General features: G+C 73.6%; 45 protein-coding genes (2 of these 45 only partly in view). 9 read left to right on the forward strand and 36 right to left on the reverse strand.

From position 1 onward, the window contains the following. The 3 genes from A6P39_RS10450 to A6P39_RS10460 form a co-directional block, all read right to left on the reverse strand. A protein-coding gene (locus tag A6P39_RS10450) for an AAA family ATPase (protein ID WP_067045970.1) crosses the window boundary here: on the reverse strand, positions 1–69 show its 5' end (the start). Its footprint begins 1,947 nt before the window's first position; only the first 69 of its 2,016 coding nucleotides appear in the window; the start codon lies at positions 67–69; its stop codon lies beyond the left edge, outside the window. 130 nt (positions 70–199) lie between these two features. Beyond that, positions 200–1,828, reverse strand: a complete 1,629-nt coding sequence (locus tag A6P39_RS10455; protein ID WP_159396057.1) for a hypothetical protein — start codon at positions 1,826–1,828, stop codon at positions 200–202. Further along, a complete protein-coding gene (locus tag A6P39_RS10460; protein WP_067045975.1) occupies positions 1,825–4,137 on the reverse strand; it encodes a protein kinase domain-containing protein in 2,313 nt (770 codons plus the stop codon). Before A6P39_RS10460 ends, A6P39_RS10455 begins: the two co-directional genes overlap by 4 nt. 167 nt (positions 4,138–4,304) lie before the next feature. On the opposite strand from A6P39_RS10460, the gene A6P39_RS10465 reads away from it, so the two are divergent. Then, complete coding sequence (locus tag A6P39_RS10465) at positions 4,305–5,471, forward strand: macro domain-containing protein (protein WP_234378915.1); 1,167 nt, start codon at positions 4,305–4,307, stop codon at positions 5,469–5,471. Here A6P39_RS10465 and A6P39_RS10470 read toward each other — a convergent pair. After that, a complete protein-coding gene (locus tag A6P39_RS10470; RefSeq protein WP_067045979.1) occupies positions 5,446–6,123 on the reverse strand; it encodes a 4Fe-4S single cluster domain-containing protein in 678 nt (225 codons plus the stop codon). The genes A6P39_RS10465 and A6P39_RS10470 overlap by 26 nt on opposite strands. 293 nt (positions 6,124–6,416) lie before the next feature. Here A6P39_RS10470 and A6P39_RS10475 point away from each other — a divergent pair, with 293 nt between their 5' ends. Genes A6P39_RS10475 through A6P39_RS10485 form a run of 3 tightly spaced genes read left to right on the forward strand, consistent with a single transcriptional unit; the run spans position 6,417 to position 9,452 of the window. After that, entirely contained in the window at positions 6,417–7,067 is a 651-nt protein-coding gene (locus tag A6P39_RS10475) for a hypothetical protein (protein ID WP_067045981.1), read from the forward strand. Positions 7,068–7,123: 56 nt separating this feature from the next. Continuing rightward, the gene (locus tag A6P39_RS10480) at positions 7,124–7,888 is read left to right on the forward strand and encodes a hypothetical protein (protein ID WP_079133392.1); all 765 of its coding nucleotides are present in this window, start codon (positions 7,124–7,126) and stop codon (positions 7,886–7,888) included. Beyond that, positions 7,863–9,452 carry a hypothetical protein gene (locus A6P39_RS10485; protein ID WP_067045983.1) on the forward strand — a complete coding sequence of 530 codons (1,590 nt, stop codon included), beginning with the start codon at positions 7,863–7,865 and terminating at the stop codon, positions 9,450–9,452. Before A6P39_RS10480 ends, A6P39_RS10485 begins: the two co-directional genes overlap by 26 nt. A 64-nt stretch (positions 9,453–9,516) precedes the next feature. On the opposite strand, the gene A6P39_RS10490 is transcribed toward A6P39_RS10485, so the two are convergent. The 12 genes from A6P39_RS10490 to A6P39_RS10545 all read right to left on the reverse strand — a co-directional run bounded on the left by A6P39_RS10490 (position 9,517) and on the right by A6P39_RS10545 (position 25,981). Then, entirely contained in the window at positions 9,517–10,167 is a 651-nt protein-coding gene (locus A6P39_RS10490) for an RES family NAD+ phosphorylase (RefSeq protein ID WP_079133394.1), read from the reverse strand. Then, the gene (locus A6P39_RS10495) at positions 10,167–10,868 is read right to left on the reverse strand and encodes a hypothetical protein (RefSeq protein ID WP_067045985.1); all 702 of its coding nucleotides are present in this window, start codon (positions 10,866–10,868) and stop codon (positions 10,167–10,169) included. Before A6P39_RS10495 ends, A6P39_RS10490 begins: the two co-directional genes overlap by 1 nt. After that, on the reverse strand, positions 10,865–14,560 hold the full coding sequence (locus A6P39_RS10500) for a CHAT domain-containing protein (protein WP_067045987.1): 3,696 nt from the start codon (positions 14,558–14,560) through the stop codon (positions 10,865–10,867). The genes A6P39_RS10495 and A6P39_RS10500 overlap by 4 nt, the downstream gene beginning before the upstream one ends. Before the next feature lie 171 nt (positions 14,561–14,731). Beyond that, a complete protein-coding gene (locus A6P39_RS10505; protein ID WP_067045989.1) occupies positions 14,732–16,258 on the reverse strand; it encodes an NCS1 family nucleobase:cation symporter-1 in 1,527 nt (508 codons plus the stop codon). 128 nt (positions 16,259–16,386) lie between these two features. Further along, positions 16,387–17,406: a TIGR03842 family LLM class F420-dependent oxidoreductase gene (locus tag A6P39_RS10510; RefSeq protein WP_067045991.1), complete on the reverse strand. Its 1,020-nt coding sequence runs from the start codon at positions 17,404–17,406 to the stop codon at positions 16,387–16,389. A gap of 11 nt (positions 17,407–17,417) precedes the next feature. Beyond that, entirely contained in the window at positions 17,418–18,821 is a 1,404-nt protein-coding gene (hydA, locus tag A6P39_RS10515; protein ID WP_067045993.1) for a dihydropyrimidinase, read from the reverse strand. Positions 18,822–18,849: 28 nt separating this feature from the next. Next, positions 18,850–19,692 (reverse strand): nitrilase-related carbon-nitrogen hydrolase, encoded by an 843-nt coding sequence (locus tag A6P39_RS10520; RefSeq protein WP_067045995.1) that lies wholly within the window; start codon positions 19,690–19,692, stop codon positions 18,850–18,852. 157 nt (positions 19,693–19,849) lie between these two features. Further along, complete coding sequence (locus A6P39_RS10525; protein WP_067045997.1) at positions 19,850–21,415, reverse strand: PucR family transcriptional regulator; 1,566 nt, start codon at positions 21,413–21,415, stop codon at positions 19,850–19,852. A gap of 17 nt (positions 21,416–21,432) precedes the next feature. Beyond that, positions 21,433–22,716 (reverse strand): aspartate aminotransferase family protein, encoded by a 1,284-nt coding sequence (locus A6P39_RS10530; RefSeq protein ID WP_067045999.1) that lies wholly within the window; start codon positions 22,714–22,716, stop codon positions 21,433–21,435. Further along, positions 22,713–23,555, reverse strand: a complete 843-nt coding sequence (locus A6P39_RS10535) for a nitrilase-related carbon-nitrogen hydrolase (RefSeq protein WP_067046001.1) — start codon at positions 23,553–23,555, stop codon at positions 22,713–22,715. Before A6P39_RS10535 ends, A6P39_RS10530 begins: the two co-directional genes overlap by 4 nt. Before the next feature lie 204 nt (positions 23,556–23,759). Next, positions 23,760–25,616, reverse strand: a complete 1,857-nt coding sequence (locus tag A6P39_RS10540; RefSeq protein ID WP_275883841.1) for a hypothetical protein — start codon at positions 25,614–25,616, stop codon at positions 23,760–23,762. A gap of 104 nt (positions 25,617–25,720) precedes the next feature. Then, a complete protein-coding gene (locus A6P39_RS10545; RefSeq protein ID WP_067055319.1) occupies positions 25,721–25,981 on the reverse strand; it encodes a helix-turn-helix domain-containing protein in 261 nt (86 codons plus the stop codon). A gap of 54 nt (positions 25,982–26,035) precedes the next feature. Here A6P39_RS10545 and map point away from each other — a divergent pair, with 54 nt between their 5' ends. Together map and A6P39_RS10555 are read left to right on the forward strand one after the other, a co-directional pair. Continuing rightward, positions 26,036–26,812, forward strand: coding sequence for a type I methionyl aminopeptidase (gene map, locus A6P39_RS10550; protein WP_067055316.1), 777 nt, complete (start codon positions 26,036–26,038; stop codon positions 26,810–26,812). Between the two features lie 113 nt (positions 26,813–26,925). Further along, positions 26,926–29,466, forward strand: coding sequence for an ATP-dependent Clp protease ATP-binding subunit (locus A6P39_RS10555; RefSeq protein WP_067055312.1), 2,541 nt, complete (start codon positions 26,926–26,928; stop codon positions 29,464–29,466). A gap of 58 nt (positions 29,467–29,524) precedes the next feature. Here the strand turns inward: A6P39_RS10555 and ggt are convergent, their stop codons facing one another. Further along, positions 29,525–31,327: a gamma-glutamyltransferase gene (ggt, locus tag A6P39_RS10560; protein WP_067055309.1), complete on the reverse strand. Its 1,803-nt coding sequence runs from the start codon at positions 31,325–31,327 to the stop codon at positions 29,525–29,527. Positions 31,328–31,469: 142 nt separating this feature from the next. On the opposite strand from ggt, the gene A6P39_RS10565 reads away from it, so the two are divergent. Further along, complete coding sequence (locus A6P39_RS10565; RefSeq protein WP_067055306.1) at positions 31,470–32,210, forward strand: hypothetical protein; 741 nt, start codon at positions 31,470–31,472, stop codon at positions 32,208–32,210. 109 nt (positions 32,211–32,319) lie between these two features. Continuing rightward, positions 32,320–33,888, forward strand: a complete 1,569-nt coding sequence (locus A6P39_RS10570; protein WP_067055303.1) for an alpha/beta fold hydrolase — start codon at positions 32,320–32,322, stop codon at positions 33,886–33,888. Positions 33,889–33,936: 48 nt separating this feature from the next. On the opposite strand, the gene A6P39_RS10575 is transcribed toward A6P39_RS10570, so the two are convergent. From A6P39_RS10575 to A6P39_RS10655, 17 genes are all read right to left on the reverse strand, one after another. Then, positions 33,937–34,815, reverse strand: a complete 879-nt coding sequence (locus A6P39_RS10575; RefSeq protein WP_067055300.1) for an amino acid ABC transporter permease — start codon at positions 34,813–34,815, stop codon at positions 33,937–33,939. After that, positions 34,812–35,456, reverse strand: coding sequence for an amino acid ABC transporter permease (locus tag A6P39_RS10580; RefSeq protein ID WP_067055297.1), 645 nt, complete (start codon positions 35,454–35,456; stop codon positions 34,812–34,814). Before A6P39_RS10580 ends, A6P39_RS10575 begins: the two co-directional genes overlap by 4 nt. 11 nt (positions 35,457–35,467) lie before the next feature. Further along, positions 35,468–36,391 carry a glutamate ABC transporter substrate-binding protein gene (locus tag A6P39_RS10585; protein WP_067055294.1) on the reverse strand — a complete coding sequence of 308 codons (924 nt, stop codon included), beginning with the start codon at positions 36,389–36,391 and terminating at the stop codon, positions 35,468–35,470. A gap of 17 nt (positions 36,392–36,408) precedes the next feature. Then, positions 36,409–37,152, reverse strand: coding sequence for an amino acid ABC transporter ATP-binding protein (locus A6P39_RS10590; protein ID WP_067055291.1), 744 nt, complete (start codon positions 37,150–37,152; stop codon positions 36,409–36,411). Between the two features lie 136 nt (positions 37,153–37,288). Then, on the reverse strand, positions 37,289–37,708 hold the full coding sequence (locus tag A6P39_RS10595) for a DUF6278 family protein (protein WP_067055288.1): 420 nt from the start codon (positions 37,706–37,708) through the stop codon (positions 37,289–37,291). Positions 37,709–37,723: 15 nt separating this feature from the next. Then, positions 37,724–38,503, reverse strand: coding sequence for an exodeoxyribonuclease III (locus tag A6P39_RS10600; RefSeq protein ID WP_067055287.1), 780 nt, complete (start codon positions 38,501–38,503; stop codon positions 37,724–37,726). 40 nt (positions 38,504–38,543) lie between these two features. Next, positions 38,544–39,179, reverse strand: coding sequence for an MBL fold metallo-hydrolase (locus tag A6P39_RS10605; protein ID WP_067055284.1), 636 nt, complete (start codon positions 39,177–39,179; stop codon positions 38,544–38,546). Between the two features lie 34 nt (positions 39,180–39,213). Next, entirely contained in the window at positions 39,214–40,521 is a 1,308-nt protein-coding gene (gene pcaDC / locus A6P39_RS10610; protein WP_079133802.1) for a bifunctional 3-oxoadipate enol-lactonase/4-carboxymuconolactone decarboxylase PcaDC, read from the reverse strand. A gap of 144 nt (positions 40,522–40,665) precedes the next feature. After that, complete coding sequence (locus A6P39_RS10615; protein WP_067055279.1) at positions 40,666–43,284, reverse strand: MFS transporter; 2,619 nt, start codon at positions 43,282–43,284, stop codon at positions 40,666–40,668. 265 nt (positions 43,285–43,549) lie between these two features. Next, positions 43,550–45,859, reverse strand: coding sequence for an SWIM zinc finger family protein (locus A6P39_RS10620; protein WP_234379240.1), 2,310 nt, complete (start codon positions 45,857–45,859; stop codon positions 43,550–43,552). Next, the gene (locus tag A6P39_RS10625; RefSeq protein WP_067055277.1) at positions 45,856–48,711 is read right to left on the reverse strand and encodes a DEAD/DEAH box helicase; all 2,856 of its coding nucleotides are present in this window, start codon (positions 48,709–48,711) and stop codon (positions 45,856–45,858) included. Before A6P39_RS10625 ends, A6P39_RS10620 begins: the two co-directional genes overlap by 4 nt. Positions 48,712–48,808: 97 nt before the next feature. Next, entirely contained in the window at positions 48,809–49,390 is a 582-nt protein-coding gene (locus A6P39_RS10630; protein WP_067055274.1) for a sugar kinase, read from the reverse strand. Next, on the reverse strand, positions 49,387–50,532 hold the full coding sequence (locus A6P39_RS10635) for an ROK family glucokinase (RefSeq protein WP_067055271.1): 1,146 nt from the start codon (positions 50,530–50,532) through the stop codon (positions 49,387–49,389). Before A6P39_RS10635 ends, A6P39_RS10630 begins: the two co-directional genes overlap by 4 nt. A 142-nt stretch (positions 50,533–50,674) precedes the next feature. Beyond that, positions 50,675–51,475 carry an ATP-binding cassette domain-containing protein gene (locus tag A6P39_RS10640; RefSeq protein ID WP_067055268.1) on the reverse strand — a complete coding sequence of 267 codons (801 nt, stop codon included), beginning with the start codon at positions 51,473–51,475 and terminating at the stop codon, positions 50,675–50,677. Continuing rightward, the gene (locus A6P39_RS10645) at positions 51,472–52,533 is read right to left on the reverse strand and encodes an ABC transporter permease (protein ID WP_067055264.1); all 1,062 of its coding nucleotides are present in this window, start codon (positions 52,531–52,533) and stop codon (positions 51,472–51,474) included. The genes A6P39_RS10640 and A6P39_RS10645 overlap by 4 nt, the downstream gene beginning before the upstream one ends. After that, the gene (locus A6P39_RS10650) at positions 52,530–53,534 is read right to left on the reverse strand and encodes a sugar ABC transporter substrate-binding protein (protein ID WP_067055261.1); all 1,005 of its coding nucleotides are present in this window, start codon (positions 53,532–53,534) and stop codon (positions 52,530–52,532) included. The genes A6P39_RS10645 and A6P39_RS10650 overlap by 4 nt, the downstream gene beginning before the upstream one ends. Before the next feature lie 166 nt (positions 53,535–53,700). Next, positions 53,701–54,438, reverse strand: coding sequence for a GntR family transcriptional regulator (locus A6P39_RS10655; RefSeq protein ID WP_107304529.1), 738 nt, complete (start codon positions 54,436–54,438; stop codon positions 53,701–53,703). 130 nt (positions 54,439–54,568) lie between these two features. Between A6P39_RS10655 and A6P39_RS10660 the strand changes: the two genes are divergently transcribed. Further along, on the forward strand, positions 54,569–55,591 hold the full coding sequence (locus A6P39_RS10660) for a Gfo/Idh/MocA family protein (RefSeq protein ID WP_067055256.1): 1,023 nt from the start codon (positions 54,569–54,571) through the stop codon (positions 55,589–55,591). Positions 55,592–55,701: 110 nt separating this feature from the next. Here A6P39_RS10660 and A6P39_RS10665 read toward each other — a convergent pair whose 3' ends face one another. Beyond that, positions 55,702–56,886 (reverse strand): cytochrome P450 family protein, encoded by a 1,185-nt coding sequence (locus A6P39_RS10665; protein ID WP_199841021.1) that lies wholly within the window; start codon positions 56,884–56,886, stop codon positions 55,702–55,704. Between the two features lie 314 nt (positions 56,887–57,200). Continuing rightward, positions 57,201–57,671, reverse strand: the end of a protein-coding gene (locus A6P39_RS10670; protein ID WP_067055253.1) for a sensor histidine kinase. It continues 732 nt past the right edge of the window; 471 of the gene's 1,203 nt are visible here — the last part of the coding sequence; its start codon lies off the right edge, out of view; it ends in the stop codon at positions 57,201–57,203.

Below are 57,671 nucleotides of genomic sequence, written 5' to 3' on the forward strand. Positions count from 1 at the left end.
GTGCACACCGAGCGTTCCGACCAGCTCCTCCACGAAGGGCGGGAGCCGGTCCTCCTTGGACAGGTCCATCGTTCCTCCCCCCTGCGCGCCGCCCGGGGCCGCGCGCCGGCCATGGGTACGCCGGTGTCCTCACCGGCGTACGTCGTGCCCGGCGCCGGCCGTACTCACCGGCGCCGGTCGTGCTCGGCGTGCCGCGGACTCAGCGGTGTCCGCCGCCGCCCGCCGTCCGGTGCCGGGGGGCGTGCCGGGGTACGTCCCGGCGCGGCTCGGCCGCCCGGCCGGCCTCCTCGAGCACGTCGTCGAGCAGCACGGCGTCCTCCCCCAGCACCCCCGGCAGCGCCCCTTCGGTCTGTTCGATCCGGATGCCCAGGTCCAGCCCGAGCGCCCCGGTGATCTCCTCGATCTGCGGGAACAGTTCCCGGGCCTCGGCGCAGCGCTTGTCGTCCAGGGCGCGCTGCTCGGGTGTGCGCTGCCCCGGTGCGCCCCGGTACATGGTCGCCACGCGCAGCCGGCCCTCGACCAGGGTCGACCTGAGCCAGTGGCCGGACTTCTCCCAGCCCTCGGGCGTGAGGTCGAGGCGGATCTCCTGTCCTTCGGGGCGCCCTGCCCCGGCCCGGCCGCCGTACCGTTCGGCCAGCATCGCGACGGCCTCGGTGCATTGCTGCCGGACGTAGATCGCCTCAAGCGCTTGATGACGCGCCGTCACATGTGTTTCGACCAGGTCGAGTTCGGCACGGGTGAGCGGGCGGCCGTCGTCCAGGGTGCGCCGCAGGAGTGCCAGCGCCTCCGGTGCCGCAGGAAGGTCCTCGGCGCCCTCGGGGGTCTCGTAGGCGAGGAAGTCGTAGTGCAGCGCGGCGCGTTCCTGGGCCTCGCGCGTCTCGCGCGCCTCCTGGTTGGCGTCCCGGACGAACTTGCGTGCCTCGGTGAGGTGGATGCGGGCCCGGCGCGGGTCGGCCGCGGCGCGGTCCACGGCCTTGCGGACGGCCTGGGCGGCGAGTTCGGCGGTCTCGGGTGCGGCGTACGGGTCCAGGCCGCCGAGGATGTCGGCGCCGCAGCGGCGGACCTCCTCGGGGTCGCGGGGCGCGGCGGCGCCCGGGCCGGCGGGCCTGGAGGACGCCGGCTGTGCCTCGGCGCCGGCGGTGCGCTCCGCGGAGAACCGCTCGAGCGCGCGCTTGCGGCTCTCGCGCAGGGCGCGCTGCCAGTCGTCGTCCCGCTCCTCGTGCGGCCGCAGCAGAGCGGTGAGCCGCTGCTGCTCCCATGCTGCCTGCTGTTCCTCCGCGCGGCCCAGGGCCTCCTCGGCGCGGGCCAGTTGCCGGCGCAGTGCGCCCAGCTGTTCCCCGACGGGTGCGAGCGGCGGCGGCAGGTCGGGGTGCGGCGGGGGGCCGGGCGGGCCGCCGCGGGCCGTGGCCCGGGCCGCCCGGGCGAGCAGGGCCTGGCGGCGGGCGTTGATCCGGGCCGCGGCGAAGGCGGCGGCCTCCCACTGCTCCGCGGCCGTGGCCGCCAGCTGCTGCTGGAGCTGCAGGCAGCGCTGTTCCTCCGCGGCCCGCACCGCCGCCGCGGCCAGGAGCCGGGTGCCGATCAGCGCGGCCCGCCCGACGAGCAGGACGCCGCTGAGCGAGCCGAGCGCCTGCAGGGCCGCGTCCGCGGCCTGGTGGACGGCGTGGCCGGCCGCGTCGGCGAGGTGCGCGGAGGCGTGGCCGGCTGTGTCGTGCAGGTGCAGCATGCCGGTGTGCGGCAGGGCCTGCGGGTCGAGCGGCGGCGGTGGCGGCGGGAACTGCACGGCGGGTGCGATCATCTGGATCGTGGGGATGCCGAATGCCGAACTCATGCCCGTTCTCCTGTCGTGTCGGTCCTCGTCCCGGGCCCCCGGGCCGCCATCCGCCGGGCCGCCGCCCGCCGGTCCCGTCCGGCCCGTCGCAGGCGCCGCCACGCCCAGCCGCGGCGCACGCTCCACGCGGCGAGTGCGACGGCCGAGGCGAGCGGCCACAGCCACGGCGCGAACGCGATCGCGTAGAACCCGGTGAAGACGGCGAGGACGAGCAGCGCCGCCCCCGCCCAGCGCCCGGCCCGGGTGCGGGCGAGCCGGCCGGGGCGCTCGGCGCTGCGGATCAGCAGGCCCGCCAGCGACCGGTCGGGGTGGTAGAAGGGCGGGCCGATGTACACGGCGGTCCACAGCTCCACCACGAAGACGAACGCGGCGGCGGGCAGCGCCTGAAGCCAGGCCGTGACGACCGCTGCCTGCGAGGCGCGGCCCAGCACGTCCGCGAGGCCGATGACGAAGCTCCAGGGAGCCGTGACGACGGTGGCGCCGAGCAGCGCCCAGCCCAGTGTCGGCAGGCGGTCCAGCCGGCGCAGTACGGCGAGGATGGCGTCCTGGTCGTCCGCCAGCAACCGCACGTACTCCTCGCGGGCCCGCCGGTCGCTGAGCGCCTGCGCCTCCTCGCCGGCCCTGCCGGCGAGCAGGTGGGCGGCGACCAGGCGCACGTCGTCGTCCCGGGCGGCGAGCAGCGCGTCGAACCACGGCACCCGTGCCGGGAATTCGGCGCGCACCCGCAGCAGCAGGTCGACGAGCCGGCTGCGGGTGCGTTCGGGTTCGCGGGCCAGCTGCAGCAGCCAGGCGTCCACGGCCGGCGAGTGCCTCAGGGCCGCCCGGTCCCGGCGGCCCCGCCCCAGCTCCCGGACGGTGGGCTCCCACCGCGCGCGCAGCACGCGCCAGGCGCGGTCGGTCTCGTCCAGTCCCCGGCCGCCCGGCCGCTGCGCGAGCCCGGTCAGGATCTCCGGATGGGCGGCCAACTGCCCCACGAGCGCGACGGCTTCGGCGTCCGCGTCCGCGGCCGCCTGGCACATACGGCGCATGTTCACCGTGTCCAGGGGGGCTCCGTGCCAGGAGGCGTCCAGACCGGGACCGAGCCAGTTCAGGAGCCGTACGAGGCCCCCGGCGGACGGCTCGTGCGCCAGTTCGGTGCGCAGGGCGACGAGCCGGCGCAGCTCTTCGGGGCTGCGGCCGGCGGCGGTCCCGAACTGGCCCAGCCATTCGACGAGCCGGGCCCGGTCGTCGTCGTCGGCCAGCATGCGCGCCGCCGACGAGGGGTTCTGGTCCAGGTGGAGGGCGAGCCGTTCGGTGCCGGTGAACTCCTGGCCCATGAACGGCAACGGCCGGATCGCGGGCCGCCCGGGGTCCTTGGGGAAGATCCGCCCGTCGGTGCGCGGGGCGACATCGGGATCCTGTCCGTCCAGCCACCGGCGCACCTGCTCGGCCCCCCAGCGGTGCTCCGGGGCCCGGGTGAGCAGGCCCTCGCAGAGCAGACGGGTCCTGCGGTGCGCGATGCCGCCGACGTCGGGATCGTGCGTGGCGATCTCCGCGAGCACTTCCTCGTCCCGGCTGAAGCCGATGGGGTGGGTGCCGAGGGCCAGTTCGGCGACGACCATGCCGAGCGACCACCAGTCGCCCGCCTCGGACACGGCCTGGCGCAGCGGTCCGGCCTCCGGCGCGAGGTAGAGGGGCTTGCCGCGCCAGTCGGCCCGCGGCTCCAGCGCCTCGCCGGGCCGGTGGCAGGCCGCGCCGAAGTCGACGAGGACGAGGTCGGCCCGCTCGCCGCGGCGGCCCTGCACCACGATGTTGTCGGGGGTGATGTCCCGGTGGACGACGCCCCGTTCGTGCAGCTCGGTGACGGCGTCACAGAGCTGGCTCACCACGGCCCGGACGGCCTCGGGCGCGAGGCCGCCGCGGTGGTCCTCGTGGAAGGCCTGCAGGGTCTGCTCGCCGTGCGAGCGGTACAGGTGCCAGGGGTGTCCGTGCGCGGTGCCGGTCTCCAGGAGCCGCTCCAGGTGGGGAGCGGACTGCTCGGCAAGTTCCACGAGCACCCGTTCCACGTCCGGGTCCGGGCGGTGCAGCCGGTGGTACCACTTGAGGACCAGCGGTATCTCCGCCGGTCCATGACGGGCCGTCAGATCGCGGACGCGCAGGACGACGGCCTCGGCGGGCTGCCGCGCCTCGCCGAGCACGGCGACGAGCGGGAAGCGGTCCGCGAGGTCGGGGGGCACCTCGGCGCGGACCGGACGTGTCTCGATGACACGGGCGTTGCCGAAGCCCCCGTCGGCGGGGTCGACGAAGCGGGTGGGCGGTGTGGTCGTCATCGTCCGGCCCTCCGGGAAGCGCGCCGGGTGCCCCGGGGGGCCGCCCCGCACGGCGAACCGGCCCGGCGCAGGGGCCGCGGGACGACGAGCGCAGCCCGATTCCCGTGCGGTGAAGGGGAGTCCGCGCAGCCTTCGGCCCTGCCCCGGCCGGGGCTACGATGCCTGTCATGCACCCCCTGCCCTCGCACGAGAGCCTCGTCGCCGAACTCAGGGAACTGCGGCCCCGCGGGCTGCCCGGGCTGCGCCACTGCACCAGGGACGCGCTGCGCGAGGCCGGCGTCGCGGCCGGCCTGTGCACCGGGCCGGAGGACGAGCTGAGCGGCATCGAGGAGCTGCTGGGCTCGGCGGTGCGGCGGCTGGCCGGCGGGCGCCCGGTGCGCGACGACGACTCCTGCGATCCGCTGGCCCGCGCCGCCGCCCACTCCTTCGGGCTCTTCGCCGCGCGGCGCGGGGTTCCCGGCACCGACCGGCGCAAGGCCGCGGCCGGGGTCTACGGCGTGACCACCGAGCGCTTCCGCAAGAGCCAGGAGCATGTCGTGATCGCCGAACTCGCGGCTGCGGTCCTGGCGGTTGCCCGGCACGCGGATACCGGGCAACCCCCGGACTCCGTGGCCGAGTTGGCCGGTACGGCTGCTCCGGCGGCGCACGTGCACGCGGCCGGGTCCGGCTCCGGGCTCGCGCCCCGGCGCCCGCCGCGCCCGGCCGCCCGGGCGGCGCTCCCGCCGGGCCGCGTCACGGTGTGGACCTGCCCGATCGAGGAGGTGCGGGGCGTGGACATCCTGGTCTCCTCGGAGAACACGTATCTGGAGATGTCCAAGACCTTCCGCCCCACGGTCTCCGGCGCCCTGCGGCGGGCCGCCGCCCTGCGGGACGCCGCGGGCGAGATCGTGGACGACGTCCTGTCCCGGGAACTGGACGTGTGGCTGCGCAGGAACGGCATGAAGGGCATGGCCGTGCGGCCGGGCACGGTCGTCGCCACACCGTCCGGCGCCCTGGCCGCCCAGGGGGTACGGCGCATCCACCACCCGGCGATCGCCACCCCGGTCGCGGACGGCGACCGCTACCATGTGTCCCCCTCCGTGCTCGGCGAGGCGGTGCACCGGTGCTTCGCGCTCGCCCGCCACGAGAGCGAGTCCCTCTCCTTGCCGATGTCCTCGATCTGCTTCCCGCTGCTGGGCTCCGGCCGGGGCGGCCTGCCCGTGGAGACGGTGGCCCGCCGGCTGCTCGACGCGGTCCGCGAGGAACTGCGCCGGGACCCGTCCTGGTCGGTGCTGCTGGTCACGCCGCAGGAGCGCCACGCCCGGCTGCTCAAGGCCGCCAGCTCCGCTCCGTGAGCGCCACCCCGCTCTGCTTCAACTGCCGTTCCAGTTCGGCGAGTTCCCCGCGCAGCGGGACGCCGTAGAGCCGTAGCCCGCCGTCCTCGCCGCAGGCGGTCTGCAGACGCCCTCCGGTCTGCTCCCCGTCCAGGTGCGGGGCGTACCGCAGGGCGCCGAGCGGGGTCAGCGGGACGATCCGCTGGTTGGCCGACCCCCGCCAGGCCAGCCGGGTGGGCTCCGCGACCCGGAACCGGCCGGTGATCACGGCGTCCGCGCCGGCGAGGGCCGCCCGCCGCGCGGGCGTCAGCTCCCCGGGCTCGTATCCCGTGTACACCAGCAGGTCGGCGGGGCGGGACCCGGCGCTCCCCACGCGGCGCCGGGTCGCGTCCCGCAGGCGGGCCGCCGCGGCCAGGAGCCGCCGCAGCGCCGCCGTCTGCTGGAGGGGTTCGCCGCCGCTGACGGTCAGGCCGTCCGCGCCGTCGGCGAGGGCGCGCCGCCACAGCGCGAGCACCTCGCGGACCGTGGCCGTCGTCCCCGCCCCGGGGTCCCAGGTGTGCCGGGACATACAGCCGGGGCAGGCCAGCGAACAGCCCTGGAACCAGATGCCGAGCCGTTTGCCCGGGCCCAGCGTTCGAAGCGGGTAGTGCGTCCCCTCGAGGCGCAATTCCACGGCATCTCCTCCTCGCACCGGCTTGGAGTATCCAGCGCGCCGAGGAAAGCGCGCAATTGCCCAAATGCCACTGCCCGGTTGCCCGCAGGGCGGGATCCGGTTGTTTTCCGGAACACCACAAAGAATGATCTGCTCCCCCTCAAATCACCAGTCCCGCAAGGGGATTCACTCCGCTACTCTCTCCCCATCGCGGCGCCTTCCCACCCGGACCGCCCGCGACGAATGGGGGAACTTTCGAAATGATCAAAGAGGTTCGAATAAATGTCCGGGTCCGTCGGCTGAAAGCCGGGCGCATGTCATCGGCGCGCGCCCGGTTCCACGGCCGCCGGGACGCGGGCGGTCTCCGGGAATTCCTGCGGGAGTCGGCGGCGGGCCGCACACCCGACGGTGACGGCCTGCCGCCCTATGTGCTGGGTCTGCACGCGCAGGTGCGGCGCAGCGCCGCCGGGCTGCGCACCCGTACCCTCGCGGCCCATCACGGGCTGCAGACCCGGATCCAGGCCGAGTCGGTGCGGGTGGTGACCCAGTACACGGTGCGCCGGCAGCCGGCGCCGGCCGCGCTCGCCCGGTTCGGGCGGATGGTCGGCGAGTGGCGCTCGGCCGCCTCCGTGTACCGGCAGCAGGCCCAGCAACTCGCTGACGAGGCCAACCAGTTGATCGCCTGCTACTGGGACGCCGCCTGGGCCCGCACCCGGCGCGACGGCCATGTCAGCGGTGCGCGGCCGACGGGCTGGCTGCCCGGGGAGATCACCCTGGACCGGACCTGGGCCCGGCTCGACGACGGCCTGCTCAGCGACCGCTGGTACGCCCCGGAGCGGGCCGGGCACGACGCCGATCCGTCGGCCGTCGCGCAGGCACTGCACATCCTCGATCACCAGGCCGCGCGGGGCGGTCCGGGGCCGGCGCGCGGCGGCGACGCCACGTCCGGCCTCGGCCGGACATGACCCCCGTGCGCCGCCCGTTCGCCGCCCGTCCGCCAGGAAGGCCAGGGAGCATCATCGTGCATCACTCGGCCCGAACCGCCCGCCGGTCCCCCGTCCGCGCCGCCCGCCGTATCGCCCTCGTCGTCCCGCTGGTGTGCGCGCTGTCCGCCCTCGTGTCCTGCACCAAGCAGGAGGCGGCCCTCACCACACCCTGCGGGGTGGTCGTCGACGGTTCGGGGTCGGCCGCCGCGACCAGGCAGGGATTCAACTCGGAGGCCAAACTCAAGGACTCCCTCGTGGAGTTCCTCACCGACCAGAAGTGCAAAACGGTGGACTTCGCACCCATCACCCGTTCGTCGCGCAGCTCCTCCTGCCGGCAGGAGCAGGTGGATCTCGACCCGCCGCACGACGCGAACACCGACCAGAAGGTCCAGCGGGCGAATGCCCTCAGGAGCGCCGCCGTCGCGGCGCTCGCGGAGCTGAAGTGCGCGCGCACGCAGAACGGTTCGGACGTGTGGGGCGGGCTGGCCCGCATCGCGGAGACCGTTCCGCACACCGGCAAGGCGCCCAGACTGCTCGTCGTGAGCGACTTCGACCAGGCCGACCCGGAGTTCGCGCTGTCCCGCCAGGACATCACCACCGAGGCCGCCCGGGCCAAGGTCATCGATTCGCTCGTGCAGAAGCGGGGCCTGCCCGGCATCAAGGGGATGGACGTCTTCCCCGTCGGGCTCGGCATGCAGTACGGAGCCGATCCCAGCGAGGCCGCGAACTTCGAGTCCTTCTGGGTGCAGGCGCTCGAGGGGAGGGCCGGGGCACATGTCGACAACCACTACAAGCGCTGAGGCGCCGCAGCCGCGCCGCAGGCGGCTCGCGCGCTATGTGCCGCTTCCCGGGCGGACCCCGGAGCAGACCGGCCGGCCCCGGCCCGGTACTACCGCCGGCGCGCCCGCCGGCCGTCGGCCCCTGGTCATCGAGGACAGGTCCGAACGCGGCCTGCTCGCCGAGGCCCGCAGGAGAGGCAGCCAGGCCGGCGAGAACGGGACGCTGGACCCGTGGGTGCTGGGCAGCGGCGACCGGGTGCCCTACTTCGCGGAGCTGGCCTCCCTGCGGGACGCCGTCGTGCACCGGATCGGGGAGGACCTGAGCCTGCGGGAGGAGGAGGCACGGCTCGAGGACGCCCGGGCGGCCTCCGACGTGACCGCGGGCGAGACCGAGACCCGGCTGCTGGAGGAGCGGCTGCGGGAGGCCGAACGGGACATCGACACCACCCGGCGCCAGCTCGACCTGCTCGCGATCCGCTCCTCGCGCTGGCTCCGCTTCCGCGACCGGCTGCGCGAACGGGTGGAGGACCGCTGGCTGCGCGCCCGTTTCCCGGACCCGGACGGCCCGCCCGGCAACCCCGCGCCCGACCCGGCGGAGTCCGGCTCCCCGGACGGTGGCACCGATCAGGGCGCGGACCCGGGCGACGACTGGCAGTCGGTGGCCACGGCGGGCACCGGCGTGAACGGCGCCTCGGCCGCCGCGCTGCGCGAGGAGATCCGCGCCGCCCGGCGGGACACCGCGAGCGCCGCCTCCGGCGAGGGCTGGGAGGGCCTGCAGACCCGCCCCGGTCTGCCCCGGTGGCTGACCGTGGTCCTGCTCGCCGTCATCATGGCCGTGGAGGTGCCGGTCTACTGGGTCGCGTACCAGCCCTTCCACGGGATCGGCAGCACCGGCGGGGATCTGCTCTCCGGTACGCTCGCGATCTCGTCCGCGGTCGTCATGCTGACCCTGCCGCACCTGGCGGGGCTCATGCTGCGGTGGCGCTCGGCGACCGGGTCGCCGCGCAGCGGCTGGCTCCCGGCCCTGTCGTTGCTCGGCGTGTGGGGCGCTCTGACCTGGCTGCTCGGCACGCTGCGCGCCAAGTTCGTGATGCAGCACGACACCGCGGCCCCCACCGGGGGCGACACCTCGGGCTTCCGCGGGCTCGGCGGCTCCTCGGCCGACACCACGACCCTGGTGGACCGGCTGCATCTGTCGGCCCAGACGGTGACCTGGCTGTTCTGCGCGCTGCTGCTGCTCTCGGGCGGCGTCGGCTTCCTGCTCGGCCTGTTCCGGGAGCACCCGTTCCTGGACGCCTTCCGCACGGCGGTGGAACGGCGCACGGGGCTGCAGCGGCGGCGCGAGCAGAGCATCGTCGCCACCGAACAGGCCAGAGCCGCCCAGGAGACGGCCGAATCCCGCCGGCAGGACCGCAGGGACGCCGCGGGCGAGCGCATCGCCACGGCCCGCAAGCTGTACGAGGCCGCCGCCCACGAGTACCTCGACGGGGTGATGTCGGCGGCGAAGGACCCCGCCGTCACCGAGTCGGCGATGCGGCTGTCCCAGAACTGGCCGCTGCTGCCGGCCGCCGTGCGCGAGCGCTGAGGACGCACAGCCGGCCGCCCCGGCCCTCGTCAGGGGGCCGGGGCGGCCGCTGTGTCCGCGTCCCTCACTCCTCGGGGAGGGAGACGAGCGCGTGCAGCGGCGCCAGCAGCCGGTTGACCGCCCGGACGTCGTCGGCCGAGGCCAGCCGCAGGCAGGCCTGCGGGCGCGGGTCCAGGGGCGCCTCGGGGCAGCGGTCCTGGAACAGCTGGAGCGCCCGGCGCGGCCGGCAGCGCTTGGAGGTCCACCACAGGCCCTGCACCTTCGGGCAGCGTTCACGGATCACCCGCACCCAGTACCGGGTGCCGGCGTACTCCTCGGTGTCGATCAGCCAGTCGTCCTGCCAGACGGCGGCCAGTGCCTCGGCGGTCGTGAGGTCCACCAAGGAGAGGTCCGCCGTGGTGCGCAGCGCGGACAGGACGTACCGGGACGCCTGCGCCCAGGGGATCAGACGCACACCGGCGTCGCCGAACTCGACCGACCTGAGCAGCACTTCGGACAGGGCGGTGACCGGGTCGAGGGCCGCGTAGAGGTAGGGGTAGGGGTCCTGCCCGGTGGGGTCGAAGCGGCTGCCCTTGAAGAACTCGTGCGCGACGTTCGGGTTGAACTCACCGGCCGCGTACCGCGCCTCGTGGCACCGCCACAGCACGGTGCCCGCCGGCAGGATGTGGCACACCGGCGTCATGGGCACGCCCTCGAGCGGAATCTGACGTGCCATCAGAGCGCTCCGGCCGGTTCGGCGGCGGCGCGCTCCAGCACGTCGTCCGGCAGGACGCCGAGCAGGTCCGCGGGGATGCCGCCCAGCCAGCTGTTGCCGCCCAGCCACCAGTCGGCGGCTCCCCAGGGGTCGCGGTCCGCGCACAGCAGCGCGTTGATCCGCCGTACGACCGGCAGCGGTTCGGCCGTGCCGGGCCGGAACTGGAAGCGCGGGTAGCGGATGCCCCGGTCCGGGTCGCGCAGCCGGATCAGACCGCCGGGTGCGCCCGGACCCCCGTACGGCTCCGGGCTCCCGGACGCGCCCTGGCCGCCGGGCAGCGCGGCGCGTTCGGCCTCGCTCAGCGCGGGTGCGGCGAGCAGCCGGCGGCGGGCCGCGCGCAGCAGTTCGGCGGGGTCGGGCGGCGGGGTGCCGAGGACGTCGATCACCGCGTCGATGGTGGTGAGGGAGGGCAGTTTTGGGGTGCCGGCCGCATAGCGGTGGCCGCCGAGTGCCTGGCAGACGGGGTGGCCGGGCGGCAGCGCGGACAGGGTGCGCTTGAGGCGGCGCACCGTACGGGCGACGGCCGACGGGTTGCCGGCGGCTGTCTCCTCGCGCATCTCCCGCAGGATCCCGGACAGTTGGCCTAGGGCCTCGTCGTCCAGCGCGGTGATGACGGTGGTCCAGTGCCGCTCCAGCAGCCGCAGCAGGTCCTGGGACGTCATGCGCGCTCTCCTTCCTGCGGCCGGGCGTGTGCCACCGCCGGTGCCGGTGCCGTCGCCGGTGCCGGGTTGCCGTGGTGGACGAACGCGGCCCAGGTGTCGGGCCGTTCGCGGAAGTCCTCGGTGAGCCGCCAGGCGGCCGCGATGCCCTTCAGCGCCGGGACGGGCGGGCGCTCGTCGGGTGCGGTGAGCATCCAGCGCTGGGCGGCGCGCAGCGCGTCCGGCGGGGCGAGGCCCCGGGCGAGCGCGTCGTGCAGCACGAGCATGAGCAGCTCGGACGCCCTGTCGTCGACCTTCCACCGGGAGCCGATGGCGTCGGCGGCCAGCCGGTGCACCAGGACCGAGGTGACGGTCAGGGCCTCGTCGTGGTCGCGGGTGGTGAGGTCCGTCTCGCAGCCGCCGCACACGACCAGCGGCCCGGCCGAGCGGAAGGCGTCGCCCTCGCCGGGTGCCTCCAGCAGGGTGCTCAGGGTGAGTTCCCCGCCGCCGGACGCCTCCGCGGCCCCGGCGGGCGCGGCCAGCCTGAGGGCCGAGCGGGTGGGGTCGGGGCCGGCGAGACCGTGACAGGCCAGGTGCACCAGGGAGGCGGGGGCGGCGGCCCGGCCGCCGAGCAGGGCCAGGACCGCCTGAGGGGTGGCGGGGTCGTCGTCGGGGTGGTGGACCACCGCCCCCGGATAGAACACGCCGGCCAGGGTCTCGATCTCCTCCTCGGCCCACTCCAGGTCGTCCGCCCCGTGGAACACCAGGGCGGGCCGTTCGGCGGGTGCCATGCGCCGGCGGGCCACGGCGCGCAGGAACTCCCGGCCGGAGGCGGCGTGGGTGAGGACGGCGGCCTCGCAGGCCCTGACGGGCCGCGCCGCGCCGTGACCGGCGGGCGGCCGCAGCACGGCCGCCGGCCAGGGGACGACGCCCAGTTCACCGCAGGGCACGACGACCAGGCGTACGGCACCGCCGGCGCCGGCTCCGGCCGGGGTGCCCGGCACCTCGGCGCGGGCGCGGTCCCACCCGCCGAGGCGGTCCAGTGCGGGGCCGAGCACCTCGCCGGCCCACGTGCACAACCGGTCCAGGGCGCGCAGCCGGCGCTGTTCGGCGCGGCTCCTGTCGCTCTCGCCGGCGGCGCCGCCGGCATCCAGGCTCTGGCGGCGCGCCCCGGCCGCCAGGTACTCCGCGACGGGCCCGCGTCCGGCGGGGGCGAGCGAGGGCAGGGGCAGCTCCTCGACCGGGCCGTCACGGGTGACGAGCAGCACGGCACCGTCCGGATCCTCGACGCCGGGGACGAGATACAGCAGCGCGTCCGCCGACGACGCCCGCAGACCCGCGCGCAGGTCCCGCAGGGAGGCGGGCCCCGGCTGTACGCCGGCCGCGCCGCGCTCCCGCAGCACCTCCAGCGAGCGGCGCCGCACGTCACCGGGCAGGCCCGGGGCGCCCCCGCCCGCCGCGGCCAGCACCTTCAGCGGGGAGCGGTCACGCAGGTCACCGATGCCGCCCGGGCCCGCCCCGGCGGACATCTCCCGCAGGGAGCGGTCGTCGCCCTGCTCCCAGACGGGGTCGGCGGCGGCGCGCCAGCGCTCGGCCAGGGCGCTCTCGCCGAGGGCGGCCAGCCGGTCGGCGACGCCCGCCGAGACGGCCGCCGCGCCCAGCACCAGGGAGCGGCCCGCCTCCAGGCACGCGAGCGCCTCCTCGGCGTGCCCGGCGCGCAGGGCCCAGAAGGCCGCGCGGCGGCCCCGGTCGGCCGCCGCGCGGGCGATGCGCAGGCCGCGGCCGGTGCCCTGCTGGAGCAGGACGTCGTCGGCACAGTGCCGCAGTGAGGCGCGGGCGAGTCCCACGGCGGCCAGCAGGTCCTCCTCGGCACCGGGCGGGTCCGCCTTCAGGGCGGCGCGCTCGGCGCGCAGTTCGGCGAGGTCCCAGGTGAGGCGGGCGCGGCCCGGCCCGCCGTCGGGCAGTTCCGCCAGCGCCCGCTCCTGTTCGGCGATCGCCTCGTCCAGGGCCCCGGCGTCCCCGGTGAGCCGGTGCAGGGTGTCCAGGGCGAGTGCGATGCCGGCGCGCGCTCTCGGCCGGAAGTCGGAGGCGAATCCGGGGACGTCCAGCGCGGCCCGGGCGCGCCGTACCCCCTCGGCGATACGGCTCGGGTCCGACTCGGCGATCGCCGTCAGGGCGATCAGCGGGCCCCAGGCGATGTCGAGGAGGTTCCGCAGCGCGGGCATGTCCACCGAGGTCTGCACGGCCCGCTGCAGGTGGTGCGCGGCCGCCCGCAGGTCCGCGGTGCGCTCCTCGGCCGACGCGGCGAGCACGACGCGGCCCAGGTAGGCGCTGCCGAGGAGGAACCCGGTCAGCGTGCCGGTCCATGCCTCGGCGCCGGCGTAGGTGTCGTCCAGTTCCAGTTCGCACACGGCGTCGATGACGTCCTCGACCGCCCCGGCGTCGCCCCGGTCCAGCGCGGACGTCAGCCGTTCCTGGAGCCGGATGCACTCGCCGCCCAGGCGCAGGGTGGCGGCCGGGCCGTTCGAGGGGGCGTCGTCCCACTGCCGGGCCTCCAGCAGGGCCCGGGCCATGTCCTCGTCCTGGAGGCTGCCGCCGGTCAGGGAGGCGCCGACGAGCAGCCCCGGCACGACGGTGCGGAGCCACTCGCTGTGCACGCGGCTGTCGAGTTCCCCGGCGGCCGACGCCTCGTGCATGAGCCGCAGCGCCTCCCGGAACCCTTCCATGTCGCCGGTGCGGGCGGCGAGGGCGACATGGAAGAGGGCGGCGATCATCCTGGACGACAGGGACGTGCGGCCGTCCGCCCCCGCGCCGGCGCGCCGCGTCCCCGACAGTTCGGCGAGGATCCGGGACACGTCCTGCTCTTCGATGCTCCCGGGTGCCATCACCTCGCCGAGGGCGAGCAGCTGGGTCAGCAGGTCCCGTTCCCCGGCGCCGGTGTCCGGCTCGCCGGCCGGCGCGTCGCTCGTCCCCTCCGGCTGCTGCGGGAGCGCGCCGAGGATCTGCTCCATCGGGCCGACCAGCACCGGCGCCAGGGCGGCCAGCGGCTGCGGCAGCGCCGCGTCCGCCGTAGCGGCGATCCGCCGGCCCCCGCGGAAGAGCGTGGCGGTGTCGCCGGTCTGCAGGGCGTCGGTCATCTCGCCGAACACGCGGAAGGTGTCGCGGTGCTGGGGCGTGATCCGCGGGTCGTCGCCTTCCAGCAGCAGCCGCATGAGCAGCGCGGTGTCCTCCAGGATGCCCGGACCCCCCTGGGCCAGGGGGGTGCCGAGCCGGGACAGGGCCACGACCCGGTCGACGATCGACTCGCCGGACGGCGCGGCCGGGGACTCGCCGCCCAGCCGCACCAGCCGTGACGCGAGCAGCGCCAGCAGGTCCCGGCGCGCCGCCTCCCGGTCCGCCTCGCCGAGCAAGGCCGACGTACGCGCTTCGGTGAGCAGGGGCAGCGCCCGCTCGCGGTCGGCCGCGTCGCCGTCCAGGACGAACCGTACGGCGTGGCACCGGCCGAGCCGCGCGGCGACCGCGGCGGCCGTGGCACCACCGTCGTGCGCCGACGCCGACTCACCGTGGAGCAGCGCCAGTTCCTCGGTGAGGGCGTCGAGCGCCGGCCCCCGTGTCCCCTCGTACTCTCCCGGGTCCAGCGGTACGCAGAACCCGTCCGTGCGCGCGAGCGCGGCCGCGGCACGGCCGGCCGCGGGCGGTGTCCCGGCTTCCGTCATGCGGCATCCCCTCCGCTGCCATGGTGCCCGTCCCCCCGGCCCGGCAGCCGGGTTGCGGCGCACTTCGCGGGATCCTGCCGGACGACGCCCGGCTCCCGGCCGGTTCGCGCCCGGACTGCGCGCGGCACGGGCGGGCCGAAGCCCGCCCGCCACGGCCGGAGTCGATCCCGTTCAGCCGGTTCGCCGCCCCCGCCCCGAGGCCGCCGTCAGGGCCAGGTACAGCACCAGGGAGGTGCCGAGGCCCACCGCCCAGCCGTAGTCGGCGAGGGAGGCGAGGGCCGGGATGGGGCGGCCGTCGATCAGGGGCCTGAAGCTGGCGCCGCCGACCGCGAGGACACCGCCCGCGAGGAAGGCGAGGACCGCCCGCCAGTTCCAGCCGCCCGCGTACCAGTAGCGGCCGCCCGCGCGGTAGAGGTCGGCGAGGTCCAGGCGGGTGCGGCGCACCAGCCAGTAGTCGGCGACGAGGATGCCCGCGACCGTGCCGAGCAGACCGCCGACCAGGCCGAGCCAGGTGAAGATGTAGCCCTGCGGGTCGGAGTACAGCTTCCAGGGCAGGATCAGTACGGCGAGGACGGCGGTGATCAGGGCGCCGGTGCGGAAACTGACCTTCCGGGGCGCCATGTTGGAGAAGTCGAAGGCCGGGGAGACCAGGTTGGCCGCGATGTTCACCGACAGGGTCGCGACCAGCACGGTGACCAGGGCGTAGAGCAGGCCGGCCACGTTGTCCGTCTTGGCGGCGAGCTGCACCGGGTCCCAGACCGGCTTGCCGTACACCGCCTGCGAGCCGGAGGTGACGAGCACGGACAGGAACGCGAAGAGGGTCATCGTGGTGGGCAGGCCGAGCGCCTGGCCCCAGGTCTGGGCCTTCTGGCTCCTGCCGTAGCGGGTGAAGTCGGGGATGTTCAGCGACAGCGTGGACCAGAAGCCGATCATGCCCATCAGGGAGGGCCAGAACAGCTTCCAGAAGCCGCCGCCCCAGCCGAGCCTGGAGGGCTGGTCGAAGAGCGGGCCGACGCCGCCGGCCTTGCTGCTCATCCACCCCAGCATCACCAGCGCGCCGACGATCACGAAGGGCGCCGCCCAGTTCTCGAAGCGGCGGATGGTGTCCATGCCCCGCACGATGATGGCGACCTGCAGGAGCCAGAAGACGGCGAAGGACAGCCACATGGTCCAGGCGTGGCCGCCGACGCTCGCGGCGTTCGACCAGCTGTCGCCGATCAGCTTGCCGGCGAGGAAGTAGATGGCCTCGCCGCCGATCCAGGTCTGGATGCCGAACCAGCCGCAGGCCACCAACGCCCGTACGACGGCGGGCAGGTTGGCACCGCGCACCCCGAAGGAGGCGCGGGCGAAGACCGGGAAGGGGATGCCGTACTTGGGGCCCGCGTGCCCGGTGAGCAGCATCGGGACGAGGACGACCAGGTTGGCGAGGGCGATGGTGAACACCGCCTGCTTCCAGTCCATGCCGACGGCGATCAGGCCGGAGGCGAGCGTCCAGGAGGCGGTGTTGTGGGCCATGCCGACCCACAGGGCCGAGAAGTTGTAGGTCGTCCAGGTGCGCCCGGCCGCGGGGACCGGGAGCAGGTCGGCGTTGGCGTAGGGGCCGGCGGGCGGCGGGGTGCCGGGGGCGAGTTCCACGCGTCCGTCGGCGAGGGTGACCTGGCCGGACGGGGGTATGGCCGCGGGGGCGGTGTCGGTCATGGGCGGTCCCGGAGAGGTGAGACGGGTCGGGGAATGCCGTGCGGGCGGCGCGATGGGGGGTGCGCGGGCGGGCGCCCTGTGCCCCCTCCCCGGGCGGCGGGGAGGGGAGACCAACGGGGGTGTGCCGGTCAGGAATTGACCGCGGGGATCACCCGGGAGCCGTAGGCGTCGATGGTGGCTTCCTGGGCGTCGTGCATGTCGTACACCGCGAACTGGTCCACGCCCAGCGCGCGCAGTGCCTTCAGTTTCTCGATGTGCTTCTCGGCGGGGCCGATGACGCAGAAGCGGTCCACGATCTCGTCGGGCACGAAGGCGGTGTCGGGGTTGTCGGCGCGTCCGTGGTGGGCGTAGTCGTAGCCCTGCCGTGCCCTGATGTAGTCGGTGAGTGCGTCGGGGACCTGTGCGGAGTGTTCGCCGTACCGGGCCACGAGGTCGGCGACGTGGTTGCCGACCATGCCGCCGAACCAGCGGCACTGCTCGCGGGCGTGGGCGAGCGAGGCGGGCGAGTCGTCGGCGGTGACGTAGGCGGGGGCGGCCACGCAGATCGTCACCTCGGACGGGTCGCGTCCGGCGGCGACGGCGGCGTCCTTGACGGCCTTCACCATGTACTCGGTCAGATACAGGTCGGACAGCTGCAGGATGAACCCGTCGGCCTCCTCGCCGGTCATCTTCAGCGCCTTGGGGCCGTACGCGGCCATCCACACCGGGAGTTCGGCGCCCTCCTTGATCCACGGGAAGCGGATCTTCGTGCCGCCGAGGTCGGCCTCCTCGCCCCGGGCGAGGGAGCGGATGACCTTCATCGCCTCGCTGATCCGGGCCAGGGTGTTGGGTTTGCGGCCGGCGACCCGCATCGCGGAGTCGCCGCGGCCGATGCCGCACACGGTGCGGTTGCCGAACATGTCGTTGAGGGTGGCGAAGGTGGAGGCGGTGACCTCCCAGGTGCGGGTGCCCGGGTTGGTGACCATCGGGCCGACCGTCAGCTTCTGGGTGTTCGCCAGGATCTGGCTGTAGATCACGAACGGCTCCTGCCACAGCACGGCGGAGTCGAAGGTCCAGCCGTACCTGAAGCCGTTGCGCTCGGCCCGTTTCATCAGGCTGACGACACGGGAGGCGGGGGGATCGGTCTGCAGCACCAGTCCGAAGTCCATGGGCGCCACTCCTAGTTGAGGTACTGACAGATGGAGCGCGGGGTGTAGACGCCGTGGCCGGCGTGTCCGGTGTACTCCCGCTCGGTGATGACGGGCACGCCGCGCGAGAGCACGGTCTCGACCCGGCCGGTGGTCCGCCTGCCCTCGTAGGCCGAGTAGTCGACGTTCATGTGGTGGGTGCGGGCCGACATGACCTGTTCGGCGTGCGGGTCGTAGATGACGACGTCGGCGTCGGCGCCCGGGGCGATGGTGCCCTTCTTCGGGTACATGCCGAACATCCGGGCCGGGGTGGCGCAGGCGATCTCGATCCAGCGGCGCCGCGAGATGTGCCCGTCGAGGACGGCCTGGTGGAGCAGGTCCATACGGTTCTCGACGCCGGGCAGGCCGTTGGGGATCTTGGAGAAGTCGCCGCGGCCCAGCTCCTTCTGGCCCACGAAGCAGAAGGGGCAGTGGTCGGTGGAGACCACCTGGAGATCGTTGGTCCGCAGCCCCCGCCACAGCGCCGCCTGGTGCTCCTTCGGCCTGAGCGGCGTGCTGCACACGTACTTGGCGCCCTCGAAGCCGGGCTCGGCGAGGTTGTCGGTGGACAGGAACAGGTACTGCGGGCAGGTCTCGCCGAAGACGGGGAGCCCCTCGTCCCGGGCCCGGGCCAGCTCGGCCACCGCCTCCATCGCCGAGACGTGCACGACGTACAGGGGGGCGCCGGCCACCTGGGCGAGCCGGATGGCCCGGTGGGTGGCCTCGGCTTCGAGCAGGGCCTTGCGGACTTCCCCGTGATACCGGGGGTCGGTCTCGCCGCGGGCGAGGGCCTGCTGGACCAGGACGTCGATGGCGATGCCGTTCTCGGCGTGCATCATGATCAGCCCGCCGTTGCCGGCGGAGCGCTGCATGGCGCGCAGGATCTGCCCGTCGTCGGAGTAGAAGACGCCCGGGTACGCCATGAACTGCTTGAAGGAGGTCACCCCCTCCTCCACCAGCAGGTCCATCTCCTTCAGCGTCCCGTCGTGGACGTCGGAGACGATCATGTGGAAGGCGTAGTCGATCGCGCAGTTGCCCTCGGCCTTGGCGTGCCAGGTGTCCAGGCCTTCGCGCAGGGTGCGGCCGACGCTCTGCACCGCGAAGTCCACGATCGTCGTCGTACCGCCCCAGGCGGCGGCCCGGGTGCCGGTCTCGAAGGTGTCGGAGGCGAAGGTGCCGCCGAACGGCAGCTCCATGTGGGTGTGCGCGTCGACGCCGCCCGGGATCACGTACTTCCCGGTGGCGTCGATGACCTTCTCGGCGGTGAACGCCCCGGCGGCGGGCGTGCCGGAGGCGGCGAGGGCGGCGATGCGGCCGTCCTCGATCAGGACGTCGGCGTGGATCTCGTCGGAGGCGGTGATGACGAGTCCTCCGCGGATGACTGTACGGCCGGTCATGCTGCTCCCTCGGTCAACTCGGTTGCGGTCAGGGTGCGGTCAGCGGCGTGTACGCCCCCGGCGCCCGGTCCCGGTAGAACTGCCAGCGGTCCCGGACCTCGCGGAGCTTCGCCAGATCCAGGTCGCGGACGACGAGTTCGGTCTCCTTGTCGCTGGCGACCTCGCCGACGAACTGGGCCTCGGGGTCCACGAAGTAGGTGGTGCCGTAGAAGTCGTTGTCGCCGAGGTCCTCCACGCCGACCCGGTTGATCGCGCCGATGAAGTACTCGTTGGCGACGGCCGCCGCCGGCTGCTCCAGCTGCCAGAGGTAGCGGGACAGGCCGCGCGAGGTGGCCGAGGGGTTGAAGACGATCTCTGCCCCGGCGAGGCCGAGCGCCCGCCAGCCCTCGGGGAAGTGGCGGTCGTAGCAGATGTAGACGCCGATCCTGCCGACGGCCGTGTCGAAGACGGGCCAGCCGCTGTTGCCGGGGCGGAAGTAGAACTTCTCCCAGAATCCCTGGACCTGGGGGATGTGGGTCTTGCGGTACTTGCCGAGGTAGGAGCCGTCCGCGTCGATCACGGCGGCCGTGTTGTAGAGCACGCCGGGCTGTTCCTCCTCGTACATGGGCAGGACCAGGACGATGCCCAGCTCGCGGGCTAGGGACTGGAAGCGGCCCACGGTCGGGCCCTCGGGGATCCGCTCGGCGTACTCGTAGAAGGCCTTGTCCTGGACCTGGCAGAAGTAGGGGCCGTAGAACAGCTCCTGGAAGCAGATGACCTGGGCGCCCTGCGCGGCCGCGTCGCGGGCCGCCTGCTCGTGGACCTGGATCATGGATTCCTTGTCGCCGGTCCACGCGGTCTGGAACAGGGCGGCACGGATCACTCGGCTCATCGGGACCTCCGGTTCAGCTCGGTGTGCGGTGAGCCTAGAAAGCCGGGGCAGGCCGTTCGATGGGCAGCGTGTCACGTCTGGGGGCGTCACGCGTGCCACCGTGTCACGTGTCGCCTGTCGCATGTTTCACCGCCGTTTTCCCAGGTCGTAGCGTGTTTCACCGGTGTTGCGCATCGTGCGCGAGCAGCGCGATGTGGACGGAGGCCGCCTGTTCGAAGTCGTCCAGGTCGACGCCGAGGCGGGCCTGTATGGCCTCCAGACGGCGGTAGAGGGCGGGCCGGGAGACATGGTGGAGCTGGGCGGTGCGGGACTTGTTGCGGCCGGTGGCGAGGTAGGTCCGCAGCACGTTCAGCAGCTCCGGTTCCGCGGCGCACAGCAGCCCGTCCAGCTCCCGCTCGGCGAAGGACTGGACGTGCGGGTCGTCGCGCAGCAGCCGGACCAGACCGCGCAGGTGCACGTCCTTCAGCCGGACGACGGCCGGGAGGTCGAGGGCGGCGCGGGAGCCGGTGACGGCGTCGGCGACATGCCGGGCCTCGCGCAGGGCGGCGGGCACGTCGTCCCAGGCGGTACGGGGACCGGCGGCGGCGACCACGGCGCGCGGCCCGGCGCCGAGGCGGGCCGCGAAGTGGCCGGTGAGGGCCTCCGCGTCCTGGTCCCGGGCGAGGCTGAGCAGCACGGCCGCCGCGCCGCCCGCCAGTTCGGCGACGAGCCCCGGCAGCCCCAGCAGGCGCAGCACCCGGTCGAGTTGCCCGGGGCTGCGGCCGAGGACGACGAGCGGCACGAAGGTGCGCCGGTTGACCGGCAGCCCGGCCGCGCGGGCCCTCGCCAGCAGCTGCCGGGCCGGTACGACCCCGGACAGCAGGTCGGTCAGCAGGCTCTGCGCGGACTGCTCCTCCCAGGTCTGTACGGAGCCGTCGCCGAGCATGCGGTGCAGGACCAGCGCCTCGGCGGCCCGGTCGGCGAGCAGCCGTCCGGTGGCCGTCTCGCCCCGGTAGCCGCACAGCAGCACCCGGCCCCAGCGCTCCCCGCGTCCGCCCAGCTCGGCACCGATCCAGCCGTCCGCGGCGGCGGCGCCGGCCTGCCGGGCGATGCGCTCCCAGTCGCGCAGTACGTCGTCCACGGCGGACCGCTCGCCCGCGGTGGCGAGGACGCGATGGGCGAGGTTGGTGACGACGACCGGGCAGCCGCTGTGCCGGGCGATCTCGTCGAGCAGCCGGCCGAGCGGCGCGCCGGCGGTGATCAGCGCGGTGAGCGCCGTGCGGACGGACTCCGAGAGGCTGACGGCGGCGAACTTGCGCCGCACCAGCCGGGACTGGACCTCCTCGGTCAGCTCGGCGAACGGGAAGGGCCGGTGCAGGACCACCATGGGCAGGCCGCACCGCTCGGCGGCCCGGCGCATCACCTCGGGCGGCGCGGGAAAGGCCCGCCCGAGGCCGAGCACCACGGCGGCGGCCTCGGCCCGGTGCAGCGAGCGGACGTACTCGGCCTGTCCGGCCTCGTCACCGGCGAGCAGCACACCCGTGGTGAGCACCATCTCGCCGCCGCTGAGCATCACCCCGACGTCGGCGGCCTCGGCGACGTGCACCCACCGCACCGGCCGGTCCAGCTGTCCGGCCCCGGCCACCACCTCGGGCTCCCCGGCGAGCACCCGTTCCAGGCTCAGCACCTGGCGCACGGAGAGGGCGGGTTCCCAGGCGTACCCGGTCTGCGCGGTGGTGGTCATGGCCGTGTCCCCCAGTGCTAGAACGTACTCCTCAGCGCCCTCTCCAGGATCGCCGCGCCCTCCTCTGCCTCTGCGACGGTCAGGGACAGCGGCGGGGCGATCCGCAGGGCGCTGGTGTCGTGGCCGCCGCCCTTGCCGATGAGCAGGCCGCCCTCGCGGGCCGCCTCCAGGACGGCGGAGGCCGCCCGCGGATCGGCCTCGTCCGTCCCGGGCCTGACCAGTTCGACGCCGATCATCAGCCCGCGTCCGCGCACCTCGCGCACGCCGGGCAGCTGGGCGGCGACGGCCCGAAGCCGCTCGATGAGCAGTCCGCCGACCCGGCGGGCGTTGCCCTGCAGGTCGTGCTCGAGGAGGTAGGTGAGGTTGGCGAGCCCCGCGGCCATGGTGATCTGGGTGCCGCCGAACGTCGAAATGCTGTTGGCGTCCAGGCAGTTCATGATCTCCGCGCGGGCGATCACCCCGCCGACGGACATGCCGTTGCCGATGCCCTTGGCGAAGGTGACGATGTCCGGCGGGCCGCTGCGGCCATGCGCCTGCCAGCCCCAGAAGTGCTCGCCGGTGCGGCCCCAGCCGGTCTGCACCTCGTCGGCGATCCACAGGATGCCGTGCTCCTGCAGGACCTCGCGGAAGGCGGCGTAGAGGCCGTCGGGCGGGGAGGTGAAGCCGCCGACGCCCTGGATGGGCTCGGCGATCAGCGCGGCGGGCGGCCGGGTGTGCCCGAGGATGTCCCGCAGGTCGGCCACGCAGGCGTCGGTGAACGCGCGGTCGTCCAGCTCGGCGAACGGCCCCCGGGTGCGCACCCCGCCGTGCACGTAGAGGGTCTGCAGCGGGGACAGGGAGGTCGGGGACCAGCCGCGGTTGCCGGTGATGCCGACCGTGCTGAAGGAGCGCCCGTGGTAGCTGTTGCGCATCGCCAGGACGGTGTTGCTGCGCCGGTGGGCGGTGGCGAGCAGCAGGGCGGTGTCGTTGGCCTCGGTGCCGGAGGTGGTGAAGAAGACCCGGGCGTCCGGGATGCCGCTCACCTGGGCGATGCGCTCGGCGAGTTCGACCATCGGCCGGTTGAGGTAGAGCGTGGAGGAGTGGATGATCCGCCCGGCCTGCTCGGTGACCGCCTTGGTGACCTCGGGCAGCGCGTGCGCGGTCATCGTGGTGAGGATGCCGCCGAAGAAGTCCAGGTACTTGTTGCCGGCGGAGTCCCAGACGTGCCGGCCCTCGCCGTGGGTGATCTCGATCGGCTCGTCGTAGTAGAGGGCCAGCCAGTCGGGCAGGACCTGGCGGTGACGGGAGTAGAGGTCGTTCACGGCTGGACCAGTCCTTCGTAGGCGTCGGGGCGGCGGTCGCGGTAGAAGGCCCACTGCTGCCGCACTTCGTCGATCAGGCCGAAGTCGAGGTCGCGGACGAGGAGTTCCTCGGACTTGTCGCTCGCGGCCTCGCCCACGAACTGCCCGCGCGGATCGACGAAGTAACTGGTCCCGTAGAAGTCGTTGTCCCCGTACTCCTCCTGTCCGACCCGGTTGATGGCGGCGACGAAGTACTCGTTGGCGACGGCCGCGGCGGGCTGTTCGAGCTGCCACAGGTACGCCGACAGCCCGCGGTGGGTGGCCGAGGGGTTGTAGACCAACTGGGCTCCGTTGAGACCCAGTTGCCGCCAGCCCTCCGGGAAGTGCCGGTCGTAGCAGATGTAGACGCCGATGCGCCCGACGGCGGTGTCGAAGACGGGCCACCCGAGATTCCCGGGTTTGAAGTAGTACTTCTCCCAGAAGCCCTTGACCTGCGGGATGTGGTGCTTGCGGTACTTGCCGAGGTACGTCCCGTCGGCGTCGATCACGGCGGCGGTGTTGTAGTAGAAGCCGGACTGCTCGACCTCGAAGACGGGGACGACGATCACCATGCCGGTCTCCCGCGCGAGGTCCCGCATACGGCGCACGGTCGGCCCGTCGGGCACGGGTTCGGCCCAGCGGTAGTGCTCGGGCTCCTGGACCTGGCAGAAATAGGGCGCGTTGAAGACTTCCTGGAACCCGATGACCCCGGCACCCTGCCGGGCCGCCGCACGGGCGTGCTCCTCGTGCTTCGCCACCATGGACTCCGTGTCGCCGGTCCAGGTCGCCTGGACCAGTGCGGCGCGTACGACGTTGGCCATGAGCTGCTCCTTCGACGGGACGCCAGAGCCTCTACGCCCGTAGAGCAGGCCTAGAGGGACGAAAGTAAGCCTCCTGGAGGCCCTTGCCAAGACCATCGTCGTCAACCCGCGGAGTCGATCACGTTTCGCACTCCGGTGGGTGAGCGGACGAACCGGACGGCGGGTGGAAGCGGGGCACACCGGGACGAGAGGACCGCGCGGCCGTCACGCAGCGTGCCCCGCGACCCGCAGGGCGTGCACAAGATCCCAGTACCGCTCGGCACCGACGCCGCGGGCCGCCTCCAGCAGCAGCGGCACGAGCCGGCCCGGTTCGGGCCCGACGGTGCGGGCGGCCTCCTCCGGCGTCCGTACGCGCACACAGGCGTCGAGCAGCGCCCGCACCTCCCGGCCGCGCCCCTCGTCCGCCAGCCGGAGCACGGCGGCCCCGAGCTGCTCGGCCGGCCGGGCCACGCCCTGCCGCAGCAATTGCCGCCCGTCGGCGTCCCGGCCTGCGGCGGTGAGCACCCCGGCGACAGCGGCCAGCCGCTCGGCGGGCAGCGAGGCGGCCTCCCACAGCAGGGTCGCCCAGTCGGCGCCGAGCCCGGCGCGGTGCAGCGCGTCGGCGAGCGGCGGGAAGCGGCCGGGCGGCCACTGCGCGACCTCGGCCAGCAGTACATGCGCCTCCCCGCTGCGCCCCTCGGCCCGCAGCCGCGCCAGCCGCCCGGCGACACCGGCGACCGCCGCGCCGGCCCCGGCATCCGCCTCCTCGGCGTTCGCCGGCTCCGCCTCGACGGCCGGCTCCGCTCCCCCGGCGAACCGGGCCCCGCGCGGCGGCCCCGACCCGGCACCCCGCGGCCCGGACCCCACCGGCCCGCCCACCTGCGGCACGGCGACGGGTGCGGCCACGTCCTCCCCCATCCCGGCGAACCGGGCACTGCCGCGCCGCCGCTTGCGCGGCTTGGCGGGGGCGGCCGGCACGGGGGGCGGCTGCGGAGCGGACCGGCCCGGGGGCACGGCCGCCGGGCCGTCCTCCTCCGGGACCACGGCATCCGGTCCGGGCCGGATTCGCGCACGTGCGGGCACACCGAGGCCCGCACGGGGGTCGGGGGCCGGGGAAGGCCGGGGGGTACGAGCAGGGGGCGCGGCGGGGTCCGCGGCCTGGGCAGGGAGGGGGCCTGCGGGGCGGAGGAGTTGGGGGGACCGAGGGGCCGGGCCGGGGGGCGCGGCGGAGGCGGGGACCTGGTGCGGCCGGGCGGCGGGCGCGACGGGGGCGGTCCGGCCGGGAACTTGATGAGCCTGCGCGGCGCGAGCAGGGGGCACGGCGGGATCCGCGACGGCGACGGCATCCACTGCCGAGCCGGGGCCTCCGGCAGGAACACCCCCCTGCGAACCGGCCTCACCACGCGAAGACACCCGCACAGGGCCGGAATCAGCGCGCCCGGACTCTTGAACCGGCCCGACGCCCTCGCCCCCGACGCCCCACTGCGAACCGGCCCCACCACGCGAAGGAACCCGCACCGGCCCCGCCGCCACAGCCGCCGGCGCCTGCACCTCCCCCGTCCGGCCGCCGGTCGCCCTGCGGTCCAACTCCGCCAGCCGGCTGCGGAGTTCGGCGCAGCGGGCGGTCGCGCGGAGGTGGTCGTCGCGGGCCCAGGCGAGGTCGAGGCGGAGGGAGCCGGAGGCTTCGGCGGTGGGCGGGGCGGACAGCAGGCGGGTCAGTTCGGCCTGGCGCTCGGCGGCGTACCGCATCTCGCGGAGCATGACGTCGAGGCGGTCGGCGAGGGCCTCGCGCGCGCCGGGCCGGGCGTCGTACTCGGCAAGGGCGGCCCGGTACAGGATCCCGGCCCGTTCCCGCTCGGCGGCCGCGGCGGCCGCTCCGTACACCACCGCGAGATCCTCCAGCAGCGCCTCCACCACGTCCCACGGCGGCACCTCGAGCCCCTCCAGGCAGGCCCGCATGCCCTCGGGGTCGCGCTGCCAGAAGACGCCGCTCCAGCCCTCCCCCTGGTCCAGGCGCGCCAGCAGGCCGTCCAGAAGGCCCGCGAACTCCCGCACCCGACCGGGGAGTTGATCCTCCGCCATCGCCCAGCTCCCGCCCGACCGCCAGCACTTCGCCCGCCAGGCAACACCAGTCGTGTTACGGCTCCGCTACGCACGGTTTTCCGGCAGCGTGCGGAGCGCTCACCTCACGCGGCGACCAGCGAGGACAAGGCGGCCAGCTCGTCCATCGACAGTCCGAGGACCACGGCCAGCGCGGCCACGGTGAAGAACGCCGGCGTCGGCGCCCGCCCCGTCTCGATCTTGCGGAGGGTCTCGGCCGAGACGCCCGCCGCCGCGGCGACCTCGGTCATGCTCCGGCCGCCACGCGCCTCGCGCAGCAACCGGCCGAGCCGCTCGCCGCGTTCGCGCTCTTCGGGGGTGAGGGGGGTGCGCACCATGCGGCCCATTCTAATACCGGCCCTCGCGGTGAACCCCATTTAAATACCGGTATAGTAATTGGCATGGTGGAACTGAAGACGGACACGTCGATCGACGCGATGCACGCGGCGGGCCGGGTCGTCGGGCAGGCCCTGACGGCCGTACGGCAGGCCGCGGGCGTCGGCGTCTCGCTGCTGGAGCTGGACGAGGTGGCCCGGGAGGTGCTGCGCAAGGCCGGTGCGACCTCGCCGTTCCTCGGGTACCGGCCCTCCTTCGCCCCGACCCCCTTCCCGGCGGTGATCTGCACCTCCGTGAACGACGCGATCGTGCACGGCATCCCGGGCCGCTACCGCCTGCGCGACGGCGACCTGGTCTCCGTCGACTGCGGCGCCGTCCTGGACGGCTGGGCCGGCGACTCCGCGATCAGCTTCACGGCCGGCCGCGCGCGCCCGGCGGACCTGCGCCTGATCGACACGGCAGAGCGCGCCCTGGCGGCCGGCATCGCGGCGGCCGTCGCCGGCAACCGCGTGGGCGACATCGCCCACGCCGTCGGCGAGGTCTGCCGCGGCGCCGGCTACGGCATCCCGCAGGGCTTCGGCGGCCACGGCATCGGCCGCAGGATGCACGAGGACCCCGGCGTCCCGAACGAGGGCCGTCCCGGCCGCGGCCTCGCCCTGCGCCCCGGCATGGTCCTCGCCATCGAGCCCATGCTGATCGCCGGCGGCAAGGACGCGTACTACACGGCGGGCGACGGCTGGACCCTGCGCACGTCCGACGGCTCCCGCGCGGCCCACGCCGAACACACGGTGGCGATCACGCAGAGCGGTCCGCGCGTCCTCACGGCGAGGGAAACACCCTGAGGGGCGCCGCAGGCGAACATGCCTGCCCCCACGGATCGTGACATCGTGGGCATGAGCAACCCTCCCCGGGTTACCCGGTCGCTCCGCATGTCGTCAGCGAAGGAACTCATGCCATGACCAACGGCTACCCTCCTGACCCCTTCGGTGAATTCCTGGCCCGCTTCTTCGGCGGCGTCCCCGGCGGAGCGCAGGCGCCCCGTCACATCGACATCGGTCGCCTGCTCAGCCAGCCGGCCCGGGAGCTGGTCCGAGGGGCCGCCCTGTACGCCGCCGAGCACGGCAGCAGGAACCTGGACACCCAGCACCTGCTGCGCGCGGCCGTGGCGGCGGAGCCCACCCGGAGCCTGCTGACCCGGGCGGGCGCGGACCCGGACTCGCTCGCGACGGAGATCGACGACCGGTCGGGCCCGGTCCAGCACCCGCCGGGCGAGGTACCACCGCCGACCTCGCTGTCCCTCACCCCGGCCGTCAAACGGGCCCTGCTGGACGCGCACGACATGGCGCGGGCCAGCGGCGCCGGGTACATCGGCCCGGAGCACGTGCTGAACGCGCTGGCGGCGAACCCGGACTCGGCGGCCGGGCACATCCTGAACGCGGCCCGGTTCCCCACCGGCGCGCCGGCGCCCGAGGCCCAGGAGGCCACCCAGGTCTACCCGGAGCGGCAGCGGGCCACCGGCACCCCCACCCTGGACAAGTACGGCCGTGACCTGACCGAAATGGCCCGGCAGGGCCGGATCGACCCGGTCATCGGCCGGGACACCGAGATCGAGCAGACCATCGAGGTGCTCTCCCGGCGCGGCAAGAACAACCCCGTCCTGATCGGGGACGCCGGGGTCGGCAAGACCGCCATCGTGGAGGGTCTCGCGGAGCGGATCACCGACGGGGACGTACCGGACGGGCTGGCCGGGCGCAGAGTCGTCGCGCTGGACCTCACCGGAGTCGTCGCCGGCACCCGCTACCGGGGCGACTTCGAGGAGCGGCTCAACAACATCGTGGAGGAGATCCGCGCGCACTCCGACCGGCTGATCGTGTTCATCGACGAGCTGCACACCGTCGTCGGCGCGGGCTCCGGGGGCGAGGGCGGCGCGATGGACGCCGGCAACATCCTCAAGCCGGCGCTCGCCCGGGGCGAGCTGCACGTCGTCGGCGCAACCACCCTGGAGGAGTTCCGCCGGATCGAGAAGGACGCGGCGCTCGCCCGCCGGTTCCAGCCGATCCTGGTGCCCGAGCCGACGGTCGCGGACACCATCGAGATCCTGCGCGGCCTGCGGGACCGGTACGAGGCCCACCACCAGGTCCGCTACACCGACGAGGCGCTGGTCGCCGCCGTCCAGCTGTCGGACCGCTACCTCACCGACCGGCGGCTGCCGGACAAGGCCATCGACCTGATCGACCAGGCGGGCGCGCGGGTACGGCTGGGCGCCCGGACCAAGGGCACCGACGTGCGCACGATGGAGCACGAGGTCGAGCAGCTGGTACGGGACAAGGACCAGGCGGTCGCCGGCGAGGACTACGACGAGGCCAAGCAGCTGCGCGACCGGATCGCGGAGCTGAAACGGCGGATCTCCGAGGCGAGCGGCGACGAGAAGGCCGACGAGGGGCTGGACCTGGAGGTGACGGCGGAGGCCGTCGCCGAGGTGGTGTCCCGGCAGACCGGCATTCCGGTCAGCAGCCTCACCCAGGAGGAGAAGGAACGGCTCCTGAACCTCGAGGGCCATCTGCACGAGCGGGTGGTCGGCCAGGAGGAGGCCGTCGCCGTGGTCTCCGAGGCCGTCATGCGCTCCCGCGCGGGCCTCGCGAGCCCCCGCCGGCCGATCGGCAGCTTCCTGTTCCTCGGCCCGACCGGCGTCGGCAAGACCGAGCTGGCCCGCGCGCTCGCCGAGGCGCTGTTCGGCAGCGAGGAGCGCATGGTCCGCCTCGACATGAGCGAGTACCAGGAGCGGCACACGGTCTCCCGGCTGGTCGGCGCCCCGCCCGGGTACGTCGGCCACGAGGAGGCCGGGCAGCTCACCGAGGTGGTCCGCCGGCACCCGTACTCGCTGCTCCTGCTGGACGAGGTGGAAAAGGCCCACCCGGACGTCTTCAACATCCTGCTGCAGGTCCTCGACGACGGCCGGCTGACCGACTCCCAGGGCCGGACGGTGGACTTCACCAACACGGTCATCGTGATGACCAGCAACCTCGGTTCGGAGGCGATCACCCGGCGCGGCGGGGGGATCGGGTTCGGGCCGGGCGGCGCGGCGGCGGACGAGGAGGCGCGGCGCGAGCAGATCCTCAGGCCGCTGCGCGAGCACTTCCGGCCGGAGTTCCTCAACCGCATCGACGAGATCGTGGTCTTCCGGCAGCTGACCGGCGAGCAACTGCGGCAGATCACCGACCTGTTGCTGGAGAGCACCCGGCGGCTGATGGACGCGCAGGGCGTCACGGTCCACTTCACGGACGCGGCCGTCGACTGGCTCGCCGAGCGCGGCTACCAGCCCGAGTACGGCGCCCGCCCGCTGCGCCGCACCATCCAGCGGGAGGTGGACAACCAGCTGTCCCGGCTGCTGCTGAGCGGCGCGGTCTCCGAGGGCGCCCGGGTGACGGTGGACGTCGAGGACGGCCGCCTGGACTTCCGCGCGGGCCGCTCCCAGCCGCCCGCGCCGGAGCCGTGAGCGGATACGGCGCCGGTCCCCGGCGGGGTGCCGGCGCCGCGGGGCGGGCGGGCGTCCGTCACGGCGCCGCCGGGTCCACCACCATCGCCGAGCCGCCGCCGCGGCGCACCTTCTCGGCGGCGGCCAGCCACTTGCCGCCCGGCAGGCGCTGGATGCCGGTGGCCGCCCCGATCTCGGGGTTGAGGGAGAACGAGTGGCCGATGGCCTCCAGCTGTTTCCTCAAGTCACCGTTGTAAAGGGCGGGTTCGAGTTCGGTCCGGGCCGCGTTGCGCTGGCTGGCGCGGGGTGCGGCGATGGCGTCGACCAGGGGGAGGTGCCGGTCGAGGAACTCGGTCAGGGTCTGCAGCACGGTCGTGACGATGGTGGCTCCGCCGGGCGAACCGAGTGCCACCACCGGCCGGCCCTGCCGGTCCAGCACGATCGTCGGCGAGATGGAGGAGCGCGGCCGTTTGCCCGGGCCCGGCAGGTTCGGGTCGTGCACGGCCGGGCTGGCCGGGGTGAAGGAGAAGTCGGTCAGCTCGTTGTTGAGCAGGAAGCCCCGGCCGGGCACGGTGATGGCGCTGCCGCCGGTCTGCTCGATGGTGAGCGTGTAGGAGACGATGTCGCCCCACCTGTCGGCGACGGTCAGATGCGTGGTGTTCTGGCCCTCGTACGTCGTCGGCGCCGCCGCGGCGCCCTTGGCGCAGGGCGCCGGGTGGCGCGGGTCGCCGGGGGCGAGCGGGCTGGTGAGGACGGCGTCGTCCTTGATCAGGCAGGCACGCGAGTCGGCGTACCGCTGTGACAGCAGCTGCCTGGTCGGTACGTCCTCGAAGGCGGGGTCGCCGACCCAGCGTCCCCGGTCGGCGAAGGCGATGCGGCTGGCCTCGATGAAGTGGTGCAGGTACTGCACCTCGCTCGCCTTCGACAGGTCGGTCCGCTCGAGGATGTTGAGCGCCTCGCCGACCGTGGTGCCGCCGGAGGAGGAGGGTGCGATGGAGTACACCTTCAGGCCCCGGTACGAGGTTTCGGTGGGCCTTTGCAGCTTGGCCCCGTAGACGGCGAGGTCCTTCGCGGACAGCCGGCCCGGACGGGCGTGGTAGCCCGAACCGGGGTCCACCGGCGGCTTGTTCACCGTGTCCACGATGTCCTGGCCGAGGTCGCCGTGGTAGACGGCGCCGACGCCCTCGCGGGCCAGTTCCTCGTAGGTCCGGGCGAGGTCGGGGTTCTTGAGGGTGGAGCCGACGACCGGGAGCTGCCCGTTCGGCAGGAACAGCTTGGCGGTGGCCGGGAAGTAGCGGAACCGGGTCTCGTTGGCCGCCGTCTGCGAGCGGAAGGTGTCGTCGACGGTGAAGCCGTCCCGGGCGATGCGCTCGGCGGGTTTCAGGACCGTGCCGAGCTTCTGGCTGCCCCATGCGTCCAGCGCGGTCTGCCACGTGGCGGGCGTGCCCGGGGTGCCGACGCTCAGGCCACTGGTGACGGCGTCGGTGAAGGAGAGCGGCTTGCCGTTCTCCACGAAGAGGTTCTTGTCGGCGCTCAGCGGTGCGGTCTCGCGCCCGTCGATGGTGTGCACCGTACGGGACTTGGCGTCGTAGTAGACGAAGTAGCCGCCTCCGCCGATGCCGGAGGAGTAGGGCTCGGTGACTCCGAGCGCCGCGGCGGTGGCGACGGCCGCGTCGACCGCGTTGCCGCCGTGTCTGAGGACCTCGATGCCGGCGGCGGTGGCGTCCGCGTCGACACTCGCGACGGCGCCGCCGTAACCGACGGCCACCGGGACCTTGGCGGGTGTGCCGCTCGTCGCGGCGGGAGGCGCCGCCGCGCCCATCGACACCAGTGCGGCCGAGACCGCCGCGATCGCCAGCTTCCGTCTGTCAGGACGACCCATCCGAACCTCCCGTCGGGACCGGTCAGCGCAGCGTAGCCATATTGTCGGACCCCCGACAGTGGGCCTCGGCCCCCGGCGACGGGCACAACGCATCGAACACCGGTACGCAACTGGTCGCTTGGGGCCGCTACCATGCGCGGCCATGGACGACGACCTGCGCAACATCATCCTGGGCCTGGTGGCGACCGGCATCTCGGCCTCGCTGGGCTGGCTCGCCCGGACGTACCTGTGGCGGCGCAAGCTGCGGCGCAAGCAGGCGTTCTTCGGGCTGCCGCAGAACGCGGAGTCGCTGCTCGTCGTCAACCGCGACCCGGCGGCCGGTGAACCGGCGGTGCACCGCTTCGACGTGTTCGCGCTGCTGGAGCTGGCCGCGCTCATCAAGGACTGCGGGGCGAACGCCCAGGTGGTCACCCAGGACGCGGTCCAGCAGGGCTTCGGCGAGCGGACCGAGTTCTGCGTGGGCGGGCCGTCCTCCAACCGGCGGATGGCCGCCCACATGACCGCGATGCTGCCCGGCCTCGCCATCGACACCGACGCGGAGCCCGGGCCCGAGCGGGGCGCCTTCCGCATCGGCGGCGAGCACTACCGGATGGCGCGGGGCACCGCCGAGCACGTGCTGCTCGCCCGGGTCACCGCGGGCGGCCAGGCCCGGCCGGTGTTCCTGTTCTGCGGCCAGAGCGCCATCACCAACCAGGCCGCCACGCGCTATCTCGCCCGCCACCACGAGCGGCTGCACCGCAAGTACGGCACCGGTTCGTTCGTGCTGCTGCTGAAGGTGCTCAACTCGCACGCGTACGGCCCGGACGTGGTCGAGCTGGTGGCGGACGTGACACGGGCGGCGCGGACACCGCTTCCGGAAACGGCCGCCGGCAGGGCCGCTTAGCGGTTCAACAATCTTTACCGGCACGTAACTTACCGACGGGTTACTTGCGGTAAGGGGCCGAGGTTACCGTCGGGTCACTTTGCACTGTTGACGAGTGAAGGAGTGACCCATGGGACAAGGCCGCACCGCCTGGCGCAGCACCGCCGCCTCCGCCGTCTCGGCGGCGCTGATCACCGGCGGGGTCGTCGGTCTGGCCCCGGCCGCCCAGGCCGCGTCCCCGGCGCCGCGCTTCGTGGACATCACCGGCGACGGCGGCACCGTGCTGAAGGCCAACGTCGTCACGCCCGCGCACGCGGACGGCTCGCACCGCTACCCGCTCATCGTGCTGCCCACGAGCTGGTCCCTGCCCCAGGTGGAGTATCTGGCGCAGGCGCAGAAGCTGGCCGACGCCGGCTATGTGGTGCTCAGCTACAACGTGCGCGGTTTCTGGCAGTCCGGCGGGCAGATAGAAGTGGCCGGTCCGCCGGACGTGGCGGACGCCTCCAAGGTCATCGACTGGGGTCTCGCGCACACCCCGGCCGACCCGGCGCACGTGGGCATGGCGGGGGTGTCGTACGGCGCCGGGATCAGCCTGCTCGCCGCCGCCCACGACAAGCGGGTCAAGGCGGTGGCGGCGCTGAGCGGCTGGGCGGACCTGGTCGACTCCATCTACTCGGGCCGCACCCAGCACGTCCAGGCGCTCGCCGTGCTCGACGGCTCGGCCACCCTCACCGGCCGCGAGAGCCCCGAACTGCGCGAGATGTTCGACAACCTGTACTCCTCGAACCTGTCGAAGGAGCAGGAGATGATCGCCTGGGGCCGCAAGCGCTCCCCCGCGACGTATGTCGACCAGCTGAACAGGAACGGCGCCGCGGTCCTGCTCGCCAACGCCTGGGGCGACACCGTCTTCAACCCGAACGAGTACGCCGCCTTCTACGAGAAGCTGAAGGTGCCCAAGCGGCTGGAGCTGCGCCCCGGCGACCACGCGACCGCCGAGCTGACCGGCCTGTTCGGGCTGCCCAACGACGTCTGGACGGACACCGCGCGCTGGTTCGACCACTATCTCAAGGGCGTCGGCAACGGCATCGACCATGAACAGCCGGTCCAGCTGAAGTCCCGTGGCGCGGGGGGGTACGAGGGCTACCCGGACTGGAAGTCGGTCGGCGCGACCCGCACGAAGATCGCGCTCGCGGGCTCCACCACGATCCACGCGAACGTCGATTCCGGCGCGGACGGCGGGATCGTGTTCCTCTCCAGCATCCTCGACCAGGTGGCCGAGCTGCCGCCGGTGGCGTCGATGCCGCTGCTGCCGCGCCGCTGGGCGGCGGTGTGGCGGTCGCAGACGTACGCCGGCCCGCAGCGGGTGCGCGGCACGGCCCGCCTGCACACCACGCTGACCCCGACCGCCGAGAGCGGCACCCTCGTCGCCTACCTGTACGACGTGGGGCCGCTCGGCCTCGGCAAGCTGGTCACCCACGCGCCGTACACCTGGCACGGGCGAACGCCCGGCTCACCGTTCGACGTGGACCTGGACCTCTTCTCCACGGCCTACGACGTTCCCGCCGGACACCACCTCGCGCTGGTCGTCGACACCGTCGACCCGCTGTACATCGAGCACAACCCGTCCGGCGCGCAGCTGACCTTCTCCTCGCCCCCGGACGACCCGTCGTACGTGTCCGTCCCGCTCGGCGAGCAGTGATCTCCGGCTGCCGCCGGACGAGCCTGGCCCGTGTGAACTGCCGCCCCCCTAGGGTTTCGGGGCCATGGGGGGCTCCCCACCTGGCAGCAGCGCCCCAGGACCCGGCGTGGCAACCGTCACGGCCTCGGTCTTGGGGCTGCGCTGCTCCCGGCGGGACACCCGGACGGCGCACCACGAGAGCAGCATGCACATCCCGATGTAGATCGGCGAGATCACCATCACCACAGGGATGAACGGCAAATCGTAGTCGAGGTTGGAGGCGATCAGTTTCCCGGCATGGAGGAACTCCTCGTAGGTGATGAGAAAGCCGAGTGAGGTGTCCTTCAGGGCGACCACCAACTGGCTGATGACGGCGGGCAGCATGGCGCGTACGGCCTGCGGGACGAGGACGTGCGCCATGACCTGGGTCTTGCGCATGCCGAGCGCGAACGCGGCCTCGTGCTGGCCGCGTTCGACGGCGTTCACCCCGGAGCGGAAGACCTCGGCGAGCACCGAGCCGTTGTAGAGGGCGAGTCCGGTGACGAGGGCGGGCAGCGGCTGCACCTTGAGCGCCACGAAGATGAAGAAGATCATCACCAGGACGGGCATGGCGCGGAAGAACTCCACGGCCACCGTGGCCGACCAGCGCACCGGCCGGTGGTCGGAGAGCCGCCCGGTGGCCAGCACCCCGCCGAGGACGAGGGAGAGCGCGGCCGCGGCCGCGAAGGCCTTCAGGGTGTTGCCGAGGCCGCGCAGCAGCAGTTCCTGGATGCCCTTGTACTCGAAGGGCATCCACTTGGTGTAGGTGAACTGGCCGGTGTCGAACAGCAGATACAGGATCCAGGCGATCAGGCCGAGGATGACCGCGGTGGACACCACGGCGTAGAGACGGTGCCGCTGCCGGGTGCGCGGGCCGGGGAGGTCGTAGAGGGCGGTGGCGTCGGTCATCGGGCGACTCCCCAGGTGCGCTCCAGCGCATGGAACAGCGCGCTGATGGCGAGCGTGACGATCAGGTAGCCGACGGCGATCCAGACGAAGGTCCAGACGATGTTGTAGCCCAGCTCGCTCAGGGTCTTGTAGGTGCCGAGCAGTTCGGTGACGCTGAACGCGCCCGCGATCGCGGAGTTCTTCGCGAGCGCGATGAGGGTGGAGCCGACCGGCCCGATCACCGACCGGAACGCCTGCGGCAGCACGATCAGGTTCAGTGTCTGGCCGAAGGTCATGCCGAGGCTGCGGGCCGCCTCGCCCTGCCCGCGGGGGACGGTGTTGATGCCCGAGCGCAGCACCTCGCAGATGAACGCCGAGGTGTAGCAGCCGAGGGCGAGGACCGCGAACAGCTGGAAGGGCAGCACGAGTCCGAACCGGGGCAGCCCGAGCACCACCGCGAAGAACAGCAGGGTGAGCGGGGTGTTGCGCAGCACGGTGACCCACACCGTGCCGAAGACACGCAAGGAGGCGACGGGGGCGACCCGGAAGGACGCCATCACGAAGCCCAGCGCCAGCGCCAGCAGCCCGGCGAAGACGGTGAGTTCGAGGGTGCCGAGGAAACCCCGGGCGTAGGCGGAGATGTTGCTCGTCAGTACGTTCATGCCGTCCTCGCTCAGGTCGCCGGGTAGCGGTCGATCGCGGGCGGGCTGGGTGCGGGCACGCCGGACAGGCCGAGCGTGGCCTCGTAGGCCTTCTTCCAGTCGCCGTTCCTCTGGCGGGCCTCCAGTGCGTCGTTGAGGGCGAAGCGCAGGGCGTTGTCGCTGCGCGGGACGCCGATGCCGTACGGCTCCTTCGAGAACGGCTCGCCGACGACCTTCAGCTCGTGGGGGGCCTTGGCCGCGTAGCCGATGAGGATGGCGTCGTCGGTGGTGACCGCGTCGACCTGGTAGGTGAGCAGGTTGTCGACGCAGACCGAGTAGGTGTCGTAGCCGACCAGGACCGCCTTCGGGTAGTCGGCCCGGATGCGCTGGTACGGCGTGGAGCCGGCCGCCGAGCACACGCGTCTGCCGTCGAGGTCCCGGGGGCCGTGGATGCCGTTCTCGTCCTTGCGGACCAGCAGGGACTGCCCGGCCATGAAGTACGGCCCGGCGAAGCCGACGAGCTTCTTGCGGTTGGCGTTGATGGTGTAGGTGCCCACGTAGTAGTCGATCTGGCCGTTCTGCAGGGCGGTCTCGCGGTTGGCGGAGGCGATCGTGCGGAAGCGGATGGTGCCCGGCGGGAAGCCGAGGGAGGCGGACATCATCCTGGCGATCTCGATGTCGAACCCGGAGTAGGTGCCGGTCGCCGGGTCCTTCTCGCCGAGGTAGGGCTGGTCCTCCTTGGCGCCCACGGTGAGGTAGCCGCGCCTCCTCGCCCGGGTCCAGGTCGAGGAGGCGGGCAGGCTGAAGCCGCGTGCGGTCTCGTAGTGCGGGAGCCGGTCGGCGGCCGGGCCCTTGCCGGGCGGGCTGCCCTCCTTGCCGCAGGCGGCGGCGAGCAGCGCCAGCGCGGCACACAGGGCGGCGCACCGGGCGCGGGGCGCACGGGTGGTACGGATCACGGTTCGTCTTCCCCCGCTCAGTGCTTGAGGATCTTGGAGAGGAAGTCCTTGGCGCGCTCGCTGCGCGGGTCGGTGAAGAACTCCTCCGGGGCGCGGTCCTCGACGACGCGGCCGTCGGCCATGAACACGACCCGGTTCGCGGAAGCGCGGGCGAAGCCCATCTCGTGGGTGACGACGACCATGGTCATGCCGTCGCGGGCGAGTTGCCGCATGACCTCCAGCACCTCGTTGATCATCTCCGGGTCGAGGGCGGAGGTGGGCTCGTCGAAGAGCATCGCCTTGGGCTGCATGGCGAGGGCGCGGGCGATGGCCACGCGCTGCTGCTGGCCGCCGGAGAGCTGCGCGGGGTACTTGCCGGCCTGCGCGAGCAGGCCGACCCGCTGCAGGAGTTCACGGGAGCGGCGGTCGGCCTCGTCCTTCGTGCGCCGGCGGACCTTGACCTGCGCGAGGGAGACGTTCTGCAGGACCGTCTTGTGGGCGAAGAGGTTGAAGGACTGGAAGACCATGCCGACCTCGGCGCGCAGCCGGGCGAGGGCCTTGCCCTCCTGGGGCAGCGGCTGCCCGTCGAGCGTGATGGTGCCGGACTGGATGGTCTCCAGCCGGTTGATCGTCCTGCACAGCGTCGACTTCCCCGACCCCGACGGGCCGATGACCACGACCACCTCCCCCTTGCCGACGGTGAGGTCGATGTCCCTGAGGACATGGAGGTCCCCGTAGTACTTGTTGACGCCCAGCAGTTCGATCAACGGATCGACGGCCATACCCAGCCCTACCCACTCTCAGCTGTGTCGTGGTTGCCGCAAACTATCCAGACACCGGTGGGGCCGGGGGACGACACGCACTTTTCGGGCATTAGCCGTATTTACCGCACTTGGTGCTGCGGGCGCCCGGGGCGGCTCAGGCCTCGGCGATCTCCGCGTACAGCTGGGACAGTTCGGGAACACCGCTCGCGGCCCACCCCTGCCCGGCGTCCGCGACCTCGATCTCCCGCCCCGAGGCCAGCAGTACGACGGGTTCGGCGTCGCAGCGGATCCGCCAGGCGGCACCGGGCACGGTGCGCACCACGACCGTGCCCAGATAGAGCCCGGCGTCATGGCCGAGCCGGGTCACGGTCTCGGCGTCGTCGCGCCAGCGCGGGACGAGCTGGTCCAGGGCCTGGAGGGAGGCCGGGGTGTCGTCCAGGCGGATGCCCGCGCGGTCCGCCTGTGAGCGCAGCAGCTCGCACTCGGACAGCAGGGCGGCGACGCCCTCGGGGTCGGAAGGCAGTGCCGCGTCGCCGTTCTTCTTGTGCCGGTGGCCCAGGAACGGAAGGTTCATGGACCCAGCGTGGCATCACACGTCGAGGTCGACCACCACGGGCGCGTGATCGGAGGCGCCCTTGCCCTTGCGCTCCTCGCGGTCGACGTAGGCGTCCTTGACGGCCCCCGCGAACGGGGCGTTGCCGTACACCAGGTCGATGCGCATGCCGCGGTTCTTCGGGAAGCAGAGCTGGCGGTAGTCCCAGTAGGTGTAGGGGCGGTCGTACTTCAGCGGGCGCGGCACCACGTCGTTCAGGCCGGCCTCGCGCAGGGAGGTGAGGGCGGCGCGCTCGGCGGGGGTGACGTGGGTGGAGCCCTCGAAGACGGCCGGGTCGTAGACGTCGTCGTCCGTCGGTGCCACGTTGTAGTCGCCCAGGACGGCGAACGGGCGGCTGCCGCCCGCGTCACCGGCGACGGCCGCCTTCAGGGCCTCGAACCACTGGAGCTTGTAGGCGTAGTGGGGGTGCTCCACCTCGCGGCCGTTCGGCACGTACACCGACCAGACGCGGACCGGGCCGCACGTCGCCGAGATGGCGCGGGGTTCCTGCGCACCGTCGTAGCCCGGGTCGCCCGGCAGGCCCTTGACCACGTCCTCGACACCGACGCGGGAGAGCACCGCCACGCCGTTCCACCGGCCGGTGGCGTGGACCGCCGACTCGTAGCCCAGCTCGCGCAGCTGGTCGAACGGGAACTGCTCCTCGGCGACCTTGGCCTCCTGCAGGCACAGCACGTCGGTGCCGCTGCTCTCCAGCCAGGCCAGCAGCCGCGGGAGGCGGGCGGTGATCGAGTTCACGTTCCAGGTGGCGATACGCATGCCTCACAACCTACCCGGAGGGTGTGACAACCGGCCCGGCTCACACCTCGGCGAAGGCTCCCGGGGCCAGCCGCCGGTGGTCGGTGCCGCACAGGGCGCCGATCTGGCGGTCGTAGATGGGGCGGGCGAGGTCGGTGAGCAGGGCGTCGTGGACGTCGTAGGCGCGCTGTGGCCGCACCTCGCGGACGTAGTCGATGACCTCGGAGATCTTGTTCCAGGGGGCCATCACCGGGAGCATCAGGGTCTCCACCGGGTGGCCGGGGACGGTGAGGGCGTCGCCCGGGTGGAAGACCCTGCCGGCGTCGAGCAGATAGCCGACGTTGGTGATGCGCGGGATGTCCGGGTGGATCACGGCGTGCAGTTCGCCGTGGACCTGCACGTCGAAGCCGGCCGCGGTGAAGGTGTCGCCGTGGCCGACGGTGTGCACCCGGCCCGGGAAGGCCGCGGTGATCCGTTCGGCGACGGATTTCAGCGTCCAGATCCGGGCCGCGGGGTTGTTCTCCATCGCGGCCCGGAGCCGGAACTCGTCGAAGTGGTCCGGGTGCTCGTGCGTGACCAGGATGGCGTCGGCGCCGAGCGCGGCGTCCTCCTCGCTGAAGCCGCCGGGGTCGATGACGAGGGTCTGTCCGTCCTTCTCCAGGCGGACACAGGCATGGGACTTCTTCGTGAGCTTCATGCCGGCCATCCTGCCGCGCCGGGCGGCCGGTGTTTCACCCGGCGGGCGTGGTCTCTTCCTGGACGACCTCCTGGGCCACCCGGAAGGCCCTGCTCGCGGCCGGCATCCCGCAGTACACGGCCGTCTGGAGCAGGACCTCCTTGATCTCGTCGGGGGTGAGGCCGTTGCGCAGGGCGGCCCGGGTGTGGGAGGCCAGGTCCTCGAGGTGGCCGCCCGCGACCAGCGCGGTCAGCGTGATGCAGCTGCGGGTACGGCGGTCCAGGCCGGGCCGGTCCCAGATCTCGCCCCAGGTGCAGCGGGTGAGCAGGTCCTGGAAGTCACCGGAGAAACCGTCGGCCGCGGCCAGGGCCCGGTCCACGTGCGCGTCGCCGAGCACCTCGCGGCGGAGCTTCAGCCCCCTCTCGTACCGGTCGGACGGCACGCGGGCCTCGGCCGGTACGGCGGCAGGGGCGATCTCGGCGACCGGCACGGGCTGCGGCGGCGCGGCCGGGACCGGGAGGGCGGGCAGGCTCGGCAGGGCCGTCTGGCCGGTGTCGTAGGGCTGCTGCCAGGCGGTGGCGAAGTGGTGCGCCAGCAGGTCGCAGACGGCGCCGGGCTGCTCCACCGGGACCAGGTGGGAGGCGCCGGGGACGACGGCGAGCCGGGCGTCCGGTATGCCGGCGACCAGGGTGCGGGCCTCGGCGGGGCCGGTGACCTGGTCGTCGGAGCCGACCAGCACGAGCGTCGGCGCGCCGACCCGGCCCAGCTCGGCGCGTACGTCGAAGGCGGCGAGCGCCTCGCAGGCGGCGATGTAGCAGCCGGGGTCGGTGGTGCGGACCATCTGCACCGCCCATTCGGTGATCGCGGGCTGGGCGGCGGCGAAGGAGCCGGTGAACCAGCGCTCCGGCGAGGTCCGGGCGATCGGTTCGAGCCCGTTCGTGCGCACGATCACCCCGCGCTGGCGGAACTCGTCGGCGGTCCCGAACCGGGGCGAGGCGGCGACCAGCGCCAGCGAGGCGAGCCGCTCGGGGTGGCGCAGCGCCAGCTCGATCCCGACCGCGCCGCCCAGCGCACAGCCCGCGTAGCCGAACCGCTGCACACCGAGCGAGTCCAGCGTGGCCAGCAGCCGCGCCGTCAGCTCGGCGACGGAACCGGCCGGGTGAGCGGGGGCACCGCCGTGTCCGGGCAGGTCGAACCGGAAGACCCGCCACTGCTTGGCCAGCTCCGGGACCTGGCGGTCCCACATGTGGCGTGTCGTTCCGAGGGAGGGTCCAAGGACCAGGACCGGGGCGCCTTCCGGCCCGTCAAAGCTGTGTTCGAGATGTTTGGTCGTCGTCGTGCTCACCCTTCCACGCTCCCACATCCCGCGGCCGGCCCGGCGACGGGGTCATACGGCGGTCCGGGGGCCACGCGCTCACCTCGTGGGCGGCGTGCGGTGCCTGCCCCGGCCCGGAAACGACCGCGGGAGGCCCGGCCGGGGCCTCCCGCGGGGGTGGGTGGCGTGGTGCTAGCGGGTGCCGTCCTGGTGGGACAGCTCGACGTCGAAGCCCGTGACACCGCTGCCGTCCAGGCGCAGCGACGCGGCGACCGGCGCGTAGCCGCTGGCGATGACGGTGTACTCACCGCCGTCGAGGTCGGTGAACCCGTACACGCCGTCGGAGCCGGTGATCGTGGTGCCGACCACGTTCCCGGCCGAGTCCAGCAGGGTGACCTTGGCGTCCTCGAGCGGGCTGCCGGCGGCGCCGTTGACCACGCCGTGGAGCCGGGCGCCGGGTTCGAGGCGGATCTCGTAGGGGTCGGTGGCTCCCGGGGTGACGTCGACGGGGAGGGCGGCCGGGCGGTGTCCGGCCGCGTTCACCACGAGCGTGTAGCCGCCGGGGACCAGATCGGTGAGCGTGAAGGCGCCGTCGTCGGCCGAGGTCCCGGAGGACACGACCTCGCCGCGCACATCGGTGGCGACCAGCAGCGCGCCCGGCACCGGCTGTCCGTCGGCGGCGTCCCGGACGGAGCCGGTGAGGGCGACGGTGCCGCTGAGCGCGAGATCGCACTCGACCGGCTCCTCGCCGACGACCACCGTGACGGCCTGCGGCTGACGGGCACCGGCGGCACCGATCAGCACGTAGGTGCCGGGGCCGGTGACGTCCACCGCGTAGCTCCCGTCCGCGCCGCTGACGGCGCGGCCGAGCTGCCGTCCGTTGATGTCGATCAGCGTGATGACGGCCTGCGGCACGGGCGCGCCCGTCCCGTCCAGCACCCGGCCGCGCACGCCGTACGGCGCCGCGCCGCGCACCGGTTCGAACCGGTCGGCGACCGGCTCGGCGGTGGACCGGGCCGCGCCCGCGGAGGGCTCGGTGACAGCACGGCCGGCGGCGGCCGGCTCGGCGACCGCGGGTGCGGGTGCGGCCTGTTCCTCGGCCGGGCCGCCGTTGTCCTGCGCGGCCTGCGCCTCCAGTCCGGAGACCTTGCGCAGCGGCACCTCCTTGGTCCACACCGCGACCAGGAAGCCCAGGACCATCACGGCCGCCGCGAGGAGGAAGACGAGCTGCATCGAGTCGGTGAAGCCGGCCTTGAACGGCTGGGCCAGGCGCGGGTCGAGCCGCTGGATGAACGAGGAGTCGTCGAGCACGCCGGAGCCGCTGCCGCCGCCCGCCCCGGGGTGCTTGAACATCGCGAGCACGGGCGCGTTCGCCGGGTTGGCCCGCACGGCCGGGTCGTGGAGCGCGGCCTGGAACGCGGGCGTGTGGGCGGCGGAGCGGAAGGCGGAGCTGATCTTGTCGCCGACGGTGCTGAACAGCACCGAGAGGAAGACCGCCGTACCGGCGGTACCGCCCATCTGCCGGAAGAAGGTGGCCGACGCGGTCGCCACGCCCATGTCCTTGGGCTCGACGGCGTTCTGCACGGCCAGGGTCAGGATCTGCATGCAGCCGCTGAGGCCGATGCCGAACAGCGCCATGTAGGCCATGGTCTCCGGCAGCGCAGTGTCCCACTGCACCCGGTAGTGGAACAGCAGCATGGCGGCGATGATCAGCACGGTGCCGATGACCGGGAAGATCTTGTACTTGCCGGTCTGCTGGATGATGCGTCCGACGACGATGGTGCCGGCGATCATGCCGACCATCAGCGGCAGCATCAGCAGGCCGGACTTGGTGGGGCTGACGCCCTTCACGATCTGCAGGTACAGCGGAACCATCATCATTCCGCCGAACATGCCCATGCCGATGATCACGGAGAGCAGGCTCATCTTGCTGAACACCGCGCTGCGGAACAGCCGCATCGGGATCAGGGCCTCCTCGCCCATGGCCCGCTCGACCAGTACCCACACGATCAGGCCGACCGCGCCGACGCCGTAGCAGACGGCGGCCTTGGTGGAGGTCCAGCCCCAGTCCTGGCCCTGCTCGGCCACGAGCAGCAGCGGCACCACGCCGATGGCGATGGTGAGGGCGCCCCACCAGTCGATGCGGTGCTCGCTGCGGGTGTGCGGAAGGTTCAGCACCTTGGCGACGACGAAGAGGGCGATGATGCCGACCGGGACGTTGACCAGGAACACCCAGCGCCAGCCGGTGATGGCCAGGATGCTGGCGCGGCCCGCCAGGAAACCGCCGATGAGCGGGCCGAGCACGCTGGAGGAGCCGAACATCGCGAGCATGTAGCCCTGGTACCGGGCCCGCTCGCGGGGCGGCACGATGTCACCGATGATCGCCAGCGCCAGTGCCATCAGCCCGCCCGCGCCGATGCCCTGGAAGGCCCGGAAGGCGGCCAGCTCCGTCATCGAGGTGGCGAACGAACAGGCCGCCGAGCCCGCGATGAAGATCGAGATGGCCGCGAGGAAGAAGGGCTTGCGGCCGTAGATGTCGGACAGCTTGCCGTACAGCGGCGTGCTGATGGTGGACGTGATCAGGTACGCGGTGGTGACCCAGGCCTGCGCGCTCAGACCGTGCAGATCGTCGGCGATCGTGCGGATCGAGGTGCTGACGATGGTCTGGTCGAGCGCCGCGAGGAACATCCCCAGCATCAGGCCGCTGAGGATCGTCATGATCTGGCGGTGGGTCAGTCTGCCGGCCGGCGGTGGTGGTGTCGTGGATATCTCTGCGGTTCCCCCGCGGGCCGGGGACGCGGACATGGTCATGCGTGCGAATCTCCTTGCCTCGCCTCGCCCCCCGGGCACTGCCCGGCTCCGAGGCTCATGTACGAGCCCTCTCCGACGGACCGTGCCGATCATCACTCACGTTCCGTTGCTTGCGGCTACCAACTGAGTGTAGATCCTGACCGGGGCAGCCTCTATCACATAGGTCCGATCACCTGGCTTCGCCGTCAGGGCATGGCCGGCCCACGGCCCCGTCCCGGCACACCGGATCCTCACCGTTCATGCGCGGCCTTCGCACGGCGTCGGCCTACTGACCCTCCGGCGTGCCGAGGCCGGTCAGCGCGCCCACCGGGTCCAGGTCGGGTGTGCCCCGGGGCCACCAGTCGTCCTGGCCCGGATCCGACTCGTACACGTACCACAGCCCGTCGCGGCCCAGCCGGAGCTGGACGTGGCCGCGCGGGTGGGTGAGGCGGTTGCGCCAGGGGCGGAAGGCGGGCAGGTCGGCGGCGAGCAGCAACGGGCGGGCCCGGTCGAAGCGCCCGGCCGGCGGGTCCCACGGCTCCTCCAGGACGGCCAGCCCGGCGGCCCCGCCCTGGCGCCAGGCGGCGACGGCTCGCGCGAGATCGGCCGGGGTGCGGCCGACGGCTGCGGCGAGCGTAGCGTAGAGGGCGCGGGTGGTCGCGGTGAGGCCGGAGCCGGGGCGGGCGGCCGCGAGGCGCACCGCGTCCTGCCACAGGGTGAGCCCGCCGAGCGGGTCGCGTCCGGTGCCGAGCAGTGCGTGTGCCCGGGCGGCGGCATCGATCGCGAGCTGGTCCAGCGCGAAGGGGTCCGGACCGCCGGGTGCGGCCGGATACACTGGCGGCTGCCCGTGATGCGGAGGGACCGGCAACGGCGGGGGTAGGGGCGGCAGTTGACGGGGAGCGAGGGCCTCGGTGGCGCGTACGCCGGGCAGGGTGCCGAGCCGCCGGTCCTGGGCGGCGCGGGCCTCGCGGGCGGCGCTGCGCCGGGAGAGCGCGTCGATCAGGTCCTTCTCGCCCCGGCCACGCAGCAGGAGCAGCACGAACGGGTCGGCGTCGAGCAGCCGGGCCGTCTGGTAGCACAGCGCGGCCGCGTGCTTGCAGGGGTGGCCGGAGTCGGGGCAGCTGCAGCGCGGGGCGAGGTCGCCGGGGCCGGGCAGCAGGGGGATGCCGCAGTCGGCGAGGGACTGGGGCAGCTCCCTGTCGAGCAGTGCGGCGATGTGCCCCGGCCGGTCGGCGGCCGCGTCCAGGAAGCGCTCCCAGTCGGCATCGTCCAGCGTGCGGACCCGCACCTGCACGCGGTACGGCCGCGGCCGGCTCCCGCGCACGTACGCCAGCACGAGCCCCGGCGTGACGGTGATCGCGTCGACATGTCCCTGGTCGGCGTAACCACGCCCCCGCGCCAGCCGCTTGGGATCCAGCGCACCCTGCTCCAACGCATCCGTCCAGGCGTTGCCCCACCACGTCCCGGCGAACGACGCCCCCTCGCCGGTGGCCGCACGCGGCGCGAACTCCGGGAAGGTACGCCGCAGTTCGGAATCACGGTGCGGGGTGGCCATGGTGAGGGGCAGGCGCGGGGGCGAGGGGGCCGGCTGATCGGGGCCGGTGGAGGCGACAGAGACCGGAGGCAGCTCGTCCCGGTGATCGTCAACGGTGGGTACGACGGAAACCGCAGGCGACTGGCCCGGCTGAGCGTCAGCGGCGGAGCCGGCGAAGGCCGACGGCCACTGGTCCCGGTGATCGTCAACGCTGGGGGCGACGGCAGCCGAAGACGACTGGTCCGCGTGGACCTGGCCGGTGGGGACGGCACAGGCAGCAGGCGACCCGCCCGGCTGAGCGTCAGCGGCGGAGACGGCGTTCGCCGAAGGCGACTGGTCCCGGTGATCGTCGACGGTGGGGGCGACGGAAACCGCAGGCGACTGGTCCGGGGGCGTGCGGTCGCCGGAGTGGGCGCCGGTGTTCGTGGGCCGGAACTCCTCCGGGGTGTCGGACCAGGCCGGCATCCGGAAGGCGTTGGCCAGGTAGTGCCGCATGTCGTGGACGGCCTTGGCGCGGGCGGCGCGGGAGTCCGGCCCGGGGGCGGGCGCGGTGGGCGGCGTCGTGGCGGGGCCGCCGGTCGCACGGGGTCCGCGCCGGGTGCGGGGATCCGCCGCCCGCGTGCCGCGCACGGTGGCCTGCTCCGCCTCGTCCTCGGCCCGCAGTGCCTCCCGCCGGGCCGCTCGCAACGCTTCCCGGGCGACGTCGGCCGGGCGCCCGCCGGGCGGGGCGAGGGGCCGGGACCGGGTCACAGGGCTCTCGGCCCCGGCCGGGGCGTCGGCATCGGCCGGGGCGGTCGTGTCCGTCGTCTCAGTCGTCCCCGGTACGCCGCCGGGTGCCGGGGACTCCGTCCTGTCCGGTGCCGCCCCGGGCTCGGCCCGCGTCTGTTCCCGTGCCGCCCTCAGCGCCCGCCGGGCCGCGTCGCCCGGTGCCGTCTCCTCCTTGCCCGGTGCCGGTTCACGCTCGGCTCCAGCCCGTTCCCGCGCCGCCCTCAGAGCCCGGCGGGCCGCGTCGGCCGGGCGGGGCGTGGTGGTGGGTGCGGGGTCCTCCGGGGGGAGGCTCATGGGGTCCTCCGGAGGGAGACGAGGTCGGACAGCTCACGGTCGGTCAGTTCGGTCAGGGCCGCCTCGCCGGAGCCGAGGACGGCGTCGGCGAGGGCGCGCTTGGCGGCGAGCATCTCGGCGATGCGGTCCTCCACCGTGCCCTCGGTGACCAGGCGGTGGACCTGGACGGGCTGGGTCTGGCCGATGCGGTAGGCGCGGTCGGTGGCCTGCTCCTCGACGGCCGGGTTCCACCAGCGGTCGAAGTGGATGACATGGCCCGCGCGCGTGAGGTTCAGGCCGGTGCCCGCCGCCTTCAGGGACAGCACCAGGACCGGGGTCTCGCCGTTCTGGAAGCGGTCGACCATCCGCTCCCGCTCCGGCACCGGGGTGCCGCCGTGCAGAAGGTCCACCGGGACCGCGCGGGCGGACAGATGCGCGGTGACGAGGCGGGCCATGCCGACGTACTGGGTGAACACGAGCGCCGAGCCGTCCTCGGCGAGCAGGGTGTCCAACAGCTCGTCCAGCAGGGCGAGTTTGCCGGAACGGGCCGCCAGGCGGTCGGGGCGCGCGTCCTCCTTCAGGTACAGCGCGGGGTGGTCGCAGATCTGCTTCAGGGCGCCGAGGAGCTTCAGGACCAGGCCCCGGCGGGCGATGCCCTCGGCGGTCTCGATGGCGAGCATCGACTCGCGCACCACCGCCTCGTACAGCGCGGCCTGTTCGCGGGTGAGGGGCACCGGGTGGTCCGTCTCGGTCTTCGGGGGCAGCTCGGGGACGATGCCCGGGTCGGACTTCTTGCGGCGCAGCAGGAAGGGGCGGACCAGCCGGGCGAGGCGGTCGACCGCCGCCCCGTTGTCATCGGCCACGCCGTTCTCGACCGCGCGCGCGTGCCGGGCGCGGAAGGACTTCAGGGGGCCGAGGAGGCCGGGGGTGGTCCAGTCGAGCAGGGCCCACAGTTCGGAGAGGTTGTTCTCCACCGGGGTGCCGGTGAGCGCCACGCGCGCGGGGGCGGGGATGGTGCGCAGCGCCTTGGCCGTGGCCGAGTAGGGGTTCTTCACGTGCTGGGCCTCGTCGGCGACGATCATGCCCCAGGGGCGGCCGGCGAGTTGTGCGGCCGCCGAGCGCATCGTGCCGTACGTGGTGAGGACGAAGCCGCCCGGCGGGCCGTCCAGGGTGCGGTCCTGGCCGTGGAAGCGGCGCACCGGCACGCCGGGTGCGAACCGGGTGATCTCCCGCTGCCAGTTGCCGAGCAGGGAGGCCGGGCAGACGACGAGGGTCGGCTCGGGGCGCGCCCGTTTCAGGTGCAGGGCGATGAGGGTGACGGTCTTGCCGAGGCCCATGTCGTCGGCGAGGCAGCCGCCGAGGCCGAGGGAGGTCATGAGGTCGAGCCAGGCGAGACCGCGCAGCTGGTAGTCGCGCAGGGTGGCGGCGAGGCCCGCGGGCGGGTCCGCGGGGCGCAGGCCGGCCGTGAGGCGGTCGCGCAGGGCGGCCAGGGCGCCGACGGGAACGGCCTCGACGCTCTCGCCGTCGACATCGACGGTGCCGGTGAGCGCCGCCGACAGGGCGTCGACCGGGTCGAGCAGGCCCAGTTCGCGTGTGCGGGCCTTGCGGACCAGCGCCGGATCGACGAGGACCCAGCGGTCCCGGAGCCGTACGACCGGGCGGTGGGCCTCGGCGAGGGCGTCCATCTCGGACTCGCTGAGCGGGTCGCCGCCGAGCGCCAGCTGCCAGCGGAACTGGAGCAGGTCCTCGCTCTCGAAGAAGCCGGTGCCGTCGGTGGCCGAGCCGGGGGCCGGGCGGACCACGGCGGCGGCCGTCAGGTCGCGGGCGAGGTCCCGCGGCCAGTGCACGGCGACCCCGGCGGCGGCCAGCCGGGAGGCCGCGACGCCGAGCAGCTCGCCCAGCTCCTCCTCGGACAGGGCGAGCACGTCGGGCACGTCCTGCTCGGCGAGCCGCTCCAGGGGCGGCCACACGCGGGCCGCGCGCCGGACGGCGAGGGCGGCGTCCACGCGCGCGCGGGGGCCGAACGCCGCGTCGGCCTCCCCCGCCCACAGGGCCGCGGCGTCGGCCACCAGGGTGGGGTCGGCGAGGCTGTGCACCTGCACGATCGCCGCTCCGGCGGCACGCGCGCCGCCGCTCGCGCCGTTGTCGAAGACGTCGTACGCCGACAGGTCAAGGCGCAGTGAGATCCGTACGCCCGCGTCCATGCCGGCGGCGACCTCGGCCGCCCACGCGTGCGCCTGGGGCAGGGCCACGGGTTCGAGGGCGGCGAAGGGGCGGCCGGCGGTGTGCGGGGCGGCCGGGGTGCGCGGCAGCGTGTCGGCGATCGCGTCGAGGAACGAGCGGACCAGGGCCTCCGGCTCGGGCAGCCGGAGCGGGCCGGGGTCCGGGAGCGGCACGGCGTGGCCCTCCGGCGGCAGGGCCGCGGCCACCGCGCGCAGGTGGGCGATGTCGTCGGGCTCGAGCGGGCCCGCCCGCCAGGCGTCGTGCCCGCTCGGGGTGAGGCCCGGCAGCAGCCGGCCGCGGGCGACGAGCCGGAGCGCGTGCAGGGCGGCGGCGCCCCAGCAGGCCGTCGCCGGGTGGGCGGCCGGATCCCGGCGGGCCCGGACCAGCAGCGGCAGGGCCTCGGCGAGCGGCAGGGTCAGCGCGGGGACCTGCCGGCGGCGGACGCCCGCGCCGTGGCGTCGTACGACGGTCAGCTCCTCGGTGCCGCCGGGGCCGGGCGGCAGGCCGCCGTCGGGGTCCCAGAAGGCGATGCGGCCCTCGCGCGGCAGGGGCGCGGGCAGATACACCGACGCGAGGCGCACCGGGACCCGGTCCCCGGGCGGCCCGGGGCCGTCCGTGCGCCCGGCCGCCTCGGCCGTGCCTGTGCTCATACGTCCTGCCACCTCCCGCCCGTGTGCCGGATCGGACGTCTTCGACTCTACGGGCGGGGTCTGACAACCGGCCCCGGACACCGGCCGGGGCCCGGCGTCACGGCACGGTGCGCGAGACGACGTACACCATCGGACTGCTCGGGTCGGACATGTTCACGACCACGTCCTGGGTGGGCGCCGGGTTCTTCTGCGGGTGTGTGAGTCCCCACCAGGGGCCGGTGCCGGTGAAGTGCCAGCCGCTGACCTTCTGGTCGCGGGCGCCGATGGTGACGTCGCCCTTCTTCAGCTCCTCCTGGCGTGCGCCCATGGACTCCAGGAAGGCGTCCAGGCCCGCGGCGTTGGTGCGGAACTGCACGTAGAGGCGGCTGGTCTTCCAGTTGTTCGTCTCGTAGGAGGCGACGGAGTCGGCGGGGTGCGGAGGGGCCACCTGGTAGAGGCGGCGCTGCACCTTCGACGGCCAGACCGGGGTGAGGCCGGTCGCCGCGTACTTCGCCTCCTTGTCCTTGCCGCTGTTGCGGCTCTGGTTGGCGGAGATCACCAGGTAGCCGGCCGGGACGCCGATCAGCAGGCCGATGATCAGCAGGGTGAGCGCGCGGCGCTTCGCCTTGTGCCGCGGGTTCTCCGCCGGGCGGCGCGGCTCGTCCGGCGGGGCGGCCTGGCGGGGCAGCGCCGCGGTCATGCGGTGTCCCGGTCGCGTCGGGCCTGGGCGTAACGCTCGTAGCGCTCGTAGCGCTCCACCCGGCGGCGCTTGGCGCGGCGGAACCGGCGGGCCACCAGCCGGGCCAGATCGGCGGCGCCGACCATGCCGGCCTCGGGGCCGAGCTGGGCGCGGGTGATACGGGCCTCGGGGCGGTAGCCGCGGCCGGTGAGGTGGCGCTTGAAGGCGTCCCGGGCCGGGCCGATGAGCAGGTCGTCCGCGGCCGAGACGCCGCCGCCGATGACGAAGCAGGACGGGTCGAGGGCGGCGGCGAGGTTGGCGATGCCGACGCCGAGCCACTGGCCGATGTCCTGGAGCAGCTCGACGCACATGGCGTCGCCCTCGCGGGCCAGCTCGGTGATCACCGGACCGGTGATGTCGCCGATGTTCCCCTTGACGTGCTCGATGATCCCGTAGGCCACCGGGGAGTCGGCGGCGGCCAGTTCCCTGGCCTCGCGGACCAGGGCGTTGCCGGAGCTGTACTGCTCCCAGCAGCCGCGGTTGCCGCACGGGCAGCGGTGGCCGCCGGGGACGACCTGCATGTGGCCGAACTCACCGGCGACGCCGAACTTGCCGCGCTTGACCTGGCCGTCCTCCAGGATGGCGCCGCCGATGCCGGTGCCGAGCGTGATCATGACCAGGTGGTCCTCGCCGCGGCCGGCGCCGAAGCGCCACTCCGCCCAGGCGGCGGTGTTGGCGTCGTTGTCGACGAGGACCGGCACCGAGAGCCGGCCGCTGAGGCGGTCGCGCAGCGGTTCGTTGCGCCAGGACAGGTGGGGGGCGAACAGGACGCGGTTGCGGTCGGCGTCGACCCAGCCGGCGGCGCCGATGCCGACCGCGTGCACGTCGTGCCGGTCGGAGAGGTCCAGGACCAGCTCGACGATGGTGTCCTCGACGACCTTGGGGCTCTTGGACTTGTCCGGGGTCTCCGTGCGGAGCTTCTCCAGGATGTTGCCGTCGGCGTCCACGACGCCCGCCATGACCTTGGTGCCGCCGATGTCGATACCGACCGTGGGCACACGGGGTGCGGTCAGGTGGGAGCGGCGTTCCCTGGTGCCGACCGTCCGGAGCACGGGGGCCCGGCGGGAGCCGATGGGGGCGGTGAGGTCGCGGTAGGTGCTCATCGTTCGTCGATTCTGCCTCACCGCAGGTGTGGGTGCCGTACGGGGCGCAGGAGGCGGGTGCGCGAGCGTCGCCGGCCGCGGATGCGTCGTGGCTCGTCGCGCCCCGCGGCACAACCGCACATCGGCCCGGCTCCGCGCCCCTTCAGGTCCGCTGCAGTTCGTGGCGCAGGGCCTCCAGGTCGGAGCCGCCGGCCATCTGCCGGGTCAATTCGTCCAGGGTTATCTCGTCCCGTGTGTGATTGCCCACCATCGTGCCGCGCCTCAGCAGAACGAAACGATCACCCACCAGATAGGCGTGGTGCGGGTTGTGGGTGATCAAGACGACGCCCAGGCCCTCGTCCCGTGCTGCCGCCACATATTTCAGGACCACACCGGACTGCTTCACTCCCAGTGCCGCCGTCGGCTCGTCCAGGACCAGGACCTTCGCGCCGAAGTGGACCGCGCGCGCGATGGCCACGCACTGGCGTTCGCCGCCGGAGAGGGTGCCGATGGGCTGGTCGACGTCCCTGAGGTCGATGCCCATGCGCAGCAGGGCCTCGCGGGTGGTGCGGCGCATGAGGTCGATGTCCAGGCGCTTGAAGGGGCCGGTGCCCTTGCGTGGCTCGGAGCCCAGGAAGAAGTTGCGCCAGACCGGCATCAGCGGGACGACGGCGAGGTCCTGGTAGACCGTGGCGATGCCCCGGTCCAGGGCCTCGCGCGGGGAGGCGAGCCGGGTCTCCTCGCCCTCGATGCGCAGGGTGCCGCCGTCGTGGCGGTGCAGGCCGGCGATCATCTTGATCAGGGTCGACTTGCCGGCGCCGTTGTCGCCGAGGACGCAGGTGATCTCGCCGGCGTGGACCTGGAGCGAGACGCCCTCGAGGGCGCGGACGTTGCCGTACTGCTTGGCCACGCCGGCCAGCTCGACCAGCGCCGTGCGCTCGGTGGTCTCGGTGGTCTCGGTCATGTCGTCGCCTCCGCGCGCTTGCGGACCCAGTGGTTGAGCAGGGTCGCGAGGAGCAGCATCGCTCCGAGGAAGAACTTGAACCAGTCCGGGTTCCACTCGGCGAAGACGATGCCCTTGCTGGTCATGCCGAACAGCAGGGCACCCACCGCCGAGCCGATGGCGCTGCCGTAGCCGCCGGTGATCAGGCAGCCGCCGATGACGGCCGCGATGATGTAGATCAGCTCGTTGCCGACGCCCTCCCCGGACTGGACGGCGTCGAAGGAGAACAGCAGGTGCTGGCCCGAGACCCAGGCGCCGAACGCCACGCCCATGTAGAGGCCGATCTTGGTCTTCGCGACCGGGACGCCGACCGCGCGGGCCGCGTCCTGGTTGCCGCCGACGGCGAAGATCCAGTTGCCGGCGCGGGTGCGCAGCAGGATCCATGAGGCGAGGGCGACCAGGCCCAGCCACCACAGGATCGTGATCTTGAAGTCGACGCCGCCGACGGTGAGGGCCGAGGCGAAGACGGCGTGGGCGGAGGGGAAGCCCTCCATGTCCCCGATGGTCTTCGTCGACACCGTGCCGTCGATCAGCTTGGTGAAGCCGAGGTTCAGGCCGGTCAGCATCAGGAAGGTGCCCAGCGTGACGATGAAGCTGGGCAGCCTGGTGCGCGTCAGCATGAAGCCGTTGAAGGCGCCGACGGCAAGGGTGACCAGGAGGGAGACACCCACGCCGACCCAGGTGTTCGCCGTCATCTGGTAGCTGAACATCGAGGAGATCAGCGCCGAGGACGTCACGAGGACACCGGCCGACAGGTCGAACTCGCCGCCGATCATCAGCAGCGCCACCGGTACGGCCATGATGCCGATGGCCGAGGAGGCGTACAGGACGGTGCTGAGGCTGGAGGCGTTGAGGAAACCGCCGGCGGCGACGGCGAAGAAGACGAAGACGGCGAGCGCGCCGACGACCGAGCCCAGCTCCGGGCGGGAGAGCAGCTTCTTCAGCGGAGAGGTCTGCAGAATCCTTTCGTCAGCCGTCTTCGGGGGTTCGCCGGCCGTCTTGTGCACGGTCGCGCTCATCGGGTGCCCCGCTCGGTGTACCCGGCCAGCGCGGCGGCCTGGTCCTTGGTGACGATCTGCGGGCCGGTCAGCACGGGCTTGCCGCCGCCGAGGACGTCGCCGTTGTACTTGTAGGCCCACAGCAGGTCGACCGCCTCGTAGCCCTGGAGGTAGGGCTGCTGGTCCACGGCGAAGCCGAGGGTGCCGTTCTTCAGCTCGGCGGCGACCTGGGCGTTGAGGTCGAAGGTGTCGATCTCGGCCTTGCTGCCCGCGTCACCCTTCGCCTTCACGGCCGTGTCGGCGTAGGGGGCGCCGAGGGTGACGACGGAGTCGATGGACCTGTCGGCCTGGAGCTTGGCCTCGATCGCGGACTGCACGTCGGGCATGTCGGTGCCGTTGACGTAGAGCTTCTGCAGCGTGCCGTGGAAGGTCCTGGCGACGCCGTCACAGCGCTGCTCGTGGCCCACGTTGCCCTGCTCGTGCAGCACGCACAGGGCCTTCTTCTTCCCGCGCTTGTCCAGCTCGTCGCCGACGGCCTCGCCGGCGATGGTCTCGTCCTGACCGATGTGGGCGAGGGCCCCGAAGGCCTTGGACTCCTCGGAGCCGGAGTTCACCGTGATCACCGGGATGCCGGCCTTCTCGGCGCGGGCCACGGCGGCCTTCATGGCGTCCGGCTTGGCGAGGGTGACGATGATGCCGTCCACCTTCTTGTCCACGGCGGCGTCGACCAGCTGCGCCTGCTGCTGGGCCTGGGCGTCGTGCGAGTACAGGAAGTTGATGTTGTCCTTGACGGCGGCCTGCCTGGCGCCGTTCTGCACGATGTCCCAGAAGGTGTCGCCGTCCCCCGAGTGGGTGATCATCGCGAAGGTCCAGCGGGGGGTGTTCACCGCCGCCCTGCCCTGGGCCGCGGCGGCGTCGCGGGCGTCCTCGGCCCGTTTGCCGCCGGTGCTGCTGCACGCCCCCAGGGACAGCGAAAGTGCCCCTGCCAGCGCGATGACTGCCCAGGTCCGAAACCGTGCCACGAGGCCGTGCCCTTCTTGCCGTGTTCGTACGTACGGAAGGGGCCGTTGATCAGTTTTCAGCGGCCCCAAATACTCCAGTATCGAACACCATGAACACTCGTGACATGACAGGGGGTGCCGCGACCGTCCTATTGTCCGGACATTGCGATGAATCCGGCGGTGCGGGTCACGGCCGTACGAGCAGCTGGAACTCGAACGAGTAACGGCTCGGGCGGTAGGTGTGGTCGCCGAACTCGACCGCGCGGCCGGTGTCGTCGAACGTGGTGCGCTGCATCGTGAGCAGCGGGGCGCCCTCGGTCTCGGCGAGCCGCTCGGCCTCGGCGGCCGTGGCGCCGCGGGCACCGATGGACTGCCGCGCGCTGTGCAGGGTGATCCCGGCGGCGCGCATCAGGCGGTACAGGCCGGTGGCCTCCAGCTGGGCGGTGTCCAGGTCGAGCAGGCCGGTCGGGAGGTGGTTGACCAGGTACGCCATCGGCTCGCCGTGCGCGAGGCGCAGCCGCTCGATGCGGTGCACCTCGCCGCCCTCGGCGACGCCGAGCGCGGCGGCGACCGCGGCCGAGGCCGGCAGGACGGTGTTGACCAGGACCTTGGTCGCGGGCCGCTGACCGGCCGCCTCCAGGTCGTCGTAGAGGCTGCTCAGCTCCAGCGGGCGCTTGACCTGGCTGTGCACGACCTGCGTGCCGACACCTCTGCGGCGCACGAGGAGTCCCTTGTCGACCAGGGACTGGATGGCCTGGCGCACAGTCGGCCGGGACAGGCCGAGCCGCGCGGCCAGCTCGATCTCGTTGCCCAGCAGGCTGCCCGGGGTGAGGCTGCCGTGCTCGATCGCGGCCTCCAGCTGCTGGGAGAGCTGGAAGTACAAGGGCACCGGCGAACTACGGTCCACGCGGAGGTCGAGCGCGATGGTGGGGTCCACATCTGGTTTCGGCACGGGCTCGAGCGTAGCCGCGTGACGGGTTGACGGGAAGTTGTGTAGTCCGATTGTCCGGACATTTGCATTGACAGCGTCCGGGGTCGGCCCTCACTTTGTTTCCATGCGCATCGGGGTCATCGGTACGGGCCGCATCGGCACCCTTCACGCCAGGACGCTCAGCCGCCACCGCGAGGTCGGTTCGCTGATCCTCACGGACGCGGATCCGGTGCGGGCGCAGGAACTGGCGCACCGGCTGGGCGAGACCGCGGCGCCGGGGGTGGACGAGATCTTCACCTGGGGCGTGGACGCGGTGGTGATCACCACCGCGACAGCGGCGCACGCCGAACTGATCGGCCGGGCGGCCCGCTCCGGCCTGCCGGTCTTCTGCGAGAAACCGATCGCGCTCGACCTGCCCGGCACCCTGCAGGCCCTCACCGAGGTGGAGTCGGCCGGAACGACCCTGCAGATGGGGTTCCAGCGGCGCTTCGACGCGGGGTACGCCGGCGCCCGGGAGGCGGTGCGTTCGGGACGGCTCGGGCGGCTGCACACCGTACGCGCGATGACCTGCGACCAGTCCCCTCCCCCGGCGGACCGGCTGCCGCTGTCCGGCGGGCTGTTCCGGGACACGCTGATCCACGACTTCGACGTGCTGCGCTGGGTGACGGGGCGTGAGGTGACGGACGTGTACGCCACCGGCTCGGACGCCGGGCCCGCGATGTTCCGTGAGTCCGGTGACGTCGGCACCGGCGCGGCCCTGCTCACCCTGGCCGGCGGCACACTGGCCACGGCGACCGCGACCCGCCTGAACGGCGCCGGTTACGACGTCCGCATGGAGCTGGCCGGGGAGCGGGACACGGCGGTGGTCGGCCTGGACGACCGTACGCCGCTCGCGTCGACCGAGCCGACCGGGCCGCCGCCCGCGGACAAGCCGTGGACGGGCTTTCTGGAGCGGTTCGGGCCCGCCTACGAGGCCGAGCTGAACGCCTTCGTCGAGGTGGTGCGCGGCGAGCGGCCCAACCCGTGCGACGGCCGCGAGGCCCTGCAGGCGCTGCGGATCGCCGAGGCCTGCGAGACCTCCCGGCGGGAACGGCGCCCGGTGTCCCTCACGGAGATCCCGGACCGGGTGCAGCCGTCGTACGGCTGAGGCCGGGGCCAGGGCCGGGGCCGGGAGCAGCGCGCGGTGCGCCGTACGGCTGGGGCCGGCGGCCGTGCGCGGGTGGTGGCAGGGGGCGCGCGAGCGGTGTCAGGGGCCGTTCACCAGCGCACCGGAAGGCTGCGCATCCCTCTCATCAGCAGGCCCGGCAGCCACTCGCCGGGCGTGCCGTCGAGCGCGAGGCCTGGGGCGCGCCGCAGGAGGGTGCCGATGGCGATGCGGCCCTCCAGGCGGGCCAGCGGTGCGCCGAGGCAGTAGTGGATGCCGTGGCCGAAGGCGAGGTGGCCGCGGGTGTCGCGGCGGATGTCGAACCGGTCGGGGTCGCCGAAGCGGCCGCCGTCGCGCTCGGCGGCGGTGAGGCTCACCACCACGTGCTCGCCCTGCCCGATCGCGCTGCCGGCGATCTCCAGGGGCTCGGCGGCGAACCGGTACGTGGCGCTGTGCACCGGGCCCTCGTAGCGCAGCATCTCCTCGACGGCGCCGTCCAGGAGGCTCATGTCGGCCCGCAGGGCGGCGAGTTGGGCGGGGTGGGTCAGCAGGGCGTGGACGCCGTTGCCGATCAGGTTGACGGTGGTCTCGTGGCCGGCGATCAGCAGCAGGAAGGCCATGCCGCGCAGCTCCTGCGCGGACAGCCGGTCGCCGTCCTCGGCGGTGGTGCGGATCAGGTCGCTGAGCAGGTCGTCGCTCGCGCCCGAGCGGCGCTTGTCCTCGATCAGCCCGGTCAGGTACTCACCCAGGCGGACGACCGCGTCGCGCTCCGTCTGCTGGTCCGCCGCGGCGACCACCTCGGTGGACGTCTTGCGGAACTCGGCGCGGTCCATGTCCGGAACGCCGAGCAGTTCGCAGATGACGGTGATGGGCAGCGGGTAGGCGAGGGAGCCGATGAGGTCGCCGTGGCCCGCGGGGAGCATCTCGTCCAGCAGTTCGTCGGTGATCTGCTGGATCCGCGGGCGCAGTTGCTCCACCCGGCGCATCGTGAACGCGCGCGTGACGAGGCCGCGCAGGCGGGTGTGCTGGGGCGGATCGGTGGCCAGCAGATGCTTGCCGATCATCTCCTGGTCCATGACGGTCACGCCGATCTTGCTGGTGTCCTTGGCCAGCCGGGGGTCGGCGAGCGCCGCCCGCGCCTCCTCGTACCCGACGACCAGCCAGGCCGTGTCGTCCCAGCCCGGCAGCCGGACGCGGTGCACGGGACCCTGCTCGCGCAGCCGGGCGTACACCGCATGCGGATCCGTGTGCAAAGCCTCCTCGGACTCGCCCAGTTCGACCACGCTCTGCCTGTCCATCGCTCCCCTTTTCCGGACTCCCCCGAGGCCTGCCCGGGGATCTCCCGGCACTGGGACAACGCTCGGCGCACGGGCTTGGTGCCCGTCCCCGCCGAAAAGTCCCGCGCGGCGGGCGAGCAGGGCCATCTGGGCGCCGGCCAGGCCCCGGCGGGCGGCGACGGCGGCCTCCCGCCCGGGGTCGCCGGCGCGGCTAGGCGTTCACGCGCGCGTGCCTGCCGGGAGCCGGCGTCGGTGCGGGCGGCGTGCCGCATCAGCTCATGGGTGACGGCGGGTGCGAGCGGACTCCACGTGGTGATGGCCGCCGGGCGTGCCGCTCAGCCCCACGGCAGCCAGGCCCGGATCTCGAACCCGCCGTCCGCGGTGGCGCCGTGCTCCAGCCGCCCGCCGGCCAGTGTCGCGCGTTCCGTCAGTCCGATCAGGCCCTGGCCGGAGCCGGGCACGGGCGGGGCGTCGGCCTGCGGGGGCGGGTTGGTCACGGTGACCGTGAGGCCGTCGCCGCGGGTGCCGGCGAGGCGGAGGGTGACCTCGGCGCCGGGGGCGTGCTTGCGGGCGTTGGTCAGGGCCTCCTGGGCGATGCGGTAGACGGTGCGGCCGACGGAGGCGGGCACGGCCGCGGGGTCGGCGACGCGGTGGTCGAGCGTGATCTTCATACCGGCCTCGCGGCACTCGGCGACGAGCGGTTCGAGCGCGGCGAGCGTCGGCTGCGGGCGGCCGCCGGCCGCGTCGTCGGGGCCGCCGGTGCGCAGCACACCGATGATCTCCCTGAGGTCCTGCAGGGCCTCGTG

The organism is Streptomyces sp. FXJ1.172 (assembly GCF_001636945.3).
In the GTDB taxonomy this organism is placed as follows: domain Bacteria; phylum Actinomycetota; class Actinomycetes; order Streptomycetales; family Streptomycetaceae; genus Streptomyces.

Coding starts and splice junctions, on each gene's coding strand:
- A6P39_RS10455 (WP_159396057.1), bottom strand. CDS start 1,828: ATGAGTTCGGCATTCGGCATCCCCACGATCCAGATGATCGCACCCGCC.
- A6P39_RS10460 (WP_067045975.1), bottom strand. CDS start 4,137: ATGACGACCACACCGCCCACCCGCTTCGTCGACCCCGCCGACGGGGGC.
- A6P39_RS10465 (WP_234378915.1), top strand. CDS start 4,305: ATGCACCCCCTGCCCTCGCACGAGAGCCTCGTCGCCGAACTCAGGGAA.
- A6P39_RS10475 (WP_067045981.1), top strand. CDS start 6,417: ATGTCATCGGCGCGCGCCCGGTTCCACGGCCGCCGGGACGCGGGCGGT.
- A6P39_RS10485 (WP_067045983.1), top strand. CDS start 7,863: ATGTCGACAACCACTACAAGCGCTGAGGCGCCGCAGCCGCGCCGCAGG.
- A6P39_RS10490 (WP_079133394.1), bottom strand. CDS start 10,167: ATGGCACGTCAGATTCCGCTCGAGGGCGTGCCCATGACGCCGGTGTGC.
- A6P39_RS10495 (WP_067045985.1), bottom strand. CDS start 10,868: ATGACGTCCCAGGACCTGCTGCGGCTGCTGGAGCGGCACTGGACCACC.
- A6P39_RS10500 (WP_067045987.1), bottom strand. CDS start 14,560: ATGACGGAAGCCGGGACACCGCCCGCGGCCGGCCGTGCCGCGGCCGCG.
- A6P39_RS10505 (WP_067045989.1), bottom strand. CDS start 16,258: ATGACCGACACCGCCCCCGCGGCCATACCCCCGTCCGGCCAGGTCACC.
- A6P39_RS10510 (WP_067045991.1), bottom strand. CDS start 17,406: ATGGACTTCGGACTGGTGCTGCAGACCGATCCCCCCGCCTCCCGTGTC.
- hydA (WP_067045993.1), bottom strand. CDS start 18,821: ATGACCGGCCGTACAGTCATCCGCGGAGGACTCGTCATCACCGCCTCC.
- A6P39_RS10520 (WP_067045995.1), bottom strand. CDS start 19,692: ATGAGCCGAGTGATCCGTGCCGCCCTGTTCCAGACCGCGTGGACCGGC.
- A6P39_RS10525 (WP_067045997.1), bottom strand. CDS start 21,415: ATGACCACCACCGCGCAGACCGGGTACGCCTGGGAACCCGCCCTCTCC.
- A6P39_RS10535 (WP_067046001.1), bottom strand. CDS start 23,555: ATGGCCAACGTCGTACGCGCCGCACTGGTCCAGGCGACCTGGACCGGC.
- A6P39_RS10540 (WP_275883841.1), bottom strand. CDS start 25,616: ATGGCGGAGGATCAACTCCCCGGTCGGGTGCGGGAGTTCGCGGGCCTT.
- A6P39_RS10545 (WP_067055319.1), bottom strand. CDS start 25,981: ATGGGCCGCATGGTGCGCACCCCCCTCACCCCCGAAGAGCGCGAACGC.
- map (WP_067055316.1), top strand. CDS start 26,036: ATGGTGGAACTGAAGACGGACACGTCGATCGACGCGATGCACGCGGCG.
- A6P39_RS10555 (WP_067055312.1), top strand. CDS start 26,926: ATGACCAACGGCTACCCTCCTGACCCCTTCGGTGAATTCCTGGCCCGC.
- ggt (WP_067055309.1), bottom strand. CDS start 31,327: ATGGGTCGTCCTGACAGACGGAAGCTGGCGATCGCGGCGGTCTCGGCC.
- A6P39_RS10565 (WP_067055306.1), top strand. CDS start 31,470: ATGGACGACGACCTGCGCAACATCATCCTGGGCCTGGTGGCGACCGGC.
- A6P39_RS10570 (WP_067055303.1), top strand. CDS start 32,320: ATGGGACAAGGCCGCACCGCCTGGCGCAGCACCGCCGCCTCCGCCGTC.
- A6P39_RS10575 (WP_067055300.1), bottom strand. CDS start 34,815: ATGACCGACGCCACCGCCCTCTACGACCTCCCCGGCCCGCGCACCCGG.
- A6P39_RS10580 (WP_067055297.1), bottom strand. CDS start 35,456: ATGAACGTACTGACGAGCAACATCTCCGCCTACGCCCGGGGTTTCCTC.
- A6P39_RS10590 (WP_067055291.1), bottom strand. CDS start 37,152: ATGGCCGTCGATCCGTTGATCGAACTGCTGGGCGTCAACAAGTACTAC.
- A6P39_RS10595 (WP_067055288.1), bottom strand. CDS start 37,708: ATGAACCTTCCGTTCCTGGGCCACCGGCACAAGAAGAACGGCGACGCG.
- A6P39_RS10600 (WP_067055287.1), bottom strand. CDS start 38,503: ATGCGTATCGCCACCTGGAACGTGAACTCGATCACCGCCCGCCTCCCG.
- A6P39_RS10605 (WP_067055284.1), bottom strand. CDS start 39,179: ATGAAGCTCACGAAGAAGTCCCATGCCTGTGTCCGCCTGGAGAAGGAC.
- pcaDC (WP_079133802.1), bottom strand. CDS start 40,521: ATGTGGGAGCGTGGAAGGGTGAGCACGACGACGACCAAACATCTCGAA.
- A6P39_RS10615 (WP_067055279.1), bottom strand. CDS start 43,284: ATGACCATGTCCGCGTCCCCGGCCCGCGGGGGAACCGCAGAGATATCC.
- A6P39_RS10620 (WP_234379240.1), bottom strand. CDS start 45,859: ATGAGCCTCCCCCCGGAGGACCCCGCACCCACCACCACGCCCCGCCCG.
- A6P39_RS10625 (WP_067055277.1), bottom strand. CDS start 48,711: ATGAGCACAGGCACGGCCGAGGCGGCCGGGCGCACGGACGGCCCCGGG.
- A6P39_RS10630 (WP_067055274.1), bottom strand. CDS start 49,390: ATGACCGCGGCGCTGCCCCGCCAGGCCGCCCCGCCGGACGAGCCGCGC.
- A6P39_RS10635 (WP_067055271.1), bottom strand. CDS start 50,532: ATGAGCACCTACCGCGACCTCACCGCCCCCATCGGCTCCCGCCGGGCC.
- A6P39_RS10640 (WP_067055268.1), bottom strand. CDS start 51,475: ATGACCGAGACCACCGAGACCACCGAGCGCACGGCGCTGGTCGAGCTG.
- A6P39_RS10645 (WP_067055264.1), bottom strand. CDS start 52,533: ATGAGCGCGACCGTGCACAAGACGGCCGGCGAACCCCCGAAGACGGCT.
- A6P39_RS10660 (WP_067055256.1), top strand. CDS start 54,569: ATGCGCATCGGGGTCATCGGTACGGGCCGCATCGGCACCCTTCACGCC.
- A6P39_RS10665 (WP_199841021.1), bottom strand. CDS start 56,886: ATGGACAGGCAGAGCGTGGTCGAACTGGGCGAGTCCGAGGAGGCTTTG.